Genomic DNA, 57,671 nt, shown 5'->3' with positions numbered 1-57,671 from the left:
TAGGAATAGCCATAAGCAAGTATAAAAAAGCTTCTTCTGAACGTATTTTGCAGGAACAACCTCAAATTGCTTTTGCAAAGCTGTCTTTCAACCATTTTTACCTCGATCATTTTTATCAGTTGGCTTTTGTACGCCCTGCCATGTTATTTGCCCGCAATTTTTACCGTACCGACAGGCGCGTTATAGACTATATCCTGGATTATGGCAGTAAATGGTTAGTAGTGCTCTCTAAAATCGTAGCCTGGTTCGACCGGTTTGTGGTAGATGGGGTGGTCTGGCTTGCAGGTGCTCTGTCTAAACTTATGGGTTACTTTGGTACCTATCCGCAGAATGGCAGGGTGCAGAACTATTATATATTTTCACTTTTCGGATTTATTTTGATAATACTATACATTGTCCTGTTTTGATTTTAATTTCGTGCGCCGGATTAAGATTTTAAAATTTGAAAATGTGGGAATTTGAAGATGTGGAGATATTGGGTAGAGTTGAACCAACATTTAGAGGAGTTAAACCTATCATGTTGAATAGCACCCTGAATTCTTAATTCAGAATTCATAATTTATAGAGTATTGTGTCTAAAGAAAATTGATGAACTTTATACTTTCCAGCCTCATTTTTACACCTTTGCTGGCGGCACTTGTTATATTATTGCTGCCCGCCCGCCTGCAGAAGCCGGTTAAGGCGGTTGCTTTGCTGGGAGCTTTGGTGCAGATGGTGCTGGCAATCCTGTTATACCTGCGCTTCGATGGATTAGCCTTGGCAAATGGGCAGGAGGGATATCAGTTTGTGGAGAAAGTAAACTGGATAGGCTTTTCGTTAGGCAACCTGGGCCGCTTCCAGATACAATACTTTGTAGGCGTAGACGGTATAAGTATCAGCCTAGTGCTGCTCACAGGCATCATCGGTGTGATAGGTATTATCTCCTCCTGGACGATTACAAAGAATGTAAAAGGGTACTTTCTGCTGTACCTGCTGCTCATGACCAGCGTTATGGGCTGCTTTTTATCGCTTGATTTCTTCCTTTTTTACCTTTTCTTCGAATTTATGCTCCTGCCGATGTACTTCCTGATCGGTATCTGGGGCGGTCCGAGACGTGAATATGCGGCCTTAAAGTTCTTCATTTATACTTTAGTTGGCTCTCTTTTTATCCTGATCGTGATGATCGGGTTGTATACTTCTGTTATTGACCCGGAGGCAACGGCCTGGCAGCTTGGCCTGGTGGCAAACGGATCACCTGTTTCGGCAGAAGTCATACAACAGGTACAGCAGATGCTGCAACAAGGGCAGGTTAACAGCGCGAGCCTGGTGCGGACCTTCAGCATTCCTGCCATGATGGAGTCGGCCAATTTTATTCCGGGTAGCCTGCTGCACATAATGTCTGATACTAACCTGTGGGGGTTGCCGATTCGTTTTATAGCCTTTCTGCTGGTGTTCCTGGGCTTTATGATAAAAGTGCCTGCGGTGCCGGTACATACCTGGTTGCCTGATGCACACGTAGAGGCACCTACTCCTATTTCTGTGTTACTGGCAGCTATACTGCTAAAGGTGGGCGGCTACGGCCTGATACGCATTGTATATCCGGTCTTTCCGGATGCAGGAGCTTATTTCTCGCTTTTGGTAGGAGGATTAGGCGTGTTGTCTATTATTTATGCGGCCTTCTGTGCCCTGGCTATGAACGATCTTAAAAAGCTGATCGCTTATTCGTCGGTTTCTCATATGGGCTTTGTATTACTTGGCCTGGCTTCACTGACAACAGAAGGCGTAAATGGAGCCATTTATATGATGTTCAGCCATGGTATTATTTCAGCCATGCTCTTCCTGCTGGTGGGGGTGGTGTACGAACGGGCACACGATCGTATGATTTTGAATTTCAGGGGACTTGCTGGCATAATGCCGGTTTATACCACTTTTGTTGTAATAGCTTTCTTTGCTTCTTTAGGCCTGCCTGGTTTCTCCGGCTTTATTTCTGAACTGCTGGTGCTGCTGGGTAGTTTTGCGGCTCCCGATACAACCGGCATGTTGCCTCGCTGGGTAGCCATCGTGGCTGTTTTCGGTTTGCTGTTAGCAGCTGCCTATTACCTGTGGGCTTTGCAACGCATGTTCTTTGGTAAATATTGGATATTCCCGGCGCTAAGAGAAAAAGCTACCATGACTGATCTTAATTTCAGGGAGTACCTGATGCTGGTGCCCCTGGCTATACTGGCCTTGTTGTTCGGAGTATTTCCACACCTGCTGCTGGATAAGATAGGAGTAGCCGCAGCAGGTTTTGCAGAGTTGGTGCTTCGGAACGGGCAGGAGCAGTTGCATATTGTATTATCTTCAATTCTATAGGTTAGGTGAACGAACAGGCAGCTTTTTTATCGGAAGCTATAAATGCAATAGTAGCGGGGGCTGGTTCTTTGCTGCCCGAGTTCCTGTTGGCTGCTTTTTTCCTGCTGCTTATTACGCTCGATCTGTTCAAATCGCCGATAGTTAAAGGTTTGCTGCCCTGGTTTGCCCTTACTGGCTTGTTTGCAGCTTTGCTGGTGCAGGTGCTGGGAGGATATACGACAGAAGGCGTTCAGTTCCTGAACCTGCTTCGTTCGGATGGTCTCTCCCGGTATGGCGGCATTCTGTTTAGTGCTGCAGGTATATTTACCATTCTGCTGTCGCTGCATAACAGATCGTTGGAACAGCTGGAAAAAGGCCGGGGCGAGTATTATGGCCTTATCCTGATCCTGGTGCTGGGGCTGAACCTGATGGGGAAATCCATTAACCTGCTCATGGTATTCCTTTCTATAGAGGTAGTCTCCATTGCCTCTTATATTCTAACGCTTACGCTAAAAGAGAACAGCCGGTCGGTAGAGGCTGGTTTAAAATATATACTATACGGAGCACTTTCAGCCGGAATTATGGTGTATGGTATGTCTTTCTTCTATGGCCTTACCGGTTCACTCGATTTTACTGTAGGCACCTTCTGGACAACGCTTACACAGGCAGATACGCTTATAGTTACAATTGCCGCTATACTGGTGTTTGCGGGCTTCCTGTTCAAAATATCGGGCGCGCCTTTTCATTTCTGGGTGCCGGATGTCTACCAAAGTGCACCGTTGCCTGTGGTTGCCTTGTTTTCTACAGGTCCTAAAATGGCAGGTATCATTGTTATTTTGCGCTTTATAGCTGTTTTTGCCGATCCGGGCATGGGCGAAACGTTCAGCGATATACAGTTGTTCCTTTTTTTTGCTGCTTTGTCTACGCTGGTTATTGGTAACTTTACAGCGATCTGGCAAAAGACACCCCGTAGGTTAATGGCTTACTCGTCGGTATCGCATGCCGGTTTCCTGTTAATGGGCTTACTAGCTTTTGGTACCAACTATACACCTGCTATTCTGTTTTACATGACGGTGCTGCTGTTTATGAACTTTGGCACTTTCCTGTTACTGCAGATATGCGAAAGCAGGTTTAATACAAACAGCTTAGCTGGATTTTCCGGCCTCGGACTGCAGTACCCGTACCTGGGTGTTACAGCTGTTGTATTTATGTTGTCGCTTACCGGGCTTCCGCCTTTTGCAGGTTTTATTGGCAAGCTGCTTGTATTCAGTAATATCTGGGAAGCCTATACTTTGTCGGATCAGGTGCTGCTGCTGGTATTGCTGGTAGCAGGTATATTGCTGACGGGAGTTGCCTTGTTCTATTATATCAAAATTCCTTATTTCCTTTTCTTCAAAAGGAATCTTAATACAGAAAAATTAGTTATTTCACTGTCGAATAAGTTGCTTCTTGCATTTTTCGCCCTGCCGTTGTTAGTCTTGTTCTTTAAACCGGATTTGCTGCTGCAATGGATTGATAAACTGCTGGAACTTACACTTTAACAGCACTCATGAGCGACTCAATTAAACACGAATGCGGCATTGCCTTGATCAGACTCAGGAAGCCAATCGAATATTACGTTGAAAAATATGGTACTCCGATGTACGGCATCAACAAGTTGTACCTGCTTATGCAAAAGCAACACAACCGGGGGCAGGACGGTGCAGGGGTAGCAAGTATCAAAATAGATGCGGGTCCTGGCATGGAGTATATCAGCCGCTTCCGCTCTGTGAAAACCCGTGCGATCGACAGCATCTTCGGGAAAATTGGCAAAGAGTATAGGAAACTGAAAGAAGAGTATCCGGAGAAGGCCAAAGACACCAGTTTTATTTGGGAACAGATGCCGTTTTTAGGCGATGTATACCTGGGCCACCTGCGCTATGGTACCCACGGCATTAACAGTGTGGATAATTGCCACCCAATGGTGCGTGAAAACAACTGGCGCAGCCGAAGCTTGGCCGTAGCCGGTAACTTTAACATGACCAATGTGGACGAGCAGTTCAATAAACTGGTTGAACTGGGGCAGCATCCGAAGCATAAGTCTGATACTATTACCGTGCTGGAAAAAATCGGGCACTTTTTAGATGAGGAAAACCAGCGCGAGTTCGACTCCTACAAAGCAGAAAACTACAATAACCAGGAAATTACGCAACTGATCGAGAAAAACCTGGACCTGCACCGCGTATTAAGACGTGCCTGTAAAGATTTTGACGGGGGGTATGCCATGGCGGGACTTACAGGATATGGCGCTTCCTTTGTGGTTCGCGATCCAAACGGAATACGCCCGGCATACTATTACGTGGATGATGAAGTAGTGGTAGTCGCCTCAGAAAAGCCTGCTATAAAGACAGCATTTGAGGTAGATTATGCCGACATTAAAGAAATCACTCCCGGGCATGCGCTGATTGTGGATAAAGCAGGCAATGCTGCTATGCGCGAAATTATGCCGCAGGGAGAGAAGACCTCCTGCAGCTTTGAGCGCATCTACTTCTCACGTGGCAACGACCCTGAAATTTACAACGAGCGTAAGAACATGGGTAGAATGCTCTGCCCTCAGATTCTGGAAGCAATTGACTACAATTTATTAGATACTGTATTCTCGTATATTCCGAACACTGCCGAAACATCCTGGTTAGGTATGATGAAAGGAGTAGAAGGTTATTTGAGGGAGTACCGTAAAAGCGCCATTCTGAAACAGGATCTTTCGGAAGAGGAACTCGATAATATTCTGCAGTTCAGGCCGCGCTCAGAGAAATTGGTTATCAAGGATGCGAAGCTTCGTACCTTCATTACCGATAATGACAGCCGCGACGACCTGGTAACGCACGTGTATGATACCACCTACGGTGTTGTGCGCAAAGGCATCGACACAGTTGTGGTAATTGACGACTCTATTGTACGCGGTACTACACTGGAGAAAAGTATTATCAAAATGCTGGATAAACTGGGTCCGAAGAAAATTATTATTGTTTCCTGTGCACCACAGATCCGTTACCCTGACTGCTATGGCATTGACATGTCGCGCATGAAAGAGTTCGTGGCTTTCAGAGCCCTGATCGCCTTGTTAAAAGAACGCGGGCAGGATTATAAACTGGAGGAGACCTATGATAAATGCGCTGCAGCTGTAAACACTCCTCTATTCAAGCAAAGGAATTTCGTGCAGGAGTTATACGACAACTTTACTTACGATGAGGTATCAGCTAAAGTATCTGAAATTGTAAAAGCAGATGATATAAACGCAGAAGTGCAGGTAATATTCCAACGCATCGAAGGCTTGCACCAGGCTTGCCCGAACCACAAAGGCGACTGGTACTTTACCGGGAATTACCCGACTCCCGGAGGCACAGGCGTCGTAAACCGGGCTTTTATGAATTATATGGAGAACAAGGCTGTAAGGGCTTATTAATCTATCTCACTATAAAAAAGGCGCGCCACTGGTTTATAGCCAGTGGCGCGCCTTTTTTATAGTGTTTAAGCAGCTTAGTCTCTTTTGCCTTCCTCTTCTTCTATCCGTTTGGCGTCACGCATCAGGCGGTTGGAGAAAATAAAGTCGTTTAGCTCTTTCACATTGCTACCCATAATATCGTCGCGGGAGCCTTCCCATAGCTTTTTACCCTGGTAAAGGAACATGATCTTATCACCGATCTCGATAACAGAGTTCATGTCGTGCGTTACAATAATAGTGGTGATATTATACTCTTCTGTAATCTCTTTGATGAGTTCATCAATCGTTAGGGCTGTCTGAGGGTCCAGGCCGGAATTTGGCTCATCGCAGAAAAGATAGGTGCAGTTTGGTGCAATGGCCCGGGCTATACCCACACGTTTTTTCATACCCCCGCTTATCTCAGAAGGCATTTTTTTGTTGGCCCCCTGTAGCCCTACACGTTCCAGGCAAAAGTTAACCCGGTCTTTTCGCTCGCTTTTGTTCATTTCCGTAAGCATTTTAAGCGGAAATTCAACATTCTGCTCCACCGTCATAGAATCGAATAAAGCCGATCCCTGGAAGAGCATGCCAATCTTACGGCGAATCTCCTGGCGTATGTCCAGCTTATTGTTGGTAAAGTAGGTGCCATCGAAGGTAACGCTTCCCAAATCCGGCTTTACCAGACCTACAATGCATTTCAAGAGCACACTCTTTCCGGTACCGCTGGCCCCAAGCAACAGGTTTGTTTTTCCTGTTTCGAAAATGCCGCTAACACCGTCCAGAATTTTTTTTCCATTAAAGGATTTATGAATATTATGTATTTCTATCATACTTCTATCTCAAATATAAGGCCTTTACAGCAACATGTTAGCCAGCACAAAGTCGGCAATCAGAATAGCAATAACGCTGTTGGTTACGGCTCCGGTACTTGCTTCACCTACTTCCAGCGCGCCACCTCGTGTGTTATAACCTTTAAAAGAAGAGATAGAAGAGATCAGAAAAGCAAATACAAAAGATTTAACCAGGGCAAAAACAATGTTATACGGAACAAAGTCGGATCGTATGCCTGACACGTATTCCTGTGGCGATATTTCACCGGAAAGCCAGCCTGCTACAAAGCCGCCGCCAATAGAAAGAAACATGGCCAGCACCACCAGCATCGGGAAAACCAGGAGAGCAGCTATTACTTTAGGAAGAACCAGGTAAGAGGTAGAGTTAATTCCCATCACTTCCAAAGCATCTACCTGCTCTGTTATCTGCATAGTGCCCAGCCCGCCGGCAATGTTAGAACCTACTTTTCCTGCCAGTACAATAGATGTAATGGTAGGAGCAAGTTCCAGCAATGTCATCTCCCGCACCATAAAACCAATGGTGGAGCGTGGAATAAAGGCGTTGTTGAGGTTATAGGAGATCTGAACACAGGTTACAGCACCAATAAAGGTGGAGACAATGGCAACAATAAAGATAGAATTGATGCCGATCAGAATGGCTTCATCTATGGTTCTGTTAAATATAATTTTAGCCGATTCTTTTCGGGTAAAAAGGGTAGACATAAATAACAGATATCTGCCGAAATGGTTTAGCATATAAAAAGCGACTGCAGTTATAATGTGGTATATAACGGGAATGGGAGTAAAATTACTGTATTAATGCCTATATTACGATTAAAAATAAAAAACATATAAAGATTAACATATATGCAGCGATATATTCTGGTAACAGGAGGCACAAAAGGAATTGGTCGTGCTGTTATTCAACAGTTTGCAAAAGAAGGCTTCCATATAATTACCTGCTCTCGAAACGAAAATGATCTGCAAAAGTTGAAGCTGGAACTGGAACAGGATTTTACTTTTTCGAAAGTGTTTTATAAAGAAGCTGATTTGAGCGACAAAGACTCCTTAAAATCCTTTGTTGACTACGTAAAAGGTTTGGGTGTAAAAATTGATGTGCTGGTAAATAACAGTGGCCTCTTTATACCGGGCAAGGTGCATGAAGAACCAGAGCAGGCCCTGCCATCTATGATCGAAACCAACCTGTATAGTGCCTATTATATTACCAAAGCCTTTGTGCCGGAAATGATCAGGCAGCGCTCCGGCCATATCTTTAATATGTGTTCCACTGCAAGTATAACGCCTTATACCAATGGTGGTTCTTACTGTATTTCTAAATACGCCTTGTATGGCATGACAAAGGTATTGCGGGAAGAACTGAAGGAGCATAATGTTCGGGTAACTGCTGTGTTGCCTGGTGCCACCCTAACAGCCAGTTGGGAGGGCGTGGACCTGCCGCCGGAAAGATTTATGAAGCCCGAAGATGTGGCCATCTCCATGTATAATGCCTACACGATATCAGCCAATAGTGTGGTAGAAGAAATCCTTATAAGGCCGCAGTTAGGAGATCTGTAGGTAAATCCTGTCTTTCCGTTCAGGCATGTAATACAAACTTTGATACTTTTGTAAAATCAATTAATAAGAAAGATCAGTAAAAAATTGTTGAGGATTTTACTGTTTCTATGTATAGTTAGCAGCAATTTAATCTTAATTATGAATCTAACCGGAAAGATAGCAGTTGTAACTGGTGCAAGCCGTGGTATTGGCCTTGCCACCACTCAGGCGTTATTAGAGAAAGGAGTAAAAGTAGCAGGCTGGGGAAGAACAGCCTCTGACCTTGAACACGAAAACTTTTCTTTCTTTGCCTGCGATATACGAAAGCCAGAGCAGGTGCAGGAAGCTTTTAACCAGACTGTTGAAAAACTGGGCGGGAACATTACTATACTTGTAAACAATGCCGGATTAGGCTTTTCTGCTAAACTGGAAGAGCAAACTCTGGATGAGTGGCATACCATGTTCGATACCAATGTGAATGGCCTCTTTTACTGTACACGTTTGGTGGTACCAGGCATGAAAGAGCAGGAGGAAGGGCATATCATTAACATCTCTTCTATTGCAGGTACTACAGGTGTGGAGCAAATGTCGGGCTATTGTGCTACCAAGCATGCGGTACGGGGGCTTTCGCATTCCCTGTACAAAGAAGTGCGGGAGTATGGAGTAAAGGTCACCTGCATTTATCCCGGCTCAGTTAAAACAAATTTCTTCGATCCGATAGAAAGCGTTACACTCAATGACAACATGATGCGGCCCGAAGACATTGCTTCTACTATTCTGCATGCTTTAGAGTCTCACCCGAATTACCACCACATAGATATTGAAGTTCGCCCGCTTATGCCTAAGGGAAAACGCCAGAAATAAGCAGAGTCTGGCTCGGCTTTTGTAGCTTTGCAGAGCAAGTTCGGGAATAAAAGAAGCAGCAGGTAAACAATTAAGCTGGAGAAACAGCGTTAAGAATTGCTGCTTTTTTCCTATAGCATAAGCTCTAAATCAAAGAGAAGAACATCATTGTTTATTCATTCTTATCTTTTCAAAATTGTCTGTTGAAGTAAATAACTTAACAAAACTATTTGGCTCGCAGCATGCGGTAGATGCCATCAGTTTTACGGCAGGGCAGGGCGAAATTGTAGGTTTTCTGGGTCCGAATGGGGCCGGGAAATCTACAACCATGAAAATTGCCACCTGTTATCTGCCTCCGAGTGCAGGTACTATACTGGTAAACGGGTATGATGTAGTGCGGGAGCCAATGGCTGTGCGCCGCAGTGTGGGCTATTTGCCGGAACATAACCCGCTGTACCTGGATATGTATGTGCACGAATACCTGGCTTTTGTGGCTTCTGTTTATGGTTTAAAGGGCAGAAAGGCAAAGGACCGGGTAAAGGAAATGGTGGAGCTTTGCGGGCTTACATTGGAGCAGGGAAAGAAAATTAGTGCCCTTTCCAAAGGATATCGTCAGAGAGTAGGCCTGGCACAGGCGTTGGTACACGATCCGAAGGTCCTTATACTGGATGAACCAACTACAGGACTTGACCCAAACCAGATTGTGGAAATCCGTTCGCTTATCAAACGCATTGGGCAGGATAAAACAGTTATTTTTTCTACGCACATTATGCAGGAAGTAGCGGCTATCTGCGACCGGGTGGTGATTATAAACAGGGGAAAGTTAGTTGCTGATAGCGATGTAGCCAGCCTACAGGCCGGTGACAGAGGAGAGAAAACAACGCTGGTGGAGTTTGAGCAGCCGGTAGAAATTGAAGCACTGCAAATTATACCAGGCGTTTTAACAGTTGGTCTTGCACAAGGCTATACCTATCGTGTTATATCTCAGAAAGATGCCGATATCCGGTCTGCTGTTTTCCGGATTGCAGCCGAACGAAACTGGCCACTGGTAGGGCTTCGCCAAGAAGAAAATTCACTGGAAAAGATATTTCAACAACTAACGAAATAGTAATCAGAAATTAAAAATTAGAAATAGAAAAAGTCGGATCGATAGCAGAGACATTTAGTTAGCTGCGGGTCCAAAATTTCTAATTTCTAATTCATAATTTTTAATTAAATAAAGAATGTTATCCATACTAAAAAAAGAGTTTAACGGTTTCCTGAACTCACTGATTGCTTACATCGTGATTACGGTGTTTCTGGTAGCAATCGGTATGTTTATGTGGGTGTTCCCGGAAAGCAGCGTACTCGACTATGGTTTTGCCGATATGCAAACCCTGTTTAACATGGCTCCCTGGGTATTCCTGTTCCTGATACCCGCTATTACCATGCGGACTTTTGCAGAGGAGAAGCGGGAGGGAACCATTGAGTTGCTGCTAACCAAGCCCATTTCTGATTTACAGCTGATCTTAGGTAAATACTTTGCAGCATTGCTGCTGGCTTTGTTTGCGCTGGTGCCTACGCTTATTTACTATTATACGGTTTACGAACTTGGCAACCCGAAAGGCAACGTAGATTCAGCGGCAGTGGTAGGCTCTTACCTGGGGCTGGTCTTTCTTTCCGGGGTTTTTGCAGCCATAGGTGTTTTTGCATCCTCTATTTCCAGTAACCAGATTATTTCGTTTGTGATTGCTGTTTTCTTGTGCTTTATCATCTATACCGGCTTCGAATCAATTGCCTCTATTCCGGCTTTAACAAGCTACAGTTACTACATCAACCAATTAGGTATTGCAAACCACTATACCGCTATCAGCAAGGGGCTGATAGATTCGAGAGATGTGCTGTATTTTGTTAGCGTAATAGCTATTATGGTATTGGCCACTAAACTTGTACTGAGGAGCAGAAAATGGTAACCGAGCAGCCAAAACAGTTTAAGAGCAAGCGAAACCAGGATTTTCTGCGGTTTTTCCTGTGGGTGGCAGGCATTGTCCTGTTAAACCTGCTGGCTTCTACCTATTTCTTCCGCCTCGATTTAACAGAAGATAAGCGTTACACCATTGCACCTGTTACCAAACAGATGCTTCAGCAACTGGAGGACGAGGTAGTGGTAGAAGTATACTTAGAGGGCGATTTCCCGGCGGGTTTTAAACGATTACAACAATCTGTCAGGGAGACGCTGGAGGAGTTCAGGATTTATGCCGGAGGAAATATTAGATATATATTCATCGATCCGAACGATATACAGGACGAAGAGCAACGGGTAGAGTATATTACAAACCTGGCTAAGAAAGGCATACAGCCCACCAACCTACGGGCAAATGAAGAAGGAAAGCAGGTGGAAAGGCTGGTGTTTCCGGGAGCACTGGTGAAATATAAAGGCAAAGAGGCAGGCGTTTCGCTGTTGAAAGGCAACCTCTCTGCCTCTGCCGAACAGCGGCTAAACCAGTCGGTGGAAGGGGTGGAGTATGAGCTGGCTACGGCCATCCGGAAAGTTGCTTTGCAGGGCAACAAAACCATTGGCTATATTACTGGTCAGGGGGAGCTGGAAATGCAGCAGGTAACAGATCTTTTAGGTTCTCTGCAGGAGTTTTACAGAGTAGCGCGTGGCGATTTAAACCTGATTCCGACTTTGGAAGGGCTTGATCTGATCATAGTGGCGAAGCCTACTGCTGCCTTCTCCGAAGCAGATAAGTACAAAATTGATCAGTTTATAATGAAAGGTGGCAAAGCAGTATTTTTTGTTGATGCCTTGAATGCCAACATGGATAGTGTGGGCGCTGGCGGCATGTTTGCCGTACCTTATAACCTGAACCTGGATGATCTGCTTTTCCGCTATGGCGCGCGCCTCAACCAGACGATGATCATGGACCTCAACTCTGCCTTTATACCTATGGTAACAGGCTATCTGGGGGACAGGCCACAGACGGAGATGATGAACTGGCGCTTTTATCCGATTCTGAATACGTTCAGCAAGCATCCTATCACCCGCAACCTGGATGCCGTACTCTCCCGCTTTATAGGTACTATAGATACGGTTCGTGCTGATGGGATACGTAAAACGCCGTTGCTGCACACCTCACTTTACTCGCGCATTATGCAGGTGCCTGTACCGCTAACCCTGGAGGAGGCACGCATGCAGGTGAACCCGGAGCAGTACCAGGCTGGTAATCAGCCGGTAGGATTTCTACTGGAGGGAGAGTTTACCTCCCTTTTCCGGAACAGAAGAGCACCTGAAGGCGTGCAGCAGACACAGGTACAGGAGCAGGGAGTGGCTTCTAAAATAGCAGTATTTTCAGATGGCGACTTGGTTCGAAATGAAATCAACCCCAGAACAGGGCAGGCTTATGAGTTAGGTTTTGACCGCTATAATAACATCACCTTTGCGAACCGGGAGCTGGCTCTGAATACCATTCATTACCTGCTCGATTCGGAAGGTCTTATAAACGTGCGCAGTAAGGAAATACAACTACGGCCTTTGGATCGGGTAAGAGTAAAGGAAGAAAGAACTACCTGGCAGCTGATAAACCTGGTAGTGCCGGTTGTGTTGCTTATCATTTTTGGAGTTGTGCGCTATTATATCCGAAAAAGAAAGTATGAGCGCTTCTAAAATTGATTTTTCTATATGTTTTCCTGAAAAAGGAGGCCGCTGGCAAGTAGTATAAATGCAAAATATTTATAACTTTGCCTTAATAACATTATAAGTATACGTAATGAAATTTATCGTTTCTTCATCTGCTCTCTTAAAGCAGTTAGCCAGCATAAACGGAGTAGTAACCAGCAATCCGGTGGTTCCTATCCTAGAGAACTTTTTGTTCGAAATAAACGAAAGCACACTTACCATTACCGCCAGCGATCTGGAAACATCCATGATTACAGAGCTGCCGGTTGAGGCAAGGGAAAATGGCCGTATAGCGGCTCCTGCTAAAATTTTGCTGGAAACGCTTAAGAACCTGCCAGATCAGCCGGTAACCTTCACTATCGACGAAGAGACGTATACTATTGAGATCAGTTCTTCTAACGGCCGCTACAAACTTTCAGGCGAGAATGCAACGGATTTTCCGCGTGTGCCGGTTGTAAAAGGAGACAACGCGATTGAGATACCGTCTAACGTGCTTTCCAGAGCTATCAATAAAACTATTTTTGCAGTTAGCAACGATGAGCTTCGTCCGGCTATGACGGGTATCTTCGTTCAACTACGTTCTGATAATGTTACTTTTGTGGCGACGGATGGTCACCGTTTGTTACGCTACCGCCGCCAGGATATCACAACCAGCCAGGAAGCATCTCTGATTATTCCGCGCAAAGCTTTTACGCTGCTAAAATCTACGCTGCCAACCGAAGCAACAGCTGTGCGTGTAGAGTTTAACCAGTCGAACGCCTTCTTCAGCTTTGATAACATCCGTATGGTGTGCCGCCTGATAGATGAGCGTTATCCTGATTACGAGAACGTTATTCCGGTGAAAAACCCGAATAAACTGGTTATTGAACGTACTGCTCTTTTAAGCTCTGTCAGACGTATCTCTATCTACTCGAATAAAACAACGCACCAGATCAGGTTAAAACTTTCTGGCTCTGAGCTTCAGGTTTCTGCCGAAGACCTGGATTTCTCTAACGAAGCAAACGAGCGTTTGTCTTGCCAGTATGAAGGAGAGGATATGGAAATCGGATTTAATGCCAAGTTCCTGATCGAGATGCTGAATAATATGGATTCTGATGAGATCACATTTGAATTATCAACTCCGAACAGAGCTGGTTTATTAATGCCGCTTACCAATGAAGATAATGAAAATGTTTTAATGCTGGTAATGCCAGTAATGCTGAACAATTACGTATAAGGAATTTTCTCCTTATGTACAAAAGGCGGGCCATATGGCCCGCCTTTTGTGCTTTTAGCGGCTTATCTTTTCCCTTTCTGGAGCTTTATGTATATCGGGAAGTGGTCGCTGTATCCCCCCAAGTAGGTGGTGCCCGTGAAGGTTCTGATAGGGCTATTTTTCAGCTTCCCGAAATTGTGTTTGGCAAAATCTGGTGCATGTATATGCTCAGAGCCTCTGACATACTGCAGCCCCTGCCCGTTTAAAAAAGATTTAGAAACCATAATTTGATCCAGCATCTGGAATTTGTTTCTCCTGTATACACTGCCGTTACCTTGCACATGGGCCATATAAAAGATATTGAAAAGTTCCTTGTTATAAGCAGGGTTAGGACGCCCGGTAGCTTTTAAAACGTTTTCCAGGATCGGCGAGGAGGGCAGCTCCCCAAAATCACCCATCACAATTATTTTAGCGTTGGGATCAGCTTCCAGCAGATTGTCGATAAGTTTACGTAGCGTGGTAGCGGCAGCTCTACGATTTTGCGCTCCGGCTCTTACATTGCCCGTATTGTCTGGCCAGTGGTTCAGGTATATCGTTATCGGTTCTTTCTGCAACAGTCCTTTAATTTCTACTATCTCTCTGGTTTTCGTGTTCCTCGGCAGGTTTTCAACCGGAATAGTGCGGTGCGCTGTTGGCGTAAATTGTTTAGGATTGTAGAGGAAAGCCAGATCCAGGCCAGCTATATCAGGAGATTCGTAGTGAATAATGGCATAGTTGTGCTTTTTAAGCGGTGTAGTATTCATCAGGTCTTTTACAACCTGCTGGTTCTCAACCTCGCTCAGGCCTATTAGCGTAGCTCCTTTTTTACCACCGATGTCCTGCATAACATTAGCCAGGTTGCTGATCTTCTTTCGGTACCGTGTGTCGTCCCAGGCAAGAGCTCCGCCTGGAGTAAAATCCAGATCGTTTCGCTCGGTGCTGGCTTGCGTATCGTATAATTTCTCAACGTTATAAAAGGCTACCGTGTGCAAATTCTTATCTTTTTGAAATAAGGAGGCACAGCCTGTAAAGGTGATTGTTGTAAAAAGCAGTAAGAGGGTTTTTATTCCGTATCGCATCGCGTAACTTTGTACTAATATATGTGAGTAGGCATATTACGAGATATAGATATAACAAAGTTCAAAAATTACGAAAATGAAGAAGTCAGAGATATACTTTAGCATTGCCCTGGACGATCAGAAGATTCCCGAAGCCATCAGCTGGAGAGCAACCGATGCCGGAGAAAAAATACATTTTGCCAAAGCCATTAACATTTCTCTTTGGGACAGAGATGAGGCGGGCACAATGAAAATTGACCTTTGGACAAAGGATATGCCGGTTGAGGAGATGAAATACTTCTACATTGACAGCATTGGTGCAATGGCACAAAGCATCGCTACTGCTACCAGCGACCAGGTAATGGCCCAGAAAATGCGTGCCCTCTGCGAAGAGCTGATGCAGCATGTAGAGCAGGACAGGCAAAAGAATGGCTAATGATGCCTGTGTTATAAACAAAAAAGCCACTCTTAGGAGTGGCTTTTTTAATATCTAAAAAAGGTTTGGTTGGTCTTTATTTTGTGGAAGAAAGTGATGCCCTAAGATCAGCTGCTTTTTCTGTAGCCTGACCAGCATTGGCCACATATGCTTTATCTGCCTGAGTATAAGCTTTGCGGTTTCCGAAGTAGTTGCTATACTGGGCTGTGCTTAAAATGTCTTCCAATGCAAGATCGCGTTCAGCGCGTGCTTCTTTACACTTCTGCTCGATAAGTTCGGCGTTACCTGCATACGCTTTTTCTATAGCGGCTATTTTGGCAATTACAGCCAGGTTTATCTCTTTTACCTTGTTTGCCTGATAGTTGTTTAAGCGTAGTTCCTTAATCATCTGGCTGCTTATGTTTGCTGCTCTTGCTTCAACCGAAACTTTGTTGCCGGAAGCAGTTGTGCCAAATACAATTCCAAATGTTAAGAGAGCTAATGCAAGTAATTTCTTCATAAGTTGTGTTTTATTTTGTTGTGTTAATAAGGTACTTCGTTGTGTCAGTCTTAATAACAAAGGAGCAGGCAGAATGATTCATTTCTGTAACATCAGGCACATTACCATTATCTGTGCTTAAAGCAAGAGAGGCTGCCTGTATCAGGGCAGCCTCTCTTGCTTTAACTGTCAGTGATTTGCTTTTACCACTTATTTTTCCACATCATCGACTCCACCGGAGCAATAGTGCGGGTATTGTATTTAGCGTTCTCTTTCCTGTTGTAATAGTTTTGGATACCGCCTTTTACTTCGAAGTAGATTAACTGCCCAATTGGCATCCCATAGTATACGCGTACAGGCTGTGTAACAGAAATTTCCAAAGTCCAGGTATTACAGAAGCCTACGTCGCCTTTTCCTGCTGTAGCATGTATATCTATACCTAAACGGCCAACACTCGATTTTCCTTCTAAAAACGGCACGTGTGCATGGGTTTCGGTATACTCCAGGGTAACGCCCAAGTACAAAACTTCCGGGCGTAGTACGATGCCTTCTTCCGGTATCTCAAACACGTCTATCTCGTTATGGGCACGGGCATCCAACACTTCGTCGCGGTAAGTAGCCAGGTAACGGCCCAAATGCACATCGTATGAATTGGTGCCAAGGCTGGAAGGCCGGAACGGCTCAATCAGAATGGTGCCTTTTTCTATCTCCTCTAAAATTTGCTGATCTGTTAATATCATGTGATGGGCTTTTACAAGCTGTAAAAGTAGTAAAATAAGCTGAAAAGCCACTAATGGAGGTGTGAGAATATAGCGGTGAATTTGTTGCCCGTCTACCTGTAATGATTACTTAAAGAAGTAAAAAGAGTAGTGTAAGTTTAGATTAATTTGTCACCTGCTTTAAAATCAGCTTACCTTTCTTATTCCATTGATAACCTATACTCCACACCCACGCTTAAGTTCAACCGTTTTACACTGCTGCTGTTTCCTTTGTTTAAGCCTTCGAAATAATGGCTGTAATCGGGGCTTAGTGTAAAGGCAGCTTTATCAGAATGCTTGTATTTAAGCACTATACCTGCACCAAAACCATACAGGCTCTTGTTGAACTGGGTAATAACACGGGTTGTCTCTACTTCTCTGTTATCTGAATAAGTTGTTGTCTCTTTTTTGCTGGTTGGAAATTGTGCCCGCAAACCCGCTGACGCATACACGTCAAATTTTTCGAAGCTGATTGCCTTGTAATCGTAGTTAAAGTTCAGCACGGCAGTATGAATTGCCAACTCTGTTTTTACCGGTACTTCAGGGTCAGGTGGTGAGCTATTGTAGTTGTAGGTTAGACGGCTGTTCATGTCAATGCTACCCAGGTCCAGTCGGATTCTGCTGTTGTGGCCAATATCGGTGCCTATTCTGGCCAGAAAATTCCAGCTGGGTTTGTTCCTGAAACTTGCATCTGGAGTGGGTAAGGGCAAAGAGTTATCCAGTGTAAAATCTGGTCCGGCATTTATTCCAAAGAAAAGTTTGCTTTGAGAGCTGGCAGTGAATGTGCAAAGCAGGAAAGACAGCAGAATGAATAACTGTTTCATGGGTATAACTGCAGGTGAGAAGTACTGTTATACTAATATAGCAATAATTTGCGGGAATGATAAATAAGCCGGCTGAAACAGATACTTAGAAAACAAAAGCGGCAGGAACCATTGCTGGTGCTGCCGCTTCCGGTAATTTTCTGTTTTTACACTATTGCTGATGTGCCTCTTGTAATGCTTCAAAATTCGCTTGCAGGTATTGTTCTACCAGCTCATCGGTAATGGATGTAGAAACAAACAAGGCTTCGTATTGCGATGGTGCAAGATATATACCTCGCTGCAGCATGCTGTTAAAGTAGCGGCCGAATAAAGCTGTGTCTGAAGTTTTGGCACTTTCAAAATCTGCTACACGCTGCTGGGTAAAGAAAATACTAAACATAGAGCCAATGCGGTTTATCGTATAGTTCAGGCCGAGCTTTTGCATGTTCTCCTGCATGCCATTTACGATTTTAGAAGTTGTGTTTTCCAATGTTTCGTAAACGGATGCGTTGTTGTGCAGGTGCTGTAGCATAGCCATACCTGCTGCCATCGCAATAGGGTTACCCGATAGGGTGCCCGCCTGGTATACAGGCCCGGCAGGAGCTACAAAGTCCATTATTTCTTTTTTACCACCGTAGGCACCTACAGGCATACCGCCGCCTATAATCTTGCCAAGCGTTGTCATATCTGGTGTAATACCCAGTAACTGCTGTGCCCCGCCAGGTGCCAGGCGGAAACCTGTCATCACTTCGTCGAAAATAAGCACAATGCCATGCTGATCACAGAGCGTGCGAAGTCCCTGCAGAAAATCAGGTTCAGGTGTTACCAGCCCCATGTTGCCTGCCACAGGTTCCAGAATGATGGCGGCTACATGATCCTTATTAGCATCTACCAGTGTTTTTACGGCTTCCAGGTTGTTATAAGGTGCTGTAAGTGTATCGGCAGCAACACCCATGGTTACTCCCGGACTATCAGGATACCCCAAAGTAACAGCGCCACTACCGGCAGCTATCAAGAAGGAGTCACCGTGGCCGTGGTAGCAGCCTTCAAACTTAATAATCTTGCTGCGGCCTGTATAGCCTCTGGCCACGCGAATAGCCGACATGGTAGCCTCTGTACCCGAATTTACCATACGTACCTTCTCTACCGAAGGCACCATGTCAATAATGAGCTCGGCGATTTCAATCTCTCTGCGGGTGGGAGCTCCGAAGGAGAGTGAGTTTGGTATAGCCTCCCGAACGGCTTTTTCTACTACCTCTGAAGCGTGGCCTAAGATCATCGGCCCCCAGGAGTTTATAAATTCTATGTACTGATTTCCGTCTTCATCGTACAGGTAGGGGCCTTTGGCTGAAACCATGAAACGAGGGTTTCCGCCTACTGCTCTAAAGGCTCGAACCGGTGAGTTTACGCCACCGGGTATGCTATGCTGTGCACGCTGAAAAAGTTCTTCGCTGATAGGAGCTATCTTCATAGTATAGAGTTCAAATTATTTTTATGATTGCATGGCAGAGTAATTAATTTCTGCAATCTGCGCATGTACTGGCTTTTAATAGAATGTTGGGTTCACGACAATAAGCTGTAGGTTCTCCAGCTTGGTTATCGGAACATATTGATTGTCTTTTTTAGGTTCTGTACTGGCAGTGCCATTGGTGTAACCAATACCCTGGTAAAGAACGCCCGGCTTTACTCCGCTTGCAACCAATGCCTGGCTCAGGTTAGAACCGTACTGCTGGAGCAGGTTGCTGTAGTAGAACAGCATCTCAAAACCAGCATAGGCGTAGGCCGAAGGTGGTAAATTATACTTTGCTGTATAACGTTTCCTGAACCAGTTGGTAGCCGGCGACATTCTGTTTACATACTTGGGGCTAATAAAATATATCTCCTGGTTGTCGAGTTGGCGCAAAGAGATCTGGTTAATCTCCAGCCATTTGTCATACGTAATCAGGGGCAGCCTTTCAGGTCTTCCGCTCAGTAAACTCATCGCATTTACAGCAGCGGTCATTTTATCTGAAAAAACGGCTAAGTGGCCAATATTTGTGAGGTCGAGGCTGGTAAAAGCCGAGGCGGTAGCAGAGGCCTGGGCTGAGTTTATTTTTTTATAAGCCTTTACTTTTCCTCCCAGGCTAATGAAGTGCTGGCGGTAATAGCGCGCAAAAGTTGTGTCGGAGGAGGCACCTTCGTATAAAATAGTAACCGTTTTAGGAGAAAAGTTGTTGTACGCATAGCTGGCTGCCTGCCGTGCCTGTGTGGCTATAGACGACTCAAACAGGTATACCTGCTGGCTGTTTTGCGCCACCTCCAGGTCTTGGGTGAGTGGGTTTATAACAGGAATATTGTGCTGTGTAGCAAAGCGGGCTGCGAGCGGTGCGGCAGATTTATAGATCGGGCCAATGACAAGGTCCATCTGTCGCATCTCTGGCAGCGCCAGCGTTTTTCGGGCAGTAGCTGTATCTGTACCGACATCATAAGAGTAGAGGTTCACTTGTATGCCTAATTGTGCAAGCGAATCCTGGGCTAGCTTCATGCCGGCATATAAGTCGTTTACAAACTGATTTTTACGGGCAGATTGGTTTGGATCCTGGTTCAGCTGGAAGGGGAGAAGGGCTGCTATACGTATACCCTGGCCGTTCCTGTTGCTTGTACGGAGATAGCGGTTGCGATCCAGGTTATGCCTGGCAACCAGGTTTTCGAGAATGGTTTTGTCCTGTGGGCGATACCAGCCGTTTACCAGCTTATCGGCAAAGGCCTGTGCTACTATTTTATCTTCGGGGTTTAGCTGTAGCAGTTTCTCAAAAGTTGTGCGGTCGTTCAGGCGATTCAGGTAGTAGCGCTTGAGGCCATCGGCATCGGAGCGAAGTGCCGATGATTTAATAAGCCGAAGCTCAGCCAGTGCCTGCTCATAGTTGTTCCGCTCAAATAATACATTTGCCAGTAAATACTGGGCTTCCGGCATGCCTTGCCATTGCGGATGCTGTTCCTTCAGCTGTTGCAGCATCAGGTTGGCATCTACCAGTTTGGAGGCATTCAGGGCAGCCAGCGCATAAAAGTAGGAAGCTTCCGGAGCGTATGGGTTCCCGGCATCTGTTAAAGGCATCAGCTCGGCCATTGCCTGGTCGAAACGCTGCTGCTCCAGTAAGATTTTACCGTTGTTGTACCTTACTTCGTTGTTTTGCTGAGCACTTGCCGGCAACGCTAAAGCTCCGGCTAAAAGTATAGCCGCTAGATGCTTCCAAAAGTTTCGTTTCATCGTTTTAAAACAGTATGCTATAAAAGGCATAAGACAAAGGACGCAAGACATCCGGCTTTTAGTTCTTTACTTCAAGTCTTATGTCTTGCGTCTCCAATCTTCTTATACCTGGTTTTTATTCCCACTCAATAGTAGCTGGTGGTTTCGAGCTAATATCGTACACTACGCGGTTTACGCCTTTTACTTTATTGATGATTTCGTTCGAAACATCTGCCAGGAATTCATACGGCAAACGCGACCAATCTGCTGTCATACCATCCACACTTGTTACAGCGCGAAGGGCCACCACGTTTTCATAGGTACGCTCATCTCCCATTACACCCACCGACTGTACCGGCAATAGCATAACTCCCGCTTGCCAAACTTCATCATACAATCCTGATTTACGTAGATTTCTGATGAAGATATCATCTACCTGCTGCAGGATATGCACTTTCTGCGGCGTGATGTCACCTAAAATACGGATAGCCAGTCCCGGACCAGGGAAAGGATGGCGGCCGATAATCAATTCATCAATTTTAAGTGTTCTTCCCACCAAACGAACTTCATCTTTGAAAAGTGTTTTAAGCGGTTCCACCACTTTCAGTTTCATGAAGTCGGGCAGGCCACCTACGTTATGGTGCGATTTAATGGTGGCAGAAGGACCTTTTACACTCAGCGATTCAATTACGTCCGGGTAGATAGTGCCTTGTGCAAGCCATTTTACGTTTTCTATTTTGTGTGCTTCATCATCAAAAACCTCTATAAACACACGGCCGATTGCTTTACGCTTCAGCTCAGGATCTGAAATACCAGCCAGTGCCGTATAGAAACGGTCTTTGGCATCTACACCCTTCACATTCAGGCCCATGTGCTTGTAAGAATCCAGCACGGCCTCAAACTCATCTTTGCGTAGCAGGCCGTTATCAACAAATATACAGTAGAGGTTTTCCCCGATAGCCTCGTGTATCAGCATAGCAGCCACACTGGAGTCTACGCCACCCGAAAGCCCTAAAACTACCCTGTCGTTACCTACTGTTTCGCGTATTTCGGCTACGGTACTTTCGATAAACTGGTCTGGAGTCCAATCCTGAGAGCATTCACAAATATGCACTACAAAGTTGCGGAGCAATATCTTGCCTTCATCGGAATGGGTTACTTCCGGGTGAAACTGTATACCATATGTCTCATGATCACGCAGTTTATAAGCAGCTACACGCACACTTTCTGTACTGGCAATAATTTCGAAGTTATCCGGAATTTCTTTAATTGTATCTCCATGCGACATCCACACGATCGAGCCAGGGGTAAGTTCCTTCATCAGGCGACTGGCTGTATGCAGTTCTGATAACCTGGCACGGCCATATTCTCTGATGGTAGAAGGGGTTACTTCACCCTGGTGTTCATGAGCGATCAGCTGGGCTCCATAGCAAACGCCCAATACAGGCACTTTGCCAATAAACTGATACAAATCAATGGTTGGATGCTCGTAGTCGCGAACAGAGCAAGGGCTTCCTGATAAGATAACACCTTTTACATCGTCTGTAAGTTCTGGGATTTTGTTAAAAGGGTATATCTCACAATATACATTAAGCTCCCGAACCCTTCTGGCAATAAGTTGGGTGTACTGGGAGCCAAAGTCGAGGATGAGTATTTTTTCTGGCATGCGCAAAGTTAAGGCAGATTTATAGTTTTTACCAACAGTTTGTCTTTTCATTTAGCACAATTGTACCCAAATCTGATTTCTTGCCTCCGTTTTTACTGGTCAAACAGGTTTGTTTAACTACAGAAACGAAGAAACAAAGCCTTTGAATGAAAATTTATTTAAGTATAATCAGTTTATTATGAAGTTGTTAAGCTAGGTGAAAGGTGAAAGAGTGATTTTTTGTGTGGGTATGTTTGCGGCAAGAATAAATTTTACTACCTTTGCAACGGCAAATCGGCACGGTCAGCTCCCGCCGAACTCCCCCAGGTGCGGAAGCGAGCAAGGGTAGGCGGTTGTAGCGACGCGATGTTGGTTTGCCACTTTTTTTTGCCCTCTCTTATAAGTGTATCCAATACATTTATTCTTTATTAATCTCTTTATCCTTTTCTGATTCGGATTATTGCGTTAGATTTGTATGTAAATCTATATCCCATTACTATGAAATTCTTTATCGACACTGCAAACCTGCAGGACATTCAGGAAGCCTACGATCTTGGTGTATTAGACGGTGTAACAACAAACCCGTCTTTGATGGCAAAAGAAGGAATCTTTGGCCACGACAACGTAATGGCGCATTATAAGAAAATCTGCGAAATAGTAGATGGTGACATTAGCGCTGAAGTAATCGCAACAGATTTCGATACTATCGTAAGTGAAGGTGAGTTTTTGGCCAGCCTGCACCCGAACATCGTTGTAAAAGTTCCGATGATCAAAGATGGTGTAAAAGCTATCCGCTATTTCAGCGAAAAAGGAATTAAAACAAACTGTACTCTTGTGTTCTCAGCCGGACAGGCTATTCTGGCAGCTAAGGCCGGAGCAACCTATGTATCGCCCTTCGTAGGTCGTCTGGATGACGTTTCTACCAATGGCTTGCAACTGATTGAGCAGATTGTGGATATCTACAGCAACTACGGCTACCAGACACAGGTACTGGCTGCCTCTGTTCGCCACGTTATGCACCTAGTGCAGTGTGCCGAAATTGGTGCTGATGTAGTTACCTGCCCGCTTTCTGTGATCACAGGTCTGCTAAAGCACCCGCTTACTGATAGCGGCCTGGCTACTTTCTTAGCCGACCATGCTAAAGGAAATAAGTAATCATAATAATTATGAATGATGAATTATGAGTTATGAATGAGGTGGAGGCAAGTGCCCGGTCTCAATTTATAATTCATAATTCATAATTTCTAATTCATAATTCTCTTCAGGATGTATATCATCAAAGTAAAAGGAAAGGCTAAGATTCCGGATTATATTCAGCTACGGGACGACAACTTTGTGCTGATTGCCTACTTCAGGGCCGATCGCCCTTTGAAAAATCTGGATCGCTATGGTTTAGAGGGGAAGGAAGATGGCCTGGCAGCAGTGATAGCCGGTTTAGAGTTTGGCAAACTTCAAAAATTAGAGATTTAATACCACATGAACTTTTCTACTTCGCCAGTCGTGTCGTTACGCGACGTGGTTATTTACCAGGATGTTAATACCATTCTCAGCAATGTGAATTTTGATATTGAGAAAGGAGAATTTGTATACCTGGTAGGTCGCACAGGCAGCGGGAAAAGCTCTTTGTTAAAAACCCTTTACGCCGATTTACCGCTGCAAACAGGCATAGGCTCTGTTTCAGAATTCAGGTTAAGCAAGCTGCCCCGTGCAAAGGTGCCTTTCCTGCGCCGGAAAATAGGTATAATATTCCAGGATTTCCAGCTGCTTTTCGACAGAACTGTTGCTGAAAACCTTTCGTTCGTTTTAAAAGCAACCGGCTGGAAAGACAAATCAAAAATAAAGCAACGCATTTCGGAAGTGCTGATGCGTGTTGGCCTGGATGCGGCTGCCAACAAGATGCCCCACCAGCTGTCTGGCGGTGAGCAGCAGCGCATTGTAATTGCACGTGCCCTGTTAAACGAACCTGTTATTCTCTTTGCCGATGAACCCACCGGTAATCTCGATCCGATGGTGGCAGACGGCATTATGCAGCTGTTTCTGGAAATTAACAACAGTGGTACCGCCATCTTAATGGCAACCCACAACTACGAAATTATTAACCGTTACCCGAACAGGGTATTGAAGTGTGAGCACGGAAAAGTGCTGGACTCGCGTGTAGAATCTTTCTCGCTGACGAATGGTTTTTAATTGCAGGCTTTAATTCAGGTTTTCCCTTATTGCTACGTACTCCTCCTGTTTCTTTTGAATCATAGCCATATCAGCTGGTTTTAGTTGGGCTTATACTTCCTGCCTTCTGTCGTTTAGGGCGCTCCACCAGCCTTCTATATGCTCCCAGTCCCGGGCCGTATAGAGCTCTTTGTTACTATGCAGCGTATTTATAAACTTCTGATAGGTGGCTGTTATGTTATCTGCCTGGATGGTGCTTAGATCATCTGCAGCAACTTCTACGCCTAACATATCCTGCCGAAGCCTGTAGCGGCGGCTCACATCATCGTATAGCTTTTGCCTTTTCTCATAAGCGAGCTCAAACCTTTCTTCCAGCGCCTTAATTTCTTCCCGTTTTTCCACACTATAATGCTCCCGGTATTCATCTGCCTTTGATTCGTGCTTGCTGTATTCTTCCAGCAACTGATCCGCCTCTTCTTCCCAGGCAGCTTCTGTAACGTCAGTAGCCATAGCGGTATCCTGTTCAACGTCTGCTACAAAATTACGAAGGTCCTGGTACGCCTGTTCTGCTTCTTTATCTGTGGAACTGCCTGAAGAGCAGGAGAAGTAGAGAGGAAGCGTTAGTAGCAGGAAGAAGCTGTATCGTAACATAGACAAGCCCGGTTGGTGGAACAAATTAAAGTAACGAAGCCCTGTCATCTAAGTTGCATTTTGTGCCCTCGGTAAAGCTGAACAAGCGCAGGTATTTTATATTTAATAATGAAATAGTCATATTTACAACCTGCTAGTTGGGCAAAAGTTTTTGTAGCCAGGCATTTATTTCCGGTGATATTTTAAACCCAATTGTTAGGCCGGCATAAATCACAGTTATCAGTAAAGATCTGACAAAGATATCTAAAAATACGTTACCTAAATCTGGCAGAAGATAAGCTGCACCCAGAGATACAGCAGCAATAAACGTAATGGTAACAGAACTCCAGGCAAAAGGCTGCAGGTTGTATATAAATTTTACAAACAGGAGCCGCGACATGTTAATGAACAGATAAGAGATCATAGAGGCAAAAGCTGCTCCATTAATGCCATAACGCCTGATAAAGTACCAGTTTGTCCAGATGGTGAGGCCAGCCAGCAGTATGTTGAAAGAAAGGTCCCACCTGTATTTATCAGACGTAGCCAAAATAACGCCGTTCAGGCTTGTAGCCAGGTCCACCACGCGGGCAATTATCAGAAAGAGTACGACATACTTTCCGGCACGATATGTTTCCGGCATAAAATCAAAAAGGTTATCTATGTTAGCCCAGATGCCAATTGATAAGAGTAAACCAATGATCAGGTTGATAAGTGTAATGTTCTTGTACAGCTTCCCCATACTTTCCATATCCTTGTCTTTCCAGAATTCAGCTACCTGTGGGTGTGCGATTTTCAGCAATGACTTGGCCGGAACAATAACGGCGCTTGTAATATAAAAAGCTGTGGTGTAAATGGCGTTGTCACTTAAACTGTAAGAACCAATCATTACCTGGTCTATGGTAGTGATAATAGTAGTGGAGATGTTGCCCAGAAATGTAAAAAAGCCATAAAAAAGCAGCTCTCTAATCGGAACAATCTGCAGTACTGCCAGCGAAGGGCGCAGAAACATTTGTTTGAGCCATAAAACATATACTACCAGCACAAGCGTAATGGCAGAGTTAATGCCTATGTACAGTAGTACGAACTGGTGAAAGCTGAGCCAGTTAAAGGCATATACCAATATGAGGAGCGATGTAAGCACCCTGAGCAGGAAGTCCTGCGCAAAAGACGAAATGATGGTTTTGTACAGCGACCGCAGGTAAGCGGTAAGCATGTTAAAGAGTAAGGTAAAAAGAGCCAGTGGAATAATATAGTAGTAGTAATCCACCAGAATACTGGATCGTTCCTGGTAATACGCTATCACAAAAGGCTTAAGCAGAAGAAAGGCTGAGGTCGCAACCAGAAAACCAAGCAAAGGGATAGACAACAACAGAAACAGAAAGCCATTGTGTTGTCTGTCTTTATTTCGAAAGTAAGGGAAGTACCGTGCACTGGTATTTACAAAGCCAAGCGCTGAAAACTGAGCATACATCACAGAGATAGTGGCCAGTAACCTGGTAAGCCCAAGCTGCTCTTCCTCCAGGAAATTAGGGAACAGCAGCACTGTATTTACATATCCGATGCCGATACCTACATAGGAGATGATTGAATTCCAGATTCCTTCGCGCTGTAAAATTTTGCTCATTAACGGATACTATACACTAAGCCTGTAAAGGTAAGTATTTGAAGATTGGCACCTGTGGAAATTTTTTTAAAAGAGAAATTATCGAACAGTATTCAATAGCTTTCCAAGTCTGAAACACCTCTTATTTCATAACTTCAAGCCAGCCCTTGAACTCTTTAGATGAGCTACTGCTTTTGATATAGTAATAGTAAGAACCGGCAGCAATATCAGGCGAACCCCAGTTGTTTTGGTAGTTACCGGACTTATAAATCAATTTTCCCCACCTGTTATATATTTCTACCCGTACGTTGTTGGGAGGGAGGCCGATTAGAATGAATGTATCATTTAATCCGTCGCCGTTTGGTGTGATAATGTTCGGGATCTGTGGGCATTCTTCGTAGGTTACCTGTACGGTACGCCTGTAGGCACAGCCATTAACTATAATATCCACCCAATATTCACCTGTAGCGGCAGCAGTAAGGGTAGGAAAAGTTGAGCCATCAGACCATTGGTACGTAGCTCCGGCAGTAGTAGCATTTATCAGAGCATTTTCTCCATAACAAACTGAATAATGCTGGTTATCTGGTAGTATAATAGTAGGAACAGTAGCTTCCTCTACTTGTATAATGCTTTGGGAGGTACAGCCGCTGGCGTTTGTTACTTCAACAGAGTAAGTTCCTGCCGTATTTACCGTAATACTGGAACTTTGGGAGCCATTACTCCACAGGTATGATGAAAAACCTGCCGGGGCCTGTATGGTAGCTGAGGTGCCGGGGCATAAGATAATGTTACTCCCTAAGTTTATAGCGGGTACAGGTAATTCCTGAACAGTAATGGTGTCGGTAGCCAGGCAAGTGCCATGCGGTGCAGTTACCCAATATTTACCGGCTTCTGTTATCGTTATCTTTTTCCCCTTGTGCCCAGTACTCCAAGTCGGATCAAGATCAGTATTTACTTCTAGCTCAATACTGGAGCCGGTGCAGAAACTAGTAGCACCAACAATGGGAAGCTCGGTCTTATTTTGAACTACAAATTCTTTTCTGGCGCCATCTGTTTGAGTGGATGTAGTTTGATTAGCAACAGCTGGATTTAGTAAATTCCAGGCGGATGTGGCATTATCTTTTCGGGAAAAAATTTCAACCTCACAAAGCTGTTGTGGGCTTTCATACTGTATGACATAGGAGTTAGTGTTGCCAATTGCTGGGAATACACCATAATATTCTGTTACTGATTGTGGATTGCTAATGCCCACAGTACTGTTAGGCCTGCCTCCGACATAGTAAAGATGAATACCTTGGTCAAAAGGACTAGCAACTATTTGATCTACCCACACCTTGTTGCCATTGCCACCAGCTATTTCAACCTTTTGATTTTGCCAGGTGCTAGGGTAAAGGTAAACGCTTCTGTCTCCTATGGCTGCCCCTGAAGTAACTCTGGCCGAAGCTGCATCCATATCCTGAAAAACGCCGTGAAGCCTGTAGCTGCTGTGGTCCTGAACTGTTGAACCGGAAGTTTCATCTAATTTAAAGTAAGCGACAAGGTTTGTAGAGTTATCAGGAATTGTTTTACACATATTCTTCCGAATTTCCTCTGCTGTCAGAGCTCTGTTCCAGACACGGATTTCGTCAACTTCACCGTTATAATACCAGGTTTGACCAAGATAGAAATAAGTGCCTACCAAAAGAGGTTCATCTGATCTCAAATCGGTTTGGGTATAGTTAGTAACTGATTCTCCCTGTAAAACACCGTCAACGTAAATTAGCCATGAAGTGCCGGTACAAACTCCGGCTAAATGATGCCATTCCCCATCAGCTACAAAAACATCTGAATAGCCGGAAAGGCGATACTGGCCTGAACCATCTCGACCAGAGAAACCTGCTTTGCCATTTAGTGTATGTAATTGAAATCCACTTTCTCTATCACGATCATACTTTACAACAAAATGCTGATTGTTGAGAGAAGTGGTTTTAATCCAAGCTTCAGTAGTTACCTGGTTTGTGATTCCACGGGAGTCGTGACTAAATGAAACATAGTTATTGAAGCCATTAAAAGTCAAGGCATTCTTAGGCCCTTGCGCAAATAAAATAAAAGGAAAAAGGCAGCTCAAAAGGAGCAATAAGATAATTGTTTTATAAGAAGAATTAGTCACTTGCTGATTTTGAAAAAGAGAGAAGCTTAAAGGTAAAGAAAAAGAAAACTAACCATTGTTCAAAAAATCTTTTATATTATCTAAAGCTAGTTTGGCACTTGCTGCTTCATGTCTTGTTCCAACAGTAGCATTGTAGTATTTGGCATGTTGATAAACAACCGGTCTGTTCACTATATAATTTTCTATAATAGAAATCAGCTTTTCTGTAGTATCTGCCCGTTCCACTACGCCATTTTTAACATAGCCATAGTAGTCATCTAGCAAGGCACCCTCATCAAATTTATAATAGATACTTGGTATATTAAGCAGTGTGGCCTCTAGCAGAATAGATGAATCGCCTGCTATAATGACATCCTGTTGCTCTAGAAACATAAAAGGGCCTTCACTAGCGGGATTAGATAAAGTTGCCTTGGGGCTGATGCCTCTTATAAGATTGAAATCACGATTATCACGTGGATGAGGCCTTATACTTAGAATAAGATCTGGTAAATGAAGACTTAATTGCGTTACAAGTTGTACGATACCTTCCAAGGTATCAATGGTGTTGCAGCAAATACCTACCCGTTGTACTTTGTTAGATGATTTACGTTTTTTGAGGTAATGATCGGCCTTCGGCATTCCGATAAATTTTACTTCTCCCTCTACTGGTCCGCACTGTTGGTAGGTATCCAAAGCAGCCTGGCCCTCAAGCAGACTAAGATCGTGCTCCAACGGCGGAAAACTATTACTAACGCTGGCATGCTGAATGTAAACAGTTGGAATTTTATAATGCTTTGCTGCATAGAGCATGGCACGCGCATCCGGGTTATGATCATTGGCAAAGATGATGGCAGTTGGTCTGTGCTTACGGAGTGTGCGGAGATATACTTCGTAATAGCCGATGGCATCATATACCAGATCGAAAAAACGAAGCACCTTTTTACCGTGAATCTGGTAGAGCTTCCACAGCACGTAGGGATACTTATAGTATGAAAGTATCTTCCAGCGATAAGGTATCCGGTTTACTGTTTTCGCATACCGGCCAATCCGTTTGTTTTGCCCGGCTACAAATTCGGCCTCTGGCATGGCTTCCTTTATAAACTGTAGCGATTCTACATTGTTCTGGCTCACGACATAAAGCCATACCTTTTGCTGCAGGTGATCGATAGGCTTGTTGACTTTAAACAAATTAAAGATCAGTCGCCCTCCAGTATAGAGCAAAACAATAAGCAGTCGCTTAAAAGGATTATTAGGTGAAACCTGCTCCAGCGTATGCCTGGGCAGAGAGGCAAACGTATCCGTGAGTCGGATATGCAGAATTTTCCGGTATAGGTTGGCTGTGTTTTCCAACATGCGTAATTATACCAGGTCCCAGGTTAATGGAGTGCCGGCCTTTATACTTTTTGCTGCTGTTTTGCTTAGCAGTTCCTCATAGTGCTTAGGAGCAAGGCCAAGGCCCGGGCGAATAACGCGGATATTTTCTTTTGTAAAAGCCTCTCCCGCTTCAATGTCTCTGGCAGCATAAATGGAACGCTTGAAAAGGCGGCTTTTTTCCTCGGCCCGCTGCACGCCATACTGCACATAACCCATCGCCTGCCAGGCTCTTTCGGATTCTACTACTAATGTATTCAGCTCCTGAGGCTCCAGCGAAAAGGCAGAATCTACGCCACCATCGGCACGTCTTAAAGTAAAATGTTTCTCTACCACGGTGGCTCCCAATGCAACAGCCGCTACGGCAGCTCCAACTCCCATGGTATGGTCCGAAAGACCCACCTGCACGCCAAACAGATCACGCATGTGCGGGATTGTCAGCAGGTTTGTATTTTCAGGAGTGGCAGGATATGTGCTGGTGCATTTTAATAGAATCAGTTCGGTTACGCCAGCTCCTTTCAGAATGCGCACCGCTTCGTCCAGTTCAGAAATAGTAGCGGCTCCTGTGCTCATGATCACTGGTTTTCCGGTAGCTGCCACTTTTTTTAGTAAAGGGTGATCGGTATTTTCGAAGGAGGCAATCTTATAAACAGGAGCACCTAACTCTTCCAGAAAATCAACAGCTGTTTCATCGAAAGGAGAGGAGAAGGCAATCAGGCCTTTTTCTCTGGCTCTTTCAAAAATAGGCTTGTGCCACTCCCAAGGTGTGTACGCTTCTTTGTAAAGGTCGTACAGTTCACGTCCTTTCCATAACGATCCTTCGTCTTCTATGGTAAAAGCCCCAGGCAGTGTCATGGTATCGGCTGTATAGGTTTGCAGCTTTATAGCGTCAGCTCCGGCTTCAGCGGCGGCATCTACAATGGCCAAAGCGCGGTCCAGCGACTGGTTATGGTTGCCGGACATTTCGGCAATAATAAAAGGCTTATGCGTTAGACCAACTAAACGGCCTGCTATATTTATAGATTGTGTCATGTGTTCTGAATTTAAACAATGCTTTCCGGCCGAAGAACAAAACGGAAGGCATTGGGAAACTGTACAGATGGTGCACCATAAGTAAAACCAGCTTTCTCGAAGGCTCTGACAGAAGGTGTGTTATCCTGTTGCACCAATCCTTCCACAACCTGTATCCCTAGTCTGTCTTTTCTTAGAGCCGCAATACCTTTCTGTAGAACTGTGTGCCCAAGTCCTTTTCCCCTGAAGTTTTCAGCAATCAGATAGCTGATGATGGCTACATTATCTTCAATATCGAAACGGATATGGGCTGCCGGTTCACCTTCTAATTCTGCAATGTAAAGGATGCAATTTAAATCGGCAAGTTTAGTCTGAAACCAGATTTTATGTACTTCCAGAGGAATAGGCTCTTTGTTAAAGGAACGTATGCGCACAGCAGGATCGCTTGACCAATGGAAAAGCAACATCATATCATCCTGCCTTACCTCGCGCATCGCCAACTTGGCACTGAAGGAGAGCTGTGTGAAAAGCTGTTGCAGTCTTTCTATGCTGTTACCATCGAAAAACCTGCGTTGCTGCGTTACATATTGCTGATGTAGTGTTGGAGTGGCTGCAGGTTGTAAAGACGCTTTTAAGCCGGCATATGGTGTTGCAAGGGCTTCTTTTATCAGGAAATTATAAATACCTGCCTGGTTCTCGGCTGTCTGGTACAGGTATAGTATACCGCCTGCTGCGCAGTATTCGTAAGCCACACCGCTTGGAGATGTAACGGCTGCCTGGCAGCTTTGCATGAGTTTGCACATTTCTTCTGCCGATAAAGCCTGCTGTAGCTGGCATTTGCTGTTTTTTTTGAGCCAGGCCTGAAGTGCTGCCAGGTGCAGGTAAGCACTACCTACTACAATTTCAAGCTGTTCTATTGCCTCTATACTCGCTATTTCCCCGGCCAGTTGTAAAGTTACGTTATTCGGATCTGCACCACCCATATTCAACAGCAGGCGCAACTTACCTGTCGGGTAAGTATAGGCCTCTTTCGCAGCATTGAGAAATGGCGCACGTAATAAAGCGTATTTTGGCCCCAGGTATAGCTTGGTATAAGGTGCTGTTGTATATGCTTCGGCGCGTATATCGCCAGCCTGATTTATGACGGCATCAGCTAAAAATTTATATTCATGAATGTCGTCTATGCAAACTAGCGCGGCACCTTTTAACTTAAGCTGAAGTTGATAATCAGTGTTAAAATGATAGCCGTCCAACACCACAATTTCTTCTTCCGATACATAGGCTGTCAGCTCATAAAGAAACCGATCTTCTGTGGGAGCACATTGCGGCAGCACGATTAAACCGTGGCATACCTTTCTGATCTTAGCCTCGAGCTCTTTGCCTGGCTCCTGAATAGCAAATACACATTCATACGCATCGCGTAACATATCAGCCAGTGCAAGCGAACGAACAACATGCCCTAAGCCAATCCTGCTGCTTCCGTCAGCACGGAATATAATGCGTGTTCTATTTTTCATAGCGGCTGCTTTTCCTGTAGAAACTTATATTTTAGCTCTGCCATCTTCCAGTCTGCTAGGGTATCTATGTCCTGGGCTTCAATATCTTCTAGCTCTAATGCTCCTGAATTGTCAGTGAACAGCTTACCGCTTTTGATAAAGCTCCTTACATGCAGCCAATAAAACTGCCCGGCATCATGGAAAGAAGGAGGCATATCCTGTGAACGTGAGTTAAGGTGTTCAGGCCAGTTCATGGCTACTTTGCTATCTTTAAGGCACAAGCTTCTCCAGATAGGATAACTATACCTGAGAACCGGAAACACAGTTTCGTACTTTTCCTTTTTCAGGAGTCGAAAACTTTCCCGTAAAGATTTTACCTGTAGCAAAGGTGCAGTAGGATAGAGGCAGCAGGCGTAGTCATAATAGCTGCCGGTCTGCTCGTACTTGTTTATGACTTCGGAAAGTACGTCAGCTGTTGTTGCAAAGTCGTCGGAAGTAGCAATACTTCGCATAAAAGGCACTCTTGCACCATAATGTTTACTAATGGCTGCTATTTCTGCATCATCAGTAGAAACCATTACTTCTTCAAAAAGGCCAGATGCTAATGCTGTCTCAATGGAGTAAGCAATAATTGGTTTGCCTAAAAAGTCCCGGATATTTTTGCGTGGTATACGTTTACTTCCACCACGAGCTGGTATAATGGCGATGCATTTCATTACTGCACAAAATCTTTTACCTTCTCTATCACAAAAGCCTGTTCGGCTTCGGTAAGGCCGGGGTACATGGGTAGGCTCAGGCATTCGGCATAGTAGGCTTCAGCTGCCGGGAAATCGCCTTTCCGGTAGCCTTGTTTTTGATAATAAGGCATGGTATGTGCCGGTATGTAATGCACCTGTGCAAAAATGTTGTGCCGCCGCAGATAGTCGTACAAGCCTTTGCGGTTCTTTACCCGGATCACATACAGGTGATAAGCATGGCCGGTTTCTTTATTATGAAGAGCGGCTTTATCGGTAGCCAGTATTTCTATGCCTGCTGTAGCTGCAAAGGCAGCATCGTATGTTTTGGCAATTTCTTTTCTTCTTGCCATGCCCGCATCTGCTTTTTTCAACTGAGAAATGCCCAGCGCGCACAGCATATCCGGTATACGATAATTGTATCCGAGCTCCTGCATTTCCATATACCATCCGCCGTGGTTTTCTTCCATCAGCTCCGGATCTCGGGTAATACCGTGGGTGCGGTAAAGCAGAAGCTTCTTATAAAGCTCTTCGTTATTGGTCGTGACCATGCCGCCTTCTCCGGTTGCTATATGCTTTACCGGGTGAAAAGAGAAAATAGAAAGATCGGCAAACTTTCCATTGCCACAGAACTGCTTTTCTCCTGCGCTATCAAAGAAGTAACCACCGGGGGCATGGGCTGCGTCTTCAATTACCCATAAACCGAATTCGTCTGCCAATTTTCTGTATGCCTCCAGGTTTACAGGGTTGCCTGCAAAGGTAACGGGTATAAGGCCACTGTAGTAGCCCTCAGGCTTGCTCTCCAGTAGTTCCCGTACCTTGACAATGTCCAGCAACGCCGTTCCTGGATCAATGTCGGCAAACTCCACCGTTCCTCCGCAATACCGGATGCAGTTAGCTGAAGCCACGAAGGTAATGGGTGTCGTGATAACTCTGGAACTCTCTTTTACATCCAGTGCCAAAGCGCAAAGATGCAATGCTGCCGTACCGTTGGCTACAGCCACCGCGTATTGAGCTCCCACATACTGCGCAAAAGCCTGTTCAAACGCAGCTACCTTTGGCCCCTGTGTCAGGTAATCCGACTGCAGGGTTTCTATCACAGCCTCTATGTCCTCCCGGGTAATGTGCTGGCGGCCGTAAGGGATAACAGGGAAGTCCGGAGTTCTGAGTTCTGAATTCTGGGGCATTTTAAAATAATTATAAATTATGAATTAGAAATTATGAATGGGGCGGAGATAAAAAGGATACCCGTGGTAAGTGCGCTCATACATGATTATTCCTTATCAGACCCCGCGCAGGAGGCATTCCTGGTTCTTTCAGTAGTTGATATGTATGTACAGCAGTGGCGAAAATATTACCGGCTACAAAGGCTTGTTCAAAGTTTCCAGGAAGCATGACTTCTAATTTTTAATTCATAATTCCCGAAATTTACACTGTGAAATTCGGGTCTACGTGTTTCCTGATCTGCTCACGCAGTTGCGCTACTGTCAGCCAATCGGTATTGGTACCAGAGTTATACTTAAAGCCCATTTCCACCATTTTACCATGATGTGCCTTCAGAAATTCCTCAATGCTCCAGGTGGGTGTGGAGGGTAAGATTACATAATTGTTCTCCAGCTCTACCGTGTTCAGTGAATCGGTTTCGGTGATCATTTCTTCGTGCAGTTTCTCGCCTGGCCGTATGCCTACTTCTTCCTGCCTGCAATCCGGGCCAATGGCCTCTGCTACATCTGTAATGCGGTAAGATGGAATTTTAGGTACAAATATTTCGCCACCCCAGTGTTTCTCCAGTGCATGAAAAACCAGCTCTACACCTTCTTCCAGAGAGATATTAAAACGGGTCATGTCGGGGTGAGTGATCGGGAGAACCCCATCTTTACGTTTGCTCAAGAAGAAAGGAACCACAGAGCCCCTGGAGCCGATCACGTTGCCATAGCGCACAACAGAGAAACGGATATCCCGCTTGCCTTTCATGTTGTTAGCCGCTACAAACAGTTTGTCGGAGCAGAGCTTAGTGGCGCCATACAGGTTAATTGGAGCCGCAGCCTTGTCAGTTGAAAGCGCCACCACATCTTTTACTCCACAATCAAGCGCTGCATTGATAACATTTTCAGCGCCCAGCACATTGGTTTTGATGCACTCCATGGGGTTATACTCGGCAGCGGGCACCTGCTTAAGCGCAGCAGCATGCACAATGATATCAATTCCTTCACAGGCGCGTTTAAAACGCTCCCCATCGCGCACATCACCTATAAAAAAGCGGATGGAATTGTATTTGCTGTGCGGAAATACCTGCGACATTTCAAACTGTTTCAGTTCGTCGCGGGAGTAAATAACAAGGCGCTTCACCTGCGGGAAACGCTCATATACCATTTGTATAAATTTTTTGCCGAACGAACCTGTGCCGCCTGTTACTAATATAGATTTATGATTAAGATCTAATGCCATTCTGATATTTTATGCTTCATACAAAGGCAGCCTAAAGGTCACCCGAATTTTAGTGCAAGTTACGCAAATTATAGGCGAAACGGAATCCTGCCGGTCTACTCCTTATCCACCAGTTGCTGTATAACAGCTGCCAGTTCTCCTGCTAATCCTCTTCGGGAGTACTGGGCGTGATTCATGAAAGGGAGGTCCAGGTTCGGGTTTATTTTCCAGGCCTTGCTCATCTGGGTCATGTGGTCCAGCATAAGGTCGTAGGCTGTATAATGGAAAAGCCGGCCTGCGCCGCATTCGTCAATTATCCGGTCGGCATCGGAATGGACGGGGCCGAGGCAAACTATAGGCTTGTTAGAGGCCAGGTATTCAAACAGCTTGCCCGGCACGTTGGCATATACAGTGGCAACATCAGCAATTGCCAACAGTAATATAGTGCTTTCCATCAAATACTTAATGGCTTCCTGATGCGGTACATACGGTATAAACTCGGTGATGCCCAGCACACCTGCTTTTTCTATCCGTTGTTTTACCCCATCCGATACCTTGCCTACAAAACGAAGCTTATAGTTGATCTCGCTATGAGCCGACATCAGGTGAGCGAGCACCTTCAGAAAAACATCTATGTTGTAGTTCTCCGTCATGGTGCCGGTATAGGTAATCAGGAAGGTATCGGCTGGGGCTGTTGATTGAAATACAAAATCATCTTCGTCGTATCCGTTTGGAATAACGAAAATTTTGTTTGGGTCGATCGCTACCGGCTTGTTCAGGAACAAGCGTTTGGTGTCTTCGCTGGTAACAATAACAGCATCAGCCTGCTCCAGTACCTGTAATTCATATTGCTTGTCGATGCGCTTGGCCAGAGCCGTATGATACAGTTGATCGTAGTAATGAATATTCGTCCAGGGGTCGCGAAGATCGGCTACCCAGGGTAAATGGTACTTTTTCTTGAGTTTCAGGCCGATTAACTGCGTAGAGTGTGGTGGACTGGTGGTTAGTATGGCCTGGTATTTATTCGCCTGCAGTAATTCCTCCGCCTTTTTCAGGGCATGTTTGTTCCAGCCTACACGGGCATCGGGAATAAAAAGATTGCCACGTACAAATTTAAATACTTTGTCTACGAATGAGTCTGCTTTTTCCTGGTTGGCAAAACCACTATAAGGAATTTCCTTTTTGCCGGATAGCTTTTTGTAGTACTCAAATGGTTCTGAGGTGGGAGTGCGGTATACCTCCAGGCCTGCCGGCACCTCTTTCTCAAAAGTCGGGTCCAGGAGCGGGTAAGAGGCCTGCTGCTCATCCACCGTTAAAATGGCCGGCTGCACGCCGAGCTCAGGCAGGTACTTGGCAAATTTTAGTCCACGCTGCACGCCGGGGCCACCGGAGGGGGGCCAGTAATAAGATATATATAATAAATTTAAGTTGCTGTTGTTTATCAAAGCTGTCCTGTTTAAGCCTGTTTTTCAAAGATAGAAATTTTCTCGCAGTTTAGAATTTACGGGCAGGCGCTCCTGCTGTTGTGTCTCATTTTATAAGTGGCCGATGTGGCAGCAAAAAGTAAACCGCTAATTCTCGCCCCTGATTCATAAATCATCTTCTATTATTCGTAAATAAACCAGATTATACTTATTTTTGTAGGTAAACCCAGAAAAAGAGATGTTTGATAATTTAAGTAACAAGTTAGATCGTGCCTTTAAAACACTGAAAGGGCAGGGGAGCATTACCGAAATTAACGTTGCGCAAACTATAAAAGAGGTACGTCGTGCCTTGGTAGACGCGGACGTAAACTATAAAGTAGCCAAAACAGTAACCGACAAGATTAAAGACGAAGCCATGGGGCGGGATGTGCTTATCTCGGTTTCTCCGGGGCAGCTGATGGTGAAGATTGTGCATGAGGAGCTGACCGAACTGATGGGTGGTGAAAAGAAAGACATCAACCTGAAAGGCGACCCTGCTATTATTCTGATTGCTGGTCTGCAAGGTTCTGGTAAAACAACTTTTACAGGTAAGCTGGCAAACCTGATCAAAAAACAAGGCCGTAATGTGTTGGTGGCTGCCTGCGACGTATACCGTCCGGCTGCGATCAATCAGCTGAAGGTGCTGGCAGAGCAGGTAGGCGTAGAAGCCTATACTGAGATGGAGAACAAGAATCCGGTTCAGATTGCTCTTAATGCTATTGAGCATGCCAGGAAAACCAATAAGAAAGTAGTGATCATCGATACCGCCGGTCGTTTGGCCGTGGACGAGGCGATGATGAAAGAAATTGCCGAAATAAAGGCTGCTGTGAAGCCAACGGAAACGCTGTTCGTGGTTGACTCCATGACAGGGCAGGATGCGGTGAATACAGCCAAAACCTTTAATGACCGCATCAACTTTGATGGCGTTGTTTTAACGAAACTGGATGGCGACTCACGTGGTGGAGCTGCTCTTTCTATTCGTGCCGTTGTGGAAAAGCCAATCAAGTTTATCTCTACAGGTGAGAAAATGGAAGCGCTTGACCTGTTCTACCCGGATCGTATGGCACAGCGTATCCTGGGTATGGGTGACGTAATTTCCCTGGTTGAGCGTGCGCAGCAGGCCTTCGACGAAGAAGAGGCGAAGCGTATTAATAAGAAAATCCGCAAAAACCAATTCAACTTCGACGACTTCCTTACACAGCTGGAGCAAATCAAAAAGATGGGTGACATCAAAGACCTGGTAGGTATGATTCCGGGTGTTGGTAAAGCCCTGAAGGATGTAGAAATTGACGAAAATGCTTTTAAGCCTATTGAGGCCATTATCAAGTCGATGACGCCACAGGAACGTGAGAACCCGGATATGATAAATGGTAGCCGTCGTGCCCGTATTGCCAAAGGTAGCGGAACAGATGTGCAGCAGGTTAACAACCTGATGAAGCAGTTCAACGACATGCGTAAAATGATGCGCTCTATGAACAAAATGGCTGGCAAGCGCGGTGGCTTAGGCAACCTGGCAAAAATGATGGGGAAATAAACACTTGTTAACAGTCTTCAAGCAAAAGGGCGGTGCAGATATGCGCCGCCCTTTTGCTTTTTATGATTGAAAAGCCAGACTTTCTAACTCCTGTTCCAGCAGGGTGATAACCTGCTGCCCCTGCAGGGCCATTTTCTTTATGAGCACATCCAGTTGCTCTGTCTTTTTATGGGTCACCATAGCAGAAGCCTCTTCGATGGTATCTAAAAGTGGTTGCACATTAATTACAGACATGCTGTCACTTAATTCTGTTAAACATTGCTGCAGGTCATTCCACTCCTGTTGCTCGTAGTGGCTGTTGATCTGTGCAATCGCTTCTGAAGTGCCTTTTACATACATCGTCAGAATCTCTTCCAGGAAAGATGAGTTGGAGCCCGCCATGTCTCTTAGAATACCAAGTTGTAATGTAATTGTACTGCCGCTGTCAGCTAGGGGCTGCTGCTCGCTTTGGGTAAGTTTAAGTATGGCCTGGTATAAATGGGCGGGGTTAAAAGGCTTGGAGAGGTGTGTATTTGCTCCCGCCTCGATGCATTTATCTATCTCTACCGCACTGGCATGGGCAGTAAGGGCAATGATAGGTGTATGCGCCCCTTCTCCACCAGAATTACGAATCCGGCGTATTGCTTCGTAACCATCCATTTCAGGCATCTGCATGTCCATCAGGATCAGGTCGTACTGCAATTGGTGAAAGCATTCCATTGCCTGCACCCCGTTCGACACTATTTCACACCTGATCCCCCAATCCGACAGAACCTTATTGAGCAAGAGCTGATTGATTTCATTATCTTCTGCCAGAAGAACCTTCAGATGTCCTAAATTCTTTTCATCATATTCGGCTTCCGGAGCGGCAACAAGCTGTTGGTCTTCTTTTTTCTTGAAGGGCAGGGTAAAGGTAAAGGCACTGCCTACATTCGGCTGGCTCCAAACGGCAATATTACCGCCCTGTAGTTCTACCAGGCTTTTAGAGATTGTAAGCCCTAGCCCTGTGCCGCCGTATTTGCGGGAAGTATCGTTACTGCCCTGGTTAAAGCTTTCAAAAATAGCCTGTAGCTTTTCCTGTGGAATACCGATGCCGGTATCTTCCACTTTAAATTTTAAAACAACTTCGTTTTCAGTTTCTGATTCGGCAGATGCAGAAAGGCTGATACTGCCGGATTGCGTAAACTTAGAAGCGTTCCCTACCAAGTTAATGATGATCTGCTTTAAACGCACCGGATCTCCCACCAGGTCTGGGGGAACCGTGGGCGCAAGTGAAACATTAAAAATGTTGTTCTTCTCTTTTACCCGCACATCCATTAAAGCAGTTACTTCATCGAACAACTGGGGTAAATTAAAATCTATGTATTCGAAAGTGAATTTCTGAGCCGAAATCTTGGAGAAGTCAAGTAGGTCGTTGATAATATGCATCAACGTATCTGCTGAAGTCTGAATGGCTTTCAGATATTTTCGCTGATCTTCTGCCAGGGCTGTTTTCTGAAGTACTGATGCCAGACCAATTATTCCGTTCATAGGAGTACGGATCTCATGGCTGATGTTAGCTATGAACTGCTCTTTGGTGCGTACAGACTCCTCTGCCAGTTCTTTGGCTTTGGTTAACTCCTGTTCGTGCAGAATGCTTTCGGTTACATCAAAGGCAAATCCTATAACACTCACAATCTCCTGCTTTTCATTTGAAATGGGCAGGTACTGCGATTTGAAAAAGTATCCGTTCGTTTCTGTCACAGATTCAACCCGTTCACCTTTAAAAGCTCTCTCGAACTTTTCAATCAGGTGCGGGTACCTGGCACAGGCGTCGTAAATAGATAAGCCCATTACTTTTTCTGCTGGCAAGCCAATCAGCTCAAGACCAAGGCCACTGGCAAAGCTTATTATTTTGTCCTGATTTATGCGCCAGAAATTAATAGGAGTATTGGACACCACAAACTCAAACTGCTGCTGCGTAGTCCGGAGCTTTTCCTCTGCCTGCCGTTTGTCCTGTTCTACTTTATGAAGCCGGATAGCTGTTTTTATACTATGGTAAATGCCCTCCGGGGTTAGTAAACTTTTAGGAATATAGTCAGATGCTCCTTGTCGGATAGCTTTGGCGGCCAACTGCTCATCACCATGCGAAGTTACTACCAGAACGGGAGCCAGTATACCCATTTCTCGTATCTGCTCCAGCAACTCTAGCCCGTCCATGTCTGGTAGTTTAAAGTCAAGAAAAATACAGTCGAAGGACTCTTTTCTCAGGAGTTCCAAGCTACAGGAAGCCGTTTCGGCAGTAAAAATTTCAGCAGATATAGAAGTTTTCCTTAAGGAGCGCCTGATAGACATTCTATCCACCTCATCATCATCGATGATAAGTATGCGAAGCAGTTCGTTTAGTTCTTCTACCATATTTGTGAAAGTAGGCACAGGCAAAGATCAATTAGGGTTGGAGAGTGCGCAGATCAGTTAAGTTCGAAAAAGATATAGTTGTCAGGTCGCTTCAGGGGCGCTCGCATAGCTTCCAATAACTATTAAGTGTAGCTACCGAAGTAATAAATTTTTCGAATGAGAGAGGTTTAAGTATATAACCTGCCACATTCAGATTGTAAGCATTTATTTTATCGCTGTCTTCATTAGAGGTTGTCATAACAAAAACGCTGGCACTTTTAAAGTCATCGTCTTGGCGGAGCTCTTTTAAAAACTCTATGCCATTCATCTTAGGCATATTAATATCTAGGATAATAATATGTGGGAAAGGCACCATGCCGGATTTAAGCATCTCAAGCGCTTCCAGGCCATTTCGGGCTATAAATAACGGGTTGGTGATGCTGTTTTTTTTGAAGGCGCGTTGCACATTCATGATATCTACCTCATCGTCTTCAACGAGCAGAACGTTCACTAATTTTTCAATCATATGAATGAGTCGTTTGTTTTCAGTTTAACTTAGGCCATGTAAATGAAACTGTTAATCCTCCAGCTTCATTATTTTCAGCTTCAATTTTTCCACCGGCAAAGTCTACTATCTTTTTAGAAATCGCCAGTCCTGCACCGCTGGTCTCAACTTTATCTTTAGGAGCAACAGTGTAAAATATTTTAAAGATTTTGGGGAGAGCCTCTGCCGGTACGCCTCCTCCATTATCTGCTATTGTAAATCTATAAAAATCGCCCAGTTCCTGCAGGCTTAGCGTTACTTCTGTCTGAGGCACGTTGCTATGCAAGGCCACATTCAGCAATAAGTTATTTATAATTGCCCGTAGCTTTAATTTATAAGTCTCTATTACGGGCAGTGCGTCAGTCAGATTCAAGGTAAGCTTACCTGGTTCAGGTAAAGAGGCAAGCACATCATCAACTAAAGCTTTTATGTCTGTTGGGAGTATGTCCAAATCCTGGCTGGTTACCCTTGAGTAGGTAAGTAACGATTCGATCATGCGTTCCAGGCGCACGGCACGGTTTCGAAGCAGGTGCATGTTCTGCTGCACATCTCCCGGAATATTCTCTCCTAAATCTTCTTCTATCCATACCGATAGATTTGAAATAGCGCGAATAGGAGCTTTCAGGTCATGAGAGATGATGTAAGCAAATTCATTGAATTCGCTTTGTAACTCTTCCAGCTTCTCCTCACAATTAAAATCCTGGTTCATTGGCAGATTTATAGGGTAGTGGCAAATTCGTTCTCTTTTGTAAGAACCATTTCAATTGGCCAGCTAAAAGTAAAGCGGCAGCCTTTTCCTTCTTCCGAGTCTAAACGTATCTGACCGCCTTTCTCATCAATTATTTTTTTAACGATAGCCAATCCTATTCCGGTACTTTCCTTTGTGTCGCGTGCTTCCATAGTTTGGAAAACACCAAACACCTTGTTATGAAATTCCTTAGGAATACCAGGGCCATTGTCTTCTACATAAAACTCAACCCAATTGTTAAGGGTATGGCAGCCAATTTTTACTTGAGGCACAGGCTTATCGTTGTACTTGATGGCGTTGCTGATAAAGTTTGTGAATACCTGTTCCAGTAAAATCTTTTCTGTAGTTAACCTGGGCAGGCTATTTTCAATTTCAATAGATACTGCCGAATTACAAACAACAGAGTCTTTTATTTCAGAAATGAGCTGCTGTACTTCAAAGGTTGTCTTAGGTAGCTTTTTTCTGCCAATTTTAGAATAGTCTAAGATGCCGTTGATCAGGTTCTCCATCCGTAGTACACGCCCGCGCATCAGTTCCAGGTTTCGCTGAATATCAGGGTCAGGATCTGTGAGATCCTCCTGTATCCACTCTGCCAGGTTATTTATGGCACGAAGCGGGGCTTTCAGATCGTGCGATACAACATAGGCAAACTGATCCAGCTCACGGTTCATTTTCTGAAGATCCGTAAAACTGGTATTGAGCCTGTCGGCCATGGTATTAAGAGAATCCGTTACTTTGCTTATTTCATCCTGGCTGTTATCGCTGATTTTGACGTTAAAATGACCGTTTGCCACTTCGCCTGCCATTGCAACCATTGCTTTAAGCCTATTGCTGATCGTATTGCCCAGGGTAATGATAACAGCTAACCCAATCAGTATACTGCCGATGGTAAGCATAATGGCCAGATTCCGGGTGAAGCGGAGAGTGGCATTCATATCCTGTAGGTTTTGTTTTTTGAGCATCTGTTCCCGCTCATCAAAACCTGCAATCAACTGCCGGATATGATCGATTATTTTTTTACCGGCACCTGATTTTATCCGGTCTTCAAGAAACTCCTGGTAAGCTTGCTTTGCATTAGCTGATTTTAAGGCTGCACGCTGCAGGGTAATAGAAGGCTCAGAAAAGGTAGCCTGCCACTCAGCATAACTTGAATCGATCTTTGCCAGTTGTTTCAGCTGCTCCTGGTCTTTGATAAGTTGTTTCAGTTCAGCCATTCGCATGTCAAATTCCAGTAAGCCCTTGTAATAAGGGTCCAGGAAAGCCTCGTTGTCTGATATCTGAAAACCTCTTAAACCGGTTTCGCTATCTACAATAGCTTTCTCCAATCCTTCAGAGACACGAAGCACCTCTGTAGAATTAATAGCGGCCTGAGTATCCTTGTCTATTTCTTTTGATTGTCGGATAAAAGAAACTGTTACAAAGGTGAAAACAACAAGAATAAACCCAAAAGCTAAATAGATTTTGGTTAAAAGATTCAAGTTTATGGTTTATAAATTGTATTTAATTAATAAATGATAAAGCTGTTTTTAGTTTTATCATAGTAATAAAATGCAATTTATGTGTTTGTTTGTATAAAACAATGTGCTTGAATGAATTAAATTAATAATCGGCTTTGTCAAGCTTGCTTTCCCACGCTCTAAACCCTTCCAGTGCCTCCTTGTGCAGGAGTTGCTCCATCGGTATAGTTCTTTCGGGCAGGTCTTTCTCTATCTCCTGGTAGATAAAGTGATCGTCGAATCCAATATGGGCTGCATCGGCTTTTGTATTGCCGTAATATACTTTTTTTGGACGCGCCCAGTATATGGCTCCCAGGCACATAGGGCACGGTTCGCAACTGGTGTAGAGTTCACAGTCGGTTAATTGGTGCGAATTAAGGACTTTACAGGCTTTTCGGATTGCATCTACCTCGGCATGGGCTGTTGGGTCGTTGGAAGAGGTGACGTTGTTGTAGCCTCTTGCAATAATCTCACCATGGCGAACCACAACGGCTCCAAAAGGGCCTCCGAAGCCAGCCTCCATCTTCTCGATAGACAGCCTGATTGCCTCGCGCATAAAATCTTCTTTCGTTTTCATGTATTTACTTCCTGCTAAAATTCCAGTATCTTTCGTAAGGTAATTAGAAAATGTGTTTTATATAAATAGTGGAAAATTTATATTCAATACGTAAGTCTGAAGTTGATATATTAAAATAACGTTAAATCAATGGCTGCTTTTCTACTTTTGCTGATCATGATCTTTTCAAGTAAAACTCATGTAATAACGGGTTATGCTGCAAACGAACCCACCGCTGTTTCAGCCGCTTTGCCTGATACCCTTACGCAGCTTTCGAAAGTATGGGTTTTGCGTGAACGCCTGCAATACCATCAGGAAAATCTAAAATCTGCTGAGGGAGTACCAGAGCTGGAGTTAATATTTTTCCCAAACAACAGTTACCAGATAACCCGTTTAAATCCAGCCCCGAATGCATTTAATGGCAAAGAGGTTACAGAAACCGGCATTTGGAAACTGGAAGAAGACGGGCATATTTCGGTGCAGGTGAAAGGTGTTGACGGCAGAGCCATTCAGACTGCAAAGCTTTACCGCTGGCACCTGGTAAATTTGCAAGCCGATAAACTGGTACTGAAACAGATCGCCAACAGCGAGTACCTGGTGTTTGAGAAAAAGCATAAATAGCAGCTAAAAGCCGGCGCTTGGAGGTAATGGCCGCAGGTTAAACTTAGCTAAAAATCTATCGTACAAAAGAATACATAATGGGTTTATTTTACAGGCCGATTGCCTGCTTAAGCTTACAGAAGCTTGGTTTTCGATTGTGAAAAACTTATTTGTAGCCTGCCTTAAGCTTTACTTAGGGCAGGCTTTTTTAATGATATAGTTTGTACAGTAATTATTACCCTGCCTTATATGAAGAAGCTTATACTACAAAAGATATTTCAAGAAATATGGCTGTGTGCTTTCTTTCTGGCGTTGCTTTGCAGTGCCGCATGTTCCTTTACAAAAGAGCAGGAGGTGGAAGGAGGAGTAGATGAACTGAGATCCTGGGTAATGGCACAGGGAAACCAGTTGGATGAGCTGAGCGAGGAAGAGTGGCAGCAGGCAAAAGAAGATTTTCGGGTACGTGTGGCGGCATTAGAGAGCAGGGAGAACAAACTCACCAAAGAAGAGCAGGACGAATTTGAACAAATGAAGCAGCGCTTTGCAAAGCTTGACGATAAGTATGAGCTTGTAGTGGAGAGGCGAAGGGTGCTTGCTCCCTGGAAAGCAGACCTGCTGGGAAGTTATGCTGAAATGTCGGTGGTTAATAAAAGTAATGTAGTAGAAGTATATACTTTCTTCCTGAAGAATGTAAGGGAGAAGTACCACGATTGGAGCGAGAACGGTTGGAACATGGCCAATATGGTTCTGCAGGACCTGAATAAAAGAAAGAGCGAAATCGATAATGATTTGCTGTCGGAGGATGAAGTGCAGATAAAAGCACTGCAAATGGAGTTTGCTGCTTTAGAGGCAGGAGGAGGGCTAGGTTCTTGAGTATAAGACAAGTTCTAAGAAGAATACATCATGCAGGCTCAGGCTAAGTACTTTGAAATTGGGCGAAAATTTCCATTGCTGCAGCCGAAGCTATGCTGCCGCTCTGTAGAAGTTCATTACACGCACGCTTAGTACTAAGCTATACGTTCACATAAATTCCCCCCATATTAACTATTGATTTCTCTTGCTAACGTGGCTTCGTATATATGTTGTATCCCTTGTAAGACCGAATTCTAATTGATGCTTCCAAGCTCGCGCTAAATTCTGGTTGGAATGTAAAAAGTCCTTCTGCTGCATAGAAAGGGCTTTGAGGTGATTTCAGTGGTGGCTCCTCGAGGAGACCCCGTTCAGGATACTTTCTTTTACCTACACTACATTCCCCTGGGATCACTTTTCATTTACTTCATTTCTTAGCGCTATGAAAAAGAAAAGTACGCCTATGGAAATTGTCAACCCACATGCTGCCGGTATCGATCTGGGGAGTCGCACACACTATGTTGCTGTGGGGCAAGGAGCGGATCAGGTACGGGAGTTCGGTGTGTATGAGGCTGACCTGCAGGAGCTGGCTACCTGGTTGCAGGAGCACGATATCACCACAGTAGCCATGGAGAGTACGGGCACTTATTGGCAGAACCTGTTTGCCACCTTGCAGGGTGCAGGTTTTGAGGTAGTGCTCTGCAACGGCAAGTTCACCAAGAATATCAAGGGACGCAAGACCGATGTGCAGGACTGCCAATGGATCCAGCGCCTGCACTCCCTGGGGCTCTTATCAGGGAGCTTCCTGCCTGACCAGGCAACGGAGGAGTTGCGCACCTACTGCCGCCACCGCACCTCGCTGTTGGAGACGGCTGCCGTGACCACGCAAAAGATGCAAAAGTACCTGCGTCTGTTGAACCTGCGCCTGGATGTGGTGGTGCGCGACGTGACGGGTCAGACGGGCATGGCCATCATCGAGGCCGTTTGCCGGGGGGAGACGGACCCGGAGAAACTGGCCGCTTGCCGCCACGGCAACTGCCGCAAAACAAAAGAAGAGATTGCCCAGGCGCTTCATGGAAATGGCCGCCGGGACCTGCTCTTTGCCCTCACCCAGGAGCTGGAGCTATACAAGGTGCTGCAGGAAAAAATAGCGGCCTGCGATGTGGCCATGGAGAAGCTGCTCAAAGAGCAGGTGGAGGCAGACGAGCAGAAGCGGGGGTTGAAGGCGGAGGCCAAGCCCTATAAGCGGGTCAATAAAAATGCCCCTCAGCAGATGGACCTCAACCAGCTGGCCTACCAGTACTTCAATGGCGTGGACCTGATGAAGATAGAAGGGGTGAGCCACTCGACGGTGATCGCGCTGATGAGCGAAGTGGGGCCGGAAGGGATAAAGAAGTTTGGTTCTGCCAAGCAGTTTGCCAACTGGCTTCGCCTCTGCCCCAACACGAAGGTAAGCGGCGGCAGGGTGCTCAGTAGCCGTATCCCCAAAGGCAGCAACCGCTTGAAAATAGCGCTCCGGCAGGCGGCCAATGCCATCGGCAATTTGAAAGATACGCATCTGTCGGACTTCTTCAGGCGAATAGCCTTCCGCAAAGGACGGCAAGCGGCAGTAAGCGCTACGGCCCGCAAGCTGGCTGTCATCATCTGGAACATGCTAAGCAAATGTTTGCAGTACCAGCCACTAAAACAGTACTTGTTTCTCGACGAGAAAAGAAAACTAAAGCTGGTGCAGCGGATAAAGAAAAACATCGCTAAATTAGAACTAAAACCACAAGACGTGGGCTTTGCAACGACCTGGTGAGAAAACGTTAGTCAGGATTCCTATTGTTGACTTCCCTTTATTTTTAGCTGTTACTTAAGCTGGATCTTAATGTAAAAGCAAGCCAAAGAAGCTTGTTGTAAGCTTGAACAGCAGAATCTAATCTAGTTTTGCTCCGACAGGTTCTCTAGTGGAAGAGGACCTGTCGGAGATTTCTGAAATATTCTCAGGGGTAGCTAGTTTTAAAAATCAAAGTAACTTTTGGCGTTATAGTAGCAGATGTTTTCCACCATTTGCCCTAGCCATTCCATTTCGCTGGCTGGTAATTCTCCGTTCTCCACATCATTGCCTATTAAGTTGCAGAGAATCCTTCTGAAATACTCGTGTCGTGGGTAAGACAGAAAGCTTCTGGAGTCGGTGAGCATGCCTACAAAGCGGCTTAACAAGCCCATGTTCGATAAAGCATTCATCTGCTTTTCCATGCCGTCTTTCTGATCCAGGAACCACCAGGCAGAGCCATACTGAATTTTGCCAGGCATGCTACCGTCGTTAAAGTTGCCGATCATGGTTGCATAAAGCTCATTCTGACTGGGATTCAGGTTGTAAAGTATGGTTTTAGCTAATTGGTTGGAATTGTCCAGCTTAGCCATGAACCTGGAGAGTGGACGAGCCACATCGAAATCGCCTATAGAGTCGAAGCCTGTGTCTGCTCCCAGTTCACGCATCAAGCGCGTATTGTTGTTGCGCAAGGCGCCAAGGTGAAACTGCTGTGTCCAGCCTTTGGCATGATCCATCAGGGCCAGGTGCACCAGCATGGCAGATTTAAACTTAAGCACCTCTTCCTGGCTTATTGCCTGCTTATTAAGGGCCTTTTCAAAAATGCTTCTGATTTCCTCGTCAGAATAATTTTCAGCATAAATGGTTTCTAAACCGTGGTCGGACAGGCGGCAGCCTTGCGCATGGAAGAAATCATGCCTTTGCTGCAGTGCATCGAGTAGTTGCTGAAAGTTGCCTATCGAAATGCCTGATACCTGCTCCAGCTTCTGCAGGTAGGGCAGGAATACGGCTGCATCCTCAATGGCCATCACTTTATCGGCGCGGTAGGTAGGCAGTACCTTTATACCAAAATCATCTGCTTTAATCTTCTGATGGTGCTCCAGGCTGTCTACCGGATCATCTGTCGTGCAGATAACGGATACGTTCATCTGGCGCAGGATGCCTCGCACCCTGAAATCCTCAGATTGCAGCATAGAAGTGCAGTCGTCGTATATTTCACGGGCGGTTTCAGGCTTCAGCACTTTATCTATACCAAATGGCCTTTTGAGCTCCATATGCGTCCAGTGGTAAAGCGGGTTGCGCATGGTGTAAGGAACTGTTTCAGCCCATTTCTCAAACTTCTCATACGCGTCGGCATTACCTGTACAATATTTCTCAGCTATACCGTTGGTGCGCATGGCGCGCCACTTATAATGGTCGCCTTCCAGCCATATCTCTGTCAGGTTTTTAAACTGCCTGTTGTTGGCAATGTCTTCCGGAGAAAGGTGACAGTGATAGTCGATAATGGGCATGTTCTTCGCATGCTCATGATACAGGCGCTGAGCCGTTTTGGTTTGTAAAAGAAAATTTTCGTCTATAAAGGACATAATTATAGTTTTCAGATGATAAAGTTGCTTTACTATAGCTTTATCTAGTTCTAGTTCCGATTTTATGGTCAGTTTTGCAAGCTTCGCTTCTTAATATTTTGCAAAGGATTGCTTTATGCATTACATTCTTTTTATTCAGATACCTTATAAAGCATTTAAATATCCTGTTGTTCAGTTATAAGGATCAGATTTCCCTACATGCATACTGATATGCAGTACATGGTACAGACAGCAAAACCTTCGGTCTTTGGTTTTGTAAACCTTTTGTTTCTATGTTTGATAGCTTCATCATACAATCTTTAGTTTATAAAAGAAATTAAGCTCCGGCTTTAGCTCCTTAGTTGGTACCGGTACAATATTTTTAGACCTGGTCTTTTATTTTCGCAGCGTTGATTTCCTGATAATAAGTTCTGGCTTTATAACCACTTTTTGAGATTTATGATGTTTTTCTTTAGACTTGAAATGCTCAAAGAATTGCTCCGCCGTTACTTTACCCATGGTCACACTGAACTGATCTACAGTGGTAAGGGTAGGGTCGGTGAACGAGGTAAAAGGTTCGTTACTAAAGCCAGCCAGAGCAATTTGTTCCGGTATCTTTATGTTTCTTTCTTTCAGCACCTGCATCGCTCCCATGGCGCCATAATCAGAGGCAGAAAAAACGGCATCCGGGATATTTTCCATCTGCAGAAGTTGCTCCATGCTGCTTCTGCCGTCTTCTAGTTGCAGGTTGCTCTTTACCACCAGGTCCTCTTCAAAAGGAATGTCATGGTCACGCAAGGCATCCATGTAGCCTCTTAAGCGCTCTTTATAAATGCTTACCTTTTTAGGGCTGGTGAAGTGGGCTATTCTTCTGCATCCTTGCTGTATCAGGTGTTCTACCACTTTATATGCACCCAAGTAGTCATCAATTATAACCTGACTCACCTCCAGTGCATCAGTAGTGCGGTCGAAAAGCACTAGCGGAATGCCTTTTTCCTGTACTTTTCTGAAGTGCTCAAAATCTTCCGTATTCTTTCCGATAGAGGCAATGATACCGTCTACGCGTGCACTCAAAAGCGCATCTACCGTTTGCACTTCTTTCTCGTAGTTGTCGTAAGACTGGCAGATAATTACTTTATAGTTGAGAGAGTTTGCTATTTCTTCTATTCCTCTTACCACAGAAGCAAAAAAAGCTCTGTCAGCCGTAGGCACTATAATACCTATCAGGTGGCTTTTGCCGTTACGAAGGGCTGCAGCAATATGGTTAGGCTGGTAGTTTAATTGTTTAGCTGCTTTTAGTACAGCCCTTTTGGTTACTTCGCTAATGCGTGAGCTTCCGTTTAGGGCACGTGAAACAGTAGAAGCTGTAATGTTGAGCTTCTCTGCTATGTCGTGAATGGTAACTTTTGTATTCTCTGCCATGGTTTATATCCTCAGGCGGTTATGTTTGGCTTAGTGTGCTTCGTGTGGCTTGCCGATGGTAGCCAATATGCCTCCATCAACATAAATGATCTGGCCGTTGATAAAATCGCTTGCCCTGCTTGCCAGAAAAATGGTAACGCCTTCTAAATCTTCCGGATCACCCCACCGGCCTGCCGGAGTTCTGTTTATAATAAAGTCGTTAAACGGATGCCCGTTTACACGGATAGGTGCTGTCTGATCGGTTGCAAAGTAGCCTGGGCCAATGCCGTTTACCTGTATGTTATACTTCGCCCACTCTGTGGCCAGGTTGCGGGTAAGCATCTTTAAGCCGCCTTTTGCAGCAGCATAAGCTGTTACGGTGTCGCGGCCCAGTTCACTCATCATAGAGCAGATGTTTATAATCTTGCCTCCGCCTCTTGCCACCATGCCTTTTGCCACATGCTTCGATACTATAAAAGGAGCAGTAAGGTCAACATCCACTACCTGCCTGAATTCCTCTACATCCATTTCCAGCGCCGGTACCCGTTTAATCATTCCGGCATTATTCACCAGAATCTGAATCGGGCCAACTTCCTGCTCAATGCGGGCAATGTTTTCTTTTACCTGCTGCTCATTGGTTACATCAAATAAATAGCCTTTTACCTCCAGTTTATCCTGCTCGTACACCTGTAGCGCCTTTTGCATTTTTTCCGGCGTGTTGCCGTTTACCACCAGCGTAGCACCGGCTTTGGCAAGCGCTTTGGCCATGGCCATACCCAACCCATGTGTCGCACCCGTCACTAAAGCAACCTGACCTGTAAGGTCAAATAAGTCTTTCATCAGCTTTACTTTAAATCTGTGGGTTGAACTTTATCCATATCGTTATAGTCGAGGTTCTCGCCGGCCATGCCCCATATAAAGGAGTAGTTAGAGGTGCCTGCGCCGCTGTGGATAGACCATGGTGGCGAAATAACAGCTTGTGTGTTTTTTACAAAAAGATGGCGCGTTTCGGTAGGCTCGCCCATAAAGTGACAAACCACCTGGTCCTCTGGGAGGTTGAAATAGAGGTAAGCCTCCATACGCCTGTCGTGTGTATGGGCAGGCATGGTATTCCAGACGCTGCCTTTCTGAAGCTCTGTAAGGCCCATTTGCAGCTGACAGGTTTCTACAACAGAATTGATTAAAAGCTTCCGGATAATGCGGTGGTTAGAGTTTTCCAGTGATCCCATTTCTACTGTTTCAGCATCAGACAGCGAAACTTTTCTGGTAGGGTAGGTATGGTGTGCAGGTGCTGAGTTGAAGTAAAACTGTGTCTGCCCCTGGTTGGATGGGTGGAATATAACTTCTTTTGCACCCTTGCCAATGTACAACGCCTCTTTGTTGGCTAAAGTATAAGGCTCGCCGTCAACGCTTATGGTGCTTTCGGCTCCGATATTAATGATGCCCAGTTCTCTTCTTTCCAGAAAGTAGTCGGATCGAAGTGTGGGGAAAGTTTCCAGTAAAAGCGGTTTACCTACCGGGCTGGCTCCTCCTACAATCAGGCGGTCATACATGGTGTAGACTGCCTGAATAGTGTCAGGCTGGAAAAGATCTTCAATTAGAAAAGCCTCTCTCAACTTAGCTGTGTCATAAGTTTTACTATCTGCCGGATGGCTGGCATGCCTGGTATGGTAGGATAAACTCATAGTGTTTTTTTTGCTAATCTATGTAAACGTTTGCGCAAAGTACAGGTTTAATGTTTTTTCTGTTAATCTTTTTTAAATAAAAAAAGATTATTAATGCTTTTCATAAAGATTTGAGTAAGTACTGATATGATTTTATATCCTAATTTATTTTGATAAATACGTGTTTATATACTAAGTTTCAAAAATACATTAGTTTGGGTTCGCTGAATGAACATAGCTTTCTAAGCATACAATCGGTTGCGCAATAGAGTGCTTTTAAAATAGCAAGTGCTTCGTCAGTGTCGCAGTAGTTTAGCTTCGGTAAATGTTGGAGAGGGAGGATGAGAAGGCAGATAAGAGTTCAATTTTAGTAAGTATAACCTTATGTGTCATTACTCATTAAAATTGAGAGAAATTATCATAGAGTTAGAGGAATGTGTAAGGTACAAGATGTGATGGGTATAAGTGCAGGAAAAGCCTTTTAAGCATAGAAAAATAAATGAAACTTTAAAGACGTTGATTATTCCACCTTTTGCTCTGCAGTAAATGAGGGCTTACAGGACCTAAGGAAAGCAGCCTTTCCTTAGGTCCTGTAAGCCCTGTAGAAAAGGTATATATAGAAGCTATCTTACCATTTTTTAAAAACAAAAAAGACAGCAGCCAGAATCAGCACAAAACCTACTATATAATTCCACTTTACTTCTTCGCGGAGATAGAGCACCGAAAATCCGATGAAGACCACTAAGGTAATTACTTCCTGAATAGTTTTAAGTTGAAAAGCGCTAAACTGCCCGTGCCCGATCCGGTTGGCGGGCACCTGGAAGCAGTATTCGAAAAATGCGATAAGCCAGCTCACCAGTATTACTTTCCAGAGCGCGGTTTCCTTAAATTTTAAGTGCCCATACCAGGCAAAAGTCATAAAGACATTTGAAATAAGTAAAAGTATAACGGTTCTCATAGAGTCTGAAAATAAGAGGCACAAGGTAATTAAAAATTGAGGAGCTAACAGTTGAAGAACTATATTTTATAAAATTTAGAATAAAACTGCTTATGAGAATTAATTGGCATGATTCTCGTTAGCTAATTACTATATATTAAGTGTCTATCTAAGCTATGAAAAGAGTAATAAGCCTCTGTGTATTTGCAATAGCAGTGGCGGGCTTCAGCAGTTGTACCAGCCGGCAGGCGCCAGACGAAGGATACCTGGAGGTGATAGGGGAGTATGAGCAGCCTGCCGCTGAAGCAGGTTACCGGCTGAACCTTTCTTACAATGGTCCTTTGTCGTTGAAGGATAAGTTTCAGGTATGGGCTGATTCGCTTCAAAAGCAATATCCTTCTATGATAAAGATGAATGAAAATATCTTTGTAGGCTATATGCCGGAGCAAATGGACAAAAAGATGCGCACCGATATGTACCAGGCTGGAGTGTCCTATAATCTGGATGTGGCCGATACAGCAGCTTATAACCAGATTACCCGCGATGCTCTGAAAAGGAATTTTCCTTTTAACGTGAATGTGTCGGGTGCCTACCTGAGCCCGGAGCAGCGGGTAAAACTGCAGGAGCAGATGCTGGCTAAGGCTTTGGAGAATGCAAAGGTAAAGTTAAACTTCCTGAACAAGACCACGGCGCGCCAGTATGAGATTGTAAGTATAGAGGAGCTGGAAACTAATTCGCCTTTCGGGCACGAATATTACGATTTTAACCGCCGTGTAGTGTCTAAGGTGAGGGTAAAGGCAAAGCTGCAATAAACCTGATTTTCCATTCAAAATTTTACATAAAGTTTTCCTGTTTATCTGTTTGAAAGGCTGTCTATCCTGTAGGCGGCCTTTATTTATACACAGTTTTATACTTTCTCCTACAGGCACTATAAACGCTTATATTTTGTTCTGAATAGAAGGCGTTTTAGCATCGGAGATGTACAAATTACGGGTAAGCGCATGTTTGCCTGTTTTATGGGTGTGAAATGTATAGCTAAAACCAAATAAAAGTGGTAATTTTACCCATTAATGATCTTTTTACACACATGAGTGAAGTGGAAGAAAAACAATTAGCAAACGATTATTCTGCAAATAGTATTCAGGTACTGGAAGGACTCGAAGCAGTTCGTAAACGTCCAGCCATGTACATTGGCGATATAGGCATCAAAGGCTTGCACCACCTGGTATGGGAGGTTGTAGATAACTCTATAGATGAAGCACTGGCTGGCCATTGCGATGAGATTTCGGTAACAATTAACCCGGACAACTCTATTACAGTATCTGACAACGGCCGTGGTATACCTACCGATTTTCACCAGAAAGAAGGCCGTTCGGCACTGGAGGTAGTGATGACAGTGCTGCACGCCGGAGGTAAATTCGACAAAGATACATATAAGGTATCTGGTGGTTTGCACGGTGTGGGTGTATCCTGCGTGAATGCCCTTTCTACTGATCTGCATGTAACGGTGCATCGTAAAGGCAAAGTTTATGAGCAGCACTATAATATAGGTGTGCCGCAGTACCCGGTTCGTGAAGTAGGTGAAACGGATAAGACCGGTACAACTGTGCACTTTAAACCGGATGCCTCTATTTTCACAACTACAGAGTATAAATACGATACAGTAGCCAGCCGTTTAAGAGAATTAGCTTTCCTGAACAAAGGCATTCGTATTAACCTGCAGGATCTGCGTGAAGTAAATGAAAAAGGAGAGGCGCTGCTGTCTGATTCTTTCTTCTCGGAAGGTGGTTTAAAGGAATTTGTCGCTTACCTCGATGAAACCCGCGAGAACCTGATTCCGGAGCCGATTCACGTGGAAAGCGAGAAAAACGGTGTTCCGGTGGAAATTGCGCTGCAGTACAACACCTCTTATTCAGAGAATATCTTTTCGTATGTAAACAACATCAACACGATAGAAGGCGGTACACACGTAGCCGGTTTCCGTCGTGCCTTAACCCGTACCTTAAAAGGATATGCCGAAAAATCGGGAATGCTGGATAAGGTAAAGCTGGATATTAACGGGGATGACTTCCGTGAAGGCTTAACGGCTGTTATTTCTGTAAAAGTAGGGGAGCCTCAGTTTGAAGGACAGACCAAAACCAAGCTTGGTAACTCTGAAGTTTCCGGTGCCGTGGATGTGGCCGTAGGCGAAATGCTGACGCAGTACCTGGAGGAGAACCCGAAAGAAGCCCGTACCATTGTACAGAAGGTGATTCTGGCAGCACAGGCCCGCCATGCTGCCCGTAAGGCGCGTGAGATGGTACAGCGCAAGAATGTACTTTCCGGTACAAGCTTGCCTGGTAAACTGGCCGACTGTTCTGACAGCAATCCTGAGAACTGCGAAATATACCTGGTAGAAGGTGACTCTGCCGGAGGTTCTGCAAAGCAGGGCCGCGACCGTAAGTTTCAGGCTATTCTGCCTTTGCGTGGTAAGATACTGAATGTTGAGAAGGCACAGGAGCATCGCATCTACGAAAACGATGAGATCAAGAACATGATCACGGCCTTAGGTGTGAGCTTTGGTACCCAGGAGGATGAAAAGGCCCTGAACATGACGAAGCTGCGCTACCACCGCATCATCATCATGACGGATGCCGACGTGGACGGGTCACACATCCGTACCCTGATCCTGACATTCTTCTTCCGGTATATGAAGGAATTGATCGAGAATGGCTATATCTATATTGCACTGCCGCCGCTTTACCTGGTGAAGAAAGGTAAAGAGGAGCGTTATTGCTGGAGCGAGCAGGACCGTATCAATGCTATTGCGGAGCTTGGCAAAGGAAAAGAAGATAGTGTGGGTGTGCAGCGTTACAAGGGTCTTGGTGAGATGAACCCGGAGCAACTCTGGAACACGACCATGGATCCGAGTACCCGCAGCTTAAAGCAGGTAACTATAGAGTCTGCTGCCGAAGCCGACCACCTGTTCTCGATGCTGATGGGCGACGAGGTTGGTCCTCGACGTGATTTTATTGAACGTAACGCCAAGTATGCCCGTGTAGACGTGTAAACTTAAATGCTTAAAAGCAAAAGCGGCTGTATCTTTCAGGAGGTACAGCCGCTTTTACTTTTAAGCATTTTTAGAGGCTATAAATACTTTATTTCAATAGCACAAATTAGCTATTATATAGTAAATTAGCTCTTGTTATTCTGCTTATCTGTTAGTAACAAGTTGGCAGCAAAGGTGAACAGAAAGTCAGCCATGCGTTCTTTCAGCAAAGAGCAGTGCATCTGCTTTATTCAACATACGTTACAAGTTTCCTATATGAAGAAACTCTATTAATTGCCTAAGCTAATATTAGTGATAGTATACAATGAAGCAAAATTTTGTGTTTTAACTGACGTTAGTCAGGATTAGGAGATGAGAATAACAGAGATACTGAAGAAAACAGAACACCGACCTTGGGTACTTCCAACGGGAAACTGGCAGTATTATCAGGAATGGAATAATGCGGTATTTCTACACTGGCAGGCAGACATTAATGAACTAAGCAAGTTTGTACCTGGCGACTTAGTGATTGACTTGTTTGAAGGCAAGCCATGGGTGTCGTTGGTAGCTTTCACAATGGAAAAAATAAGGCCAAGAAATCTTCCTTCTTTCTCTCCTATATCTGACTTTCACGAAATCAACATTCGGACGTATGTGAAGCATAAGAATAAAACAGGCGTTTACTTCCTGAGCATTGAGGGTGGAACAAAAATATCTTGTCAAGTCGCCAAGAGCCTATCAGAGCTGCCTTACCGACACTCAAAAATAAAGAGGGAAGAAAACCACTATTGGTCTAAAAACAGCAGTTTTAAAGATAGGCTTGAACTAAGGTACCAAGTTGGCTCGCCAATGTCTGAGAAAACCGAACTTGACAAATGGTTAACAGAGAGATATGCTTTGTTCCAAGACACAGACACCTCCATCAATGAATTTGAGATTCACCATATCGAATGGCCAACATTTGAGATCGAAATGAAGTGTATGGATGTAAAATACCCCAGATTTGGCAAACTATTGAGCGGTACACCTAATTTAAACCATTATTCTACAGGAGTTGAGGTAGTAGCTTGGAACAAAAAGAAGCATAAAAAACTGGCTGCAATACAAGCTGTAGCCCATGAAAAGTGCCAAATCTATTATCCATAATTATAAATAAATGCAATTAAAATTTTATATCTTTCTTGTATTGTCCGCTTTTCTAACCTTTAAGGTTAACGGACAAAATATGAGACAATTAGATGCTGTTCCTAAAC

Annotated in this window: 51 protein-coding genes and 1 other RNA gene (2 of these 52 only partly in view); 23 read left to right on the top strand and 29 right to left on the bottom strand. The window is 44.7% G+C overall.

Annotation, left to right across the window (positions count from 1 at the left end; translation table 11 throughout):
* The 4 genes from nuoL to C1N53_RS11975 form a co-directional block, all read left to right on the top strand.
* A protein-coding gene (gene nuoL / locus C1N53_RS11990; protein ID WP_137759538.1) for an NADH-quinone oxidoreductase subunit L crosses the window boundary here: on the top strand, window positions 1-407 show its end. The gene continues 1,780 nt to the left of window position 1, outside the view; 407 of the gene's 2,187 nt are visible here — the last part of the coding sequence; its start codon lies off the left edge, out of view; its stop codon occupies window positions 405-407.
* A gap of 181 nt (window positions 408-588) precedes the next feature.
* Window positions 589-2,331 (top strand): NuoM family protein, encoded by a 1,743-nt coding sequence (locus C1N53_RS11985; RefSeq protein WP_137759537.1) that lies wholly within the window; start codon window positions 589-591, stop codon window positions 2,329-2,331.
* Between the two features lie 5 nt (window positions 2,332-2,336).
* A complete protein-coding gene (locus C1N53_RS11980) occupies window positions 2,337-3,851 on the top strand; it encodes an NADH-quinone oxidoreductase subunit N (RefSeq protein ID WP_137759536.1) in 1,515 nt (504 codons plus the stop codon).
* An 8-nt stretch (window positions 3,852-3,859) separates the two neighbouring features.
* On the top strand, window positions 3,860-5,755 hold the full coding sequence (locus tag C1N53_RS11975) for an amidophosphoribosyltransferase (RefSeq protein ID WP_137759535.1): 1,896 nt from the start codon (window positions 3,860-3,862) through the stop codon (window positions 5,753-5,755).
* A gap of 74 nt (window positions 5,756-5,829) precedes the next feature.
* Here the strand turns inward: C1N53_RS11975 and C1N53_RS11970 are convergent, their stop codons facing one another.
* Window positions 5,830-6,603 carry an ABC transporter ATP-binding protein gene (locus tag C1N53_RS11970; RefSeq protein ID WP_137759534.1) on the bottom strand — a complete coding sequence of 258 codons (774 nt, stop codon included), beginning with the start codon at window positions 6,601-6,603 and terminating at the stop codon, window positions 5,830-5,832.
* A 24-nt stretch (window positions 6,604-6,627) separates the two neighbouring features.
* The gene (locus C1N53_RS11965; protein ID WP_137759533.1) at window positions 6,628-7,359 is read right to left on the bottom strand and encodes an ABC transporter permease; all 732 of its coding nucleotides are present in this window, start codon (window positions 7,357-7,359) and stop codon (window positions 6,628-6,630) included.
* A 111-nt stretch (window positions 7,360-7,470) separates the two neighbouring features.
* Between C1N53_RS11965 and C1N53_RS11960 the strand changes: the two genes are divergently transcribed.
* The 6 genes from C1N53_RS11960 to dnaN all read left to right on the top strand — a co-directional run bounded on the left by C1N53_RS11960 (window position 7,471) and on the right by dnaN (window position 13,874).
* Window positions 7,471-8,178 carry an SDR family oxidoreductase gene (locus C1N53_RS11960; protein WP_137759532.1) on the top strand — a complete coding sequence of 236 codons (708 nt, stop codon included), beginning with the start codon at window positions 7,471-7,473 and terminating at the stop codon, window positions 8,176-8,178.
* Window positions 8,179-8,316: 138 nt separating this feature from the next.
* Complete coding sequence (locus C1N53_RS11955) at window positions 8,317-9,021, top strand: SDR family oxidoreductase (protein ID WP_137759531.1); 705 nt, start codon at window positions 8,317-8,319, stop codon at window positions 9,019-9,021.
* 175 nt (window positions 9,022-9,196) lie between these two features.
* Window positions 9,197-10,108, top strand: coding sequence for a gliding motility-associated ABC transporter ATP-binding subunit GldA (gene gldA / locus C1N53_RS11950; protein WP_137759530.1), 912 nt, complete (start codon window positions 9,197-9,199; stop codon window positions 10,106-10,108).
* A 115-nt stretch (window positions 10,109-10,223) separates the two neighbouring features.
* Window positions 10,224-10,952 (top strand): gliding motility-associated ABC transporter permease subunit GldF, encoded by a 729-nt coding sequence (gldF, locus tag C1N53_RS11945; protein ID WP_137759529.1) that lies wholly within the window; start codon window positions 10,224-10,226, stop codon window positions 10,950-10,952.
* The gene (gene gldG, locus C1N53_RS11940; RefSeq protein ID WP_137759528.1) at window positions 10,946-12,646 is read left to right on the top strand and encodes a gliding motility-associated ABC transporter substrate-binding protein GldG; all 1,701 of its coding nucleotides are present in this window, start codon (window positions 10,946-10,948) and stop codon (window positions 12,644-12,646) included. Before gldF ends, gldG begins: the two co-directional genes overlap by 7 nt.
* Window positions 12,647-12,749: 103 nt before the next feature.
* Window positions 12,750-13,874: a DNA polymerase III subunit beta gene (dnaN, locus tag C1N53_RS11935; RefSeq protein ID WP_137759527.1), complete on the top strand. Its 1,125-nt coding sequence runs from the start codon at window positions 12,750-12,752 to the stop codon at window positions 13,872-13,874.
* A 62-nt stretch (window positions 13,875-13,936) separates the two neighbouring features.
* On the opposite strand, the gene C1N53_RS11930 is transcribed toward dnaN, so the two are convergent.
* Window positions 13,937-14,971: an endonuclease/exonuclease/phosphatase family protein gene (locus C1N53_RS11930; protein ID WP_137759526.1), complete on the bottom strand. Its 1,035-nt coding sequence runs from the start codon at window positions 14,969-14,971 to the stop codon at window positions 13,937-13,939.
* Between the two features lie 76 nt (window positions 14,972-15,047).
* Between C1N53_RS11930 and gldC the strand changes: the two genes are divergently transcribed.
* Window positions 15,048-15,386, top strand: coding sequence for a gliding motility protein GldC (gene gldC, locus C1N53_RS11925; RefSeq protein WP_137759525.1), 339 nt, complete (start codon window positions 15,048-15,050; stop codon window positions 15,384-15,386).
* A 76-nt stretch (window positions 15,387-15,462) separates the two neighbouring features.
* Here the strand turns inward: gldC and C1N53_RS11920 are convergent, their stop codons facing one another.
* The 6 genes from C1N53_RS11920 to guaA all read right to left on the bottom strand — a co-directional run bounded on the left by C1N53_RS11920 (window position 15,463) and on the right by guaA (window position 22,317).
* Complete coding sequence (locus C1N53_RS11920) at window positions 15,463-15,885, bottom strand: hypothetical protein (protein ID WP_137759524.1); 423 nt, start codon at window positions 15,883-15,885, stop codon at window positions 15,463-15,465.
* A gap of 182 nt (window positions 15,886-16,067) precedes the next feature.
* Window positions 16,068-16,604 (bottom strand): dCTP deaminase, encoded by a 537-nt coding sequence (gene dcd, locus C1N53_RS11915; protein ID WP_137759523.1) that lies wholly within the window; start codon window positions 16,602-16,604, stop codon window positions 16,068-16,070.
* A 179-nt stretch (window positions 16,605-16,783) separates the two neighbouring features.
* Entirely contained in the window at window positions 16,784-17,446 is a 663-nt protein-coding gene (locus tag C1N53_RS11910; protein WP_137759522.1) for an outer membrane beta-barrel protein, read from the bottom strand.
* Window positions 17,447-17,597: 151 nt separating this feature from the next.
* Complete coding sequence (hemL, locus tag C1N53_RS11905; protein ID WP_137759521.1) at window positions 17,598-18,896, bottom strand: glutamate-1-semialdehyde 2,1-aminomutase; 1,299 nt, start codon at window positions 18,894-18,896, stop codon at window positions 17,598-17,600.
* Between the two features lie 75 nt (window positions 18,897-18,971).
* On the bottom strand, window positions 18,972-20,672 hold the full coding sequence (locus C1N53_RS11900) for an ABC transporter substrate-binding protein (protein WP_137759520.1): 1,701 nt from the start codon (window positions 20,670-20,672) through the stop codon (window positions 18,972-18,974).
* Window positions 20,673-20,787: 115 nt separating this feature from the next.
* Window positions 20,788-22,317, bottom strand: coding sequence for a glutamine-hydrolyzing GMP synthase (gene guaA / locus C1N53_RS11895; RefSeq protein WP_137761485.1), 1,530 nt, complete (start codon window positions 22,315-22,317; stop codon window positions 20,788-20,790).
* 265 nt (window positions 22,318-22,582) lie between these two features.
* Here guaA and ffs point away from each other — a divergent pair.
* From ffs to C1N53_RS11875, 4 genes are all read left to right on the top strand, one after another.
* Window positions 22,583-22,680: signal recognition particle sRNA small type (gene ffs, locus C1N53_RS11890), an RNA gene on the top strand.
* A gap of 114 nt (window positions 22,681-22,794) precedes the next feature.
* Entirely contained in the window at window positions 22,795-23,451 is a 657-nt protein-coding gene (gene fsa / locus C1N53_RS11885; protein ID WP_137759519.1) for a fructose-6-phosphate aldolase, read from the top strand.
* Window positions 23,452-23,562: 111 nt separating this feature from the next.
* Complete coding sequence (locus tag C1N53_RS11880) at window positions 23,563-23,766, top strand: fructose-6-phosphate aldolase (protein WP_137759518.1); 204 nt, start codon at window positions 23,563-23,565, stop codon at window positions 23,764-23,766.
* 6 nt (window positions 23,767-23,772) lie between these two features.
* A complete protein-coding gene (locus tag C1N53_RS11875; protein WP_137759517.1) occupies window positions 23,773-24,483 on the top strand; it encodes a cell division ATP-binding protein FtsE in 711 nt (236 codons plus the stop codon).
* 90 nt (window positions 24,484-24,573) lie between these two features.
* Here C1N53_RS11875 and C1N53_RS11870 read toward each other — a convergent pair whose 3' ends face one another.
* The 10 genes from C1N53_RS11870 to C1N53_RS11825 form a co-directional block, all read right to left on the bottom strand.
* Window positions 24,574-25,113, bottom strand: a complete 540-nt coding sequence (locus C1N53_RS11870; protein ID WP_137759516.1) for a hypothetical protein — start codon at window positions 25,111-25,113, stop codon at window positions 24,574-24,576.
* A 133-nt stretch (window positions 25,114-25,246) separates the two neighbouring features.
* Complete coding sequence (locus C1N53_RS11865; protein WP_137759515.1) at window positions 25,247-26,716, bottom strand: lipopolysaccharide biosynthesis protein; 1,470 nt, start codon at window positions 26,714-26,716, stop codon at window positions 25,247-25,249.
* A 121-nt stretch (window positions 26,717-26,837) separates the two neighbouring features.
* Window positions 26,838-28,751, bottom strand: a complete 1,914-nt coding sequence (locus tag C1N53_RS11860) for a LamG-like jellyroll fold domain-containing protein (protein ID WP_168194018.1) — start codon at window positions 28,749-28,751, stop codon at window positions 26,838-26,840.
* A 141-nt stretch (window positions 28,752-28,892) separates the two neighbouring features.
* Window positions 28,893-30,176 (bottom strand): hypothetical protein, encoded by a 1,284-nt coding sequence (locus C1N53_RS11855; protein WP_137759513.1) that lies wholly within the window; start codon window positions 30,174-30,176, stop codon window positions 28,893-28,895.
* A 6-nt stretch (window positions 30,177-30,182) separates the two neighbouring features.
* Window positions 30,183-31,226: a pseudaminic acid synthase gene (gene pseI / locus C1N53_RS11850; protein WP_137759512.1), complete on the bottom strand. Its 1,044-nt coding sequence runs from the start codon at window positions 31,224-31,226 to the stop codon at window positions 30,183-30,185.
* A gap of 11 nt (window positions 31,227-31,237) precedes the next feature.
* Window positions 31,238-32,722 (bottom strand): UDP-2,4-diacetamido-2,4,6-trideoxy-beta-L-altropyranose hydrolase, encoded by a 1,485-nt coding sequence (gene pseG, locus C1N53_RS11845; protein WP_137759511.1) that lies wholly within the window; start codon window positions 32,720-32,722, stop codon window positions 31,238-31,240.
* Window positions 32,719-33,417: a pseudaminic acid cytidylyltransferase gene (gene pseF / locus C1N53_RS11840; RefSeq protein WP_137759510.1), complete on the bottom strand. Its 699-nt coding sequence runs from the start codon at window positions 33,415-33,417 to the stop codon at window positions 32,719-32,721. The genes pseG and pseF overlap by 4 nt, the downstream gene beginning before the upstream one ends.
* Window positions 33,417-34,622 carry a UDP-4-amino-4,6-dideoxy-N-acetyl-beta-L-altrosamine transaminase gene (gene pseC, locus C1N53_RS11835; protein ID WP_137759509.1) on the bottom strand — a complete coding sequence of 402 codons (1,206 nt, stop codon included), beginning with the start codon at window positions 34,620-34,622 and terminating at the stop codon, window positions 33,417-33,419. The genes pseF and pseC overlap by 1 nt, the downstream gene beginning before the upstream one ends.
* Window positions 34,623-34,863: 241 nt before the next feature.
* Window positions 34,864-35,883 carry a UDP-N-acetylglucosamine 4,6-dehydratase (inverting) gene (gene pseB / locus C1N53_RS11830; RefSeq protein WP_137759508.1) on the bottom strand — a complete coding sequence of 340 codons (1,020 nt, stop codon included), beginning with the start codon at window positions 35,881-35,883 and terminating at the stop codon, window positions 34,864-34,866.
* A 95-nt stretch (window positions 35,884-35,978) separates the two neighbouring features.
* Window positions 35,979-37,307, bottom strand: a complete 1,329-nt coding sequence (locus C1N53_RS11825) for a glycosyltransferase family 4 protein (protein WP_137759507.1) — start codon at window positions 37,305-37,307, stop codon at window positions 35,979-35,981.
* Window positions 37,308-37,524: 217 nt separating this feature from the next.
* On the opposite strand from C1N53_RS11825, the gene ffh reads away from it, so the two are divergent.
* Window positions 37,525-38,859, top strand: coding sequence for a signal recognition particle protein (gene ffh, locus C1N53_RS11820; RefSeq protein ID WP_137759506.1), 1,335 nt, complete (start codon window positions 37,525-37,527; stop codon window positions 38,857-38,859).
* A 60-nt stretch (window positions 38,860-38,919) separates the two neighbouring features.
* On the opposite strand, the gene C1N53_RS11815 is transcribed toward ffh, so the two are convergent.
* From C1N53_RS11815 to C1N53_RS11795, 5 genes are all read right to left on the bottom strand, one after another.
* Window positions 38,920-41,235 (bottom strand): response regulator, encoded by a 2,316-nt coding sequence (locus C1N53_RS11815; RefSeq protein WP_137759505.1) that lies wholly within the window; start codon window positions 41,233-41,235, stop codon window positions 38,920-38,922.
* A 91-nt stretch (window positions 41,236-41,326) separates the two neighbouring features.
* A complete protein-coding gene (locus C1N53_RS11810) occupies window positions 41,327-41,740 on the bottom strand; it encodes a response regulator (RefSeq protein WP_137759504.1) in 414 nt (137 codons plus the stop codon).
* 19 nt (window positions 41,741-41,759) lie between these two features.
* Complete coding sequence (locus C1N53_RS11805) at window positions 41,760-42,467, bottom strand: ATP-binding protein (RefSeq protein ID WP_137759503.1); 708 nt, start codon at window positions 42,465-42,467, stop codon at window positions 41,760-41,762.
* An 8-nt stretch (window positions 42,468-42,475) separates the two neighbouring features.
* Complete coding sequence (locus C1N53_RS11800; RefSeq protein WP_137759502.1) at window positions 42,476-43,984, bottom strand: ATP-binding protein; 1,509 nt, start codon at window positions 43,982-43,984, stop codon at window positions 42,476-42,478.
* A 121-nt stretch (window positions 43,985-44,105) separates the two neighbouring features.
* Window positions 44,106-44,579: a nucleoside deaminase gene (locus tag C1N53_RS11795; RefSeq protein WP_137759501.1), complete on the bottom strand. Its 474-nt coding sequence runs from the start codon at window positions 44,577-44,579 to the stop codon at window positions 44,106-44,108.
* Window positions 44,580-44,708: 129 nt separating this feature from the next.
* On the opposite strand from C1N53_RS11795, the gene C1N53_RS11790 reads away from it, so the two are divergent.
* The 3 genes from C1N53_RS11790 (at window position 44,709) to C1N53_RS11780 (ending at window position 47,808) form a co-directional block, all read left to right on the top strand.
* The gene (locus C1N53_RS11790) at window positions 44,709-45,179 is read left to right on the top strand and encodes a hypothetical protein (protein WP_137759500.1); all 471 of its coding nucleotides are present in this window, start codon (window positions 44,709-44,711) and stop codon (window positions 45,177-45,179) included.
* A gap of 228 nt (window positions 45,180-45,407) precedes the next feature.
* Entirely contained in the window at window positions 45,408-46,031 is a 624-nt protein-coding gene (locus tag C1N53_RS11785; RefSeq protein WP_137759499.1) for a hypothetical protein, read from the top strand.
* Between the two features lie 418 nt (window positions 46,032-46,449).
* Complete coding sequence (locus C1N53_RS11780; RefSeq protein ID WP_137759498.1) at window positions 46,450-47,808, top strand: IS110 family transposase; 1,359 nt, start codon at window positions 46,450-46,452, stop codon at window positions 47,806-47,808.
* 200 nt (window positions 47,809-48,008) lie between these two features.
* Here C1N53_RS11780 and uxaC read toward each other — a convergent pair whose 3' ends face one another.
* The 5 genes from uxaC to C1N53_RS11755 all read right to left on the bottom strand — a co-directional run bounded on the left by uxaC (window position 48,009) and on the right by C1N53_RS11755 (window position 53,411).
* Window positions 48,009-49,409 carry a glucuronate isomerase gene (gene uxaC / locus C1N53_RS11775; protein ID WP_206077570.1) on the bottom strand — a complete coding sequence of 467 codons (1,401 nt, stop codon included), beginning with the start codon at window positions 49,407-49,409 and terminating at the stop codon, window positions 48,009-48,011.
* 375 nt (window positions 49,410-49,784) lie between these two features.
* On the bottom strand, window positions 49,785-50,810 hold the full coding sequence (locus C1N53_RS11770) for a LacI family DNA-binding transcriptional regulator (RefSeq protein WP_137759496.1): 1,026 nt from the start codon (window positions 50,808-50,810) through the stop codon (window positions 49,785-49,787).
* A 30-nt stretch (window positions 50,811-50,840) separates the two neighbouring features.
* Entirely contained in the window at window positions 50,841-51,629 is a 789-nt protein-coding gene (locus C1N53_RS11765) for a gluconate 5-dehydrogenase (protein ID WP_137759495.1), read from the bottom strand.
* A gap of 5 nt (window positions 51,630-51,634) precedes the next feature.
* Window positions 51,635-52,474: a 5-dehydro-4-deoxy-D-glucuronate isomerase gene (gene kduI / locus C1N53_RS11760; protein WP_137759494.1), complete on the bottom strand. Its 840-nt coding sequence runs from the start codon at window positions 52,472-52,474 to the stop codon at window positions 51,635-51,637.
* Window positions 52,475-53,081: 607 nt separating this feature from the next.
* Window positions 53,082-53,411: a DMT family protein gene (locus C1N53_RS11755; RefSeq protein WP_137759493.1), complete on the bottom strand. Its 330-nt coding sequence runs from the start codon at window positions 53,409-53,411 to the stop codon at window positions 53,082-53,084.
* 155 nt (window positions 53,412-53,566) lie between these two features.
* Here C1N53_RS11755 and C1N53_RS11750 point away from each other — a divergent pair, with 155 nt between their 5' ends.
* The 4 genes from C1N53_RS11750 to C1N53_RS11735 all read left to right on the top strand — a co-directional run.
* A complete protein-coding gene (locus C1N53_RS11750) occupies window positions 53,567-54,202 on the top strand; it encodes an SIMPL domain-containing protein (RefSeq protein ID WP_137759492.1) in 636 nt (211 codons plus the stop codon).
* A 275-nt stretch (window positions 54,203-54,477) separates the two neighbouring features.
* Entirely contained in the window at window positions 54,478-56,439 is a 1,962-nt protein-coding gene (gene gyrB / locus C1N53_RS11745; protein ID WP_137759491.1) for a DNA topoisomerase (ATP-hydrolyzing) subunit B, read from the top strand.
* A gap of 351 nt (window positions 56,440-56,790) precedes the next feature.
* Window positions 56,791-57,564 carry a YqjF family protein gene (locus C1N53_RS11740; RefSeq protein ID WP_137759490.1) on the top strand — a complete coding sequence of 258 codons (774 nt, stop codon included), beginning with the start codon at window positions 56,791-56,793 and terminating at the stop codon, window positions 57,562-57,564.
* Window positions 57,565-57,643: 79 nt separating this feature from the next.
* Window positions 57,644-57,671 carry the beginning of a hypothetical protein gene (locus tag C1N53_RS11735; RefSeq protein WP_137759489.1) on the top strand. Its footprint extends 503 nt past the window's final position, so only the first 28 of its 531 coding nucleotides appear in the window; the start codon lies at window positions 57,644-57,646; its stop codon lies off the right edge, out of view.

Origin of the sequence: Pontibacter sp. SGAir0037 (assembly GCF_005491705.1) — a bacterium.
Taxonomy (GTDB): domain Bacteria; phylum Bacteroidota; class Bacteroidia; order Cytophagales; family Hymenobacteraceae; genus Pontibacter.
Note: the sequence above shows the minus strand (reverse complement) of the source record. Positions and strands in the feature narration are given on the sequence as shown.

What these genes read in the sequence shown, in the direction of transcription:
- dcd (WP_137759523.1), bottom strand. Translation starts at nt 16,604, where the DNA reads ATGATATTAACAGATCAGCAAATTTTAGAGGAGATAGAAAAAGGCACC.
- kduI (WP_137759494.1), bottom strand. Translation starts at nt 52,474, where the DNA reads ATGAGTTTATCCTACCATACCAGGCATGCCAGCCATCCGGCAGATAGT.
- C1N53_RS11970 (WP_137759534.1), bottom strand. Translation starts at nt 6,603, where the DNA reads ATGATAGAAATACATAATATTCATAAATCCTTTAATGGAAAAAAAATT.
- C1N53_RS11920 (WP_137759524.1), bottom strand. Translation starts at nt 15,885, where the DNA reads ATGAAGAAATTACTTGCATTAGCTCTCTTAACATTTGGAATTGTATTT.
- gldC (WP_137759525.1), top strand. Translation starts at nt 15,048, where the DNA reads ATGAAGAAGTCAGAGATATACTTTAGCATTGCCCTGGACGATCAGAAG.
- pseC (WP_137759509.1), bottom strand. Translation starts at nt 34,622, where the DNA reads ATGCCCCAGAATTCAGAACTCAGAACTCCGGACTTCCCTGTTATCCCT.
- C1N53_RS11750 (WP_137759492.1), top strand. Translation starts at nt 53,567, where the DNA reads ATGAAAAGAGTAATAAGCCTCTGTGTATTTGCAATAGCAGTGGCGGGC.
- C1N53_RS11975 (WP_137759535.1), top strand. Translation starts at nt 3,860, where the DNA reads ATGAGCGACTCAATTAAACACGAATGCGGCATTGCCTTGATCAGACTC.
- C1N53_RS11785 (WP_137759499.1), top strand. Translation starts at nt 45,408, where the DNA reads ATGAAGAAGCTTATACTACAAAAGATATTTCAAGAAATATGGCTGTGT.
- guaA (WP_137761485.1), bottom strand. Translation starts at nt 22,317, where the DNA reads ATGCCAGAAAAAATACTCATCCTCGACTTTGGCTCCCAGTACACCCAA.
- C1N53_RS11810 (WP_137759504.1), bottom strand. Translation starts at nt 41,740, where the DNA reads ATGATTGAAAAATTAGTGAACGTTCTGCTCGTTGAAGACGATGAGGTA.
- C1N53_RS11780 (WP_137759498.1), top strand. Translation starts at nt 46,450, where the DNA reads ATGAAAAAGAAAAGTACGCCTATGGAAATTGTCAACCCACATGCTGCC.
- C1N53_RS11815 (WP_137759505.1), bottom strand. Translation starts at nt 41,235, where the DNA reads ATGGTAGAAGAACTAAACGAACTGCTTCGCATACTTATCATCGATGAT.
- C1N53_RS11805 (WP_137759503.1), bottom strand. Translation starts at nt 42,467, where the DNA reads ATGAACCAGGATTTTAATTGTGAGGAGAAGCTGGAAGAGTTACAAAGC.
- gyrB (WP_137759491.1), top strand. Translation starts at nt 54,478, where the DNA reads ATGAGTGAAGTGGAAGAAAAACAATTAGCAAACGATTATTCTGCAAAT.
- C1N53_RS11900 (WP_137759520.1), bottom strand. Translation starts at nt 20,672, where the DNA reads ATGAAACGAAACTTTTGGAAGCATCTAGCGGCTATACTTTTAGCCGGA.
- C1N53_RS11765 (WP_137759495.1), bottom strand. Translation starts at nt 51,629, where the DNA reads ATGAAAGACTTATTTGACCTTACAGGTCAGGTTGCTTTAGTGACGGGT.
- C1N53_RS11875 (WP_137759517.1), top strand. Translation starts at nt 23,773, where the DNA reads ATGAACTTTTCTACTTCGCCAGTCGTGTCGTTACGCGACGTGGTTATT.
- pseI (WP_137759512.1), bottom strand. Translation starts at nt 31,226, where the DNA reads ATGACACAATCTATAAATATAGCAGGCCGTTTAGTTGGTCTAACGCAT.
- C1N53_RS11910 (WP_137759522.1), bottom strand. Translation starts at nt 17,446, where the DNA reads ATGAAACAGTTATTCATTCTGCTGTCTTTCCTGCTTTGCACATTCACT.
- C1N53_RS11870 (WP_137759516.1), bottom strand. Translation starts at nt 25,113, where the DNA reads ATGTTACGATACAGCTTCTTCCTGCTACTAACGCTTCCTCTCTACTTC.
- C1N53_RS11865 (WP_137759515.1), bottom strand. Translation starts at nt 26,716, where the DNA reads ATGAGCAAAATTTTACAGCGCGAAGGAATCTGGAATTCAATCATCTCC.
- C1N53_RS11790 (WP_137759500.1), top strand. Translation starts at nt 44,709, where the DNA reads ATGGCTGCTTTTCTACTTTTGCTGATCATGATCTTTTCAAGTAAAACT.
- pseF (WP_137759510.1), bottom strand. Translation starts at nt 33,417, where the DNA reads ATGAAATGCATCGCCATTATACCAGCTCGTGGTGGAAGTAAACGTATA.
- C1N53_RS11770 (WP_137759496.1), bottom strand. Translation starts at nt 50,810, where the DNA reads ATGGCAGAGAATACAAAAGTTACCATTCACGACATAGCAGAGAAGCTC.
- hemL (WP_137759521.1), bottom strand. Translation starts at nt 18,896, where the DNA reads ATGAAGATAGCTCCTATCAGCGAAGAACTTTTTCAGCGTGCACAGCAT.
- fsa (WP_137759519.1), top strand. Translation starts at nt 22,795, where the DNA reads ATGAAATTCTTTATCGACACTGCAAACCTGCAGGACATTCAGGAAGCC.
- C1N53_RS11965 (WP_137759533.1), bottom strand. Translation starts at nt 7,359, where the DNA reads ATGCTAAACCATTTCGGCAGATATCTGTTATTTATGTCTACCCTTTTT.
- ffh (WP_137759506.1), top strand. Translation starts at nt 37,525, where the DNA reads ATGTTTGATAATTTAAGTAACAAGTTAGATCGTGCCTTTAAAACACTG.
- dnaN (WP_137759527.1), top strand. Translation starts at nt 12,750, where the DNA reads ATGAAATTTATCGTTTCTTCATCTGCTCTCTTAAAGCAGTTAGCCAGC.
- gldG (WP_137759528.1), top strand. Translation starts at nt 10,946, where the DNA reads ATGGTAACCGAGCAGCCAAAACAGTTTAAGAGCAAGCGAAACCAGGAT.
- gldF (WP_137759529.1), top strand. Translation starts at nt 10,224, where the DNA reads ATGTTATCCATACTAAAAAAAGAGTTTAACGGTTTCCTGAACTCACTG.
- C1N53_RS11795 (WP_137759501.1), bottom strand. Translation starts at nt 44,579, where the DNA reads ATGAAAACGAAAGAAGATTTTATGCGCGAGGCAATCAGGCTGTCTATC.
- C1N53_RS11755 (WP_137759493.1), bottom strand. Translation starts at nt 53,411, where the DNA reads ATGAGAACCGTTATACTTTTACTTATTTCAAATGTCTTTATGACTTTT.
- C1N53_RS11960 (WP_137759532.1), top strand. Translation starts at nt 7,471, where the DNA reads ATGCAGCGATATATTCTGGTAACAGGAGGCACAAAAGGAATTGGTCGT.
- C1N53_RS11930 (WP_137759526.1), bottom strand. Translation starts at nt 14,971, where the DNA reads ATGCGATACGGAATAAAAACCCTCTTACTGCTTTTTACAACAATCACC.
- C1N53_RS11985 (WP_137759537.1), top strand. Translation starts at nt 589, where the DNA reads ATGAACTTTATACTTTCCAGCCTCATTTTTACACCTTTGCTGGCGGCA.
- C1N53_RS11955 (WP_137759531.1), top strand. Translation starts at nt 8,317, where the DNA reads ATGAATCTAACCGGAAAGATAGCAGTTGTAACTGGTGCAAGCCGTGGT.
- C1N53_RS11880 (WP_137759518.1), top strand. Translation starts at nt 23,563, where the DNA reads ATGTATATCATCAAAGTAAAAGGAAAGGCTAAGATTCCGGATTATATT.
- pseB (WP_137759508.1), bottom strand. Translation starts at nt 35,883, where the DNA reads ATGGCATTAGATCTTAATCATAAATCTATATTAGTAACAGGCGGCACA.
- uxaC (WP_206077570.1), bottom strand. Translation starts at nt 49,409, where the DNA reads ATGTCCTTTATAGACGAAAATTTTCTTTTACAAACCAAAACGGCTCAG.
- C1N53_RS11855 (WP_137759513.1), bottom strand. Translation starts at nt 30,176, where the DNA reads ATGTTGGAAAACACAGCCAACCTATACCGGAAAATTCTGCATATCCGA.
- C1N53_RS11740 (WP_137759490.1), top strand. Translation starts at nt 56,791, where the DNA reads ATGAGAATAACAGAGATACTGAAGAAAACAGAACACCGACCTTGGGTA.
- pseG (WP_137759511.1), bottom strand. Translation starts at nt 32,722, where the DNA reads ATGAAAAATAGAACACGCATTATATTCCGTGCTGACGGAAGCAGCAGG.